This is a genomic window from Puribacter membranae (genome assembly GCF_055380425.1).
In genome coordinates, this window is record NZ_AP040167.1 from 632,374 (window position 1) to 686,515 (window position 54,142).

Consider the following 54,142-nt stretch of genomic DNA (forward strand, 5'->3'; position numbering starts at 1 on the left):
CTTGGTATTTGGCCTCCGAACGAGGCAAGAATGTTGGCAAAGAATTGGGTATCTTTATTATGGAGATCAGCTTGAGCAATGTGTTATCAAAACGATTTGATGATTATTAGTGATTTTGTCATTTTTTGTGAAACGGTACTCGGATTGAGTCAAAATACTGGCTATGCGTACAGCAATGACCTATCGCAATTGTCCTATTTTGCAAATAGCAAACGCGATAAAGCACTATTAGAATTGAGTCATCATGATTTAATAGACTGTCTCAATGAATTAACGCAGCAAAACAAAGTTAGGAAGGTCGTATCACTTGGCAGAAAAATAGCTACATATCGCAAATTTTATAAATGGGCTATTGAATATAATCTGGTCTTACGTAATCCCGCCGAAAAGTTACCGATCATACGCGATCAAAATCGCTTACCTTTCGCCCTGAATCGCATGTCAATAGCTCAGTTGCTGGAATTGTACGCAGTTGGGCCGCTCGAAATCAGAAACCGTCTAATTGTGGCTATGTTGTACGATACAGGCTTGCGAGTATCGGAGTTGGCGGCAATTAAAATTCAGCATCTGGATTTGAACACTGGAAGTTTGCGCGTGATCGGTAAGGGTAATAAAGAGCGGATGGTACTCTTCTCAAAAGTAACCTGTATTAGTTAAGACTTAATCTGACGTTTTGTTTATCATATAGGAAACAAAGGAGTCAGAAATGAACACTCAATCAAGTCACAAGATTATCAAAAATAAATTAGGTTTGCTCAATTTAGCCCAAACTTTGGGCAGTGTCTCAAAAGCCTGCAAGACGATGGGATTTAGTCGAGACAGTTACTATCGGTTTAGAGATTTGTATGAGCGCGGAGGTGAGGCGGCGTTACAAGAAATCAGTCGCCGTAAACCGATACTCAAGAACCGTATCGACCCGTCAATAGAAGAAGCGGTGGTCAACTTCGCCATAGACAAACCCGCGTATGGACAGCACCGAGTGAGCAATGAATTACGCAAAGTTGGCGTATTTGTTTCAGGTGGTGGCGTTCGTTCCATTTGGTTACGCCATGACTTAGAAACCTTCCAGAAGCGACTCAAAGCATTATCAGCCAAAATCGCACAAGACGGCATCATACTCACAGAAGACCAACTGTTTGCACTCGAACGTGCTCGCGAAGAGAAACAAGCGCATGGTGAAATCGAAACCGAACATCCAGGCTATTTGGGTTCGCAAGACACCTATTACGTCGGCACGATTAAAGGCGTGGGGCGGATTTATCAACAAACCTACATCGACACTTACTGCAAGCTGGCGATTGTCAAACTGTATCAACAAAAACACGCCATTACTTCGGCTGATTTGCTTAATGACCGTGTGATACCGTTCTATGAGGCGCACGACATACCGCTGTTACGCATCCTTACAGACCGAGGCAGTGAATACTGTGGCAACCGAGAAACGCATGAGTATCAGTTATATTTGGACTTAGAGGACATTGAGCACACGCGTACCAAGGTCAAGCATCCGCAAACCAATGGCATTTGTGAACGTTTCCACAAAACCATACAAAACGAATTCTACGCCACCGCATTTCGGCGTAAAATATACAACAGTTTGGAAGAGTTACAAGTCGACTTGGACGCATGGGTGCTGGATTACAACGAGCAACGAACCCACTCAGGGAAGCATTGCTTTGGTAAAACACCCATGCAAACTTTTTTAGATAGCAAACATATCGCTATCGAGAAACAACTGAATCGGACATTTCAGACAACCGAGTCAGTTTTAGCGACAGCCTAATAACTGTCTGTCAGGTCAAGTCGTGGCTACTACACGTAATAAACGAAAGGAACAGTTGGTCAAAATGATCGGAACTACGATTTTTTGGCTTGAAGTTGTGATGATCACACTTGGTATGATTATCGCAATGATCTTTGTCCTCTCGTTTTGAACTTTGTTCTCAGCCAAAAGGATTGCATTCTTCGAATGCACCTTTTGGAATTGAGAATAATTTTGACTTATTTGGTCGAATTCATTTCCAAGGCATAGCCTACTTTGAAATGAATTTGGCCAAGCAGTACAGGTCGCAACTAGGTCACAGGCAACCGTATAATGTTTGGGCATTCAATCAGGTTATTTACCCGTGGGCTTCATCTGAAGTCCATTATTAAGTACCTTGAACGATTTTTCACTGTTTGTTGGTTCAGTCAAAACCATCACCGCTCATGTTCCCTACTCGTTGAGCAATTCACCTCGGTGAATCCTGGGAGTTTTTTAACTTCGGTACCTTGAATAAGTACCGGTACTTCAACTGTGTCAAGTTTCGATCTTGACGTTATTTAACCCCTGGATCCATTAAATGTCTCTTACGAGCTTTTTTGGATCCTGACCAAATTTAACCCCGTCGGGACAATCTACCCGATAGGGATAGTGCGTCCCTTTTTTAAGGAGATGTACTATGAACTCGAACGATCGATATACCAAGATTACTCAAACCATTATTGAAGCGCTTGAAAAGGGCGCAAATGATGGAGTTAAGTTACCTTGGCACTTTATTCAAAACACGCCAATTAATTTGGTTACTGGTAAAGCATATCGTGGAATTAATACCCTGACTTTGGCTGCTGAGTCCTATAAAAGGGGCTTTGAAGCACGTGAGTGGTTGACATTTAAACAAGCTAGTAAACTTGGATTTAACGTCCGCAAGGGTGAGAAATCCTCGTTGGTAGTTTTTTTTAAACCGCTGATTGTCAATGATCAGAAGGTGCAAGCCACAGATGATAATCCTAATCCATCGGTGACAATTCCATACATGAAGCATTCATGTGTGTTTAATGTTCAACAACTTGAAGGGTATGACTACAAGCATGGCGAACAGCTCACTAAGGAGTTTGTGCCGATTGAATCAGCACAAGAGATTATCATTCGTTCAAATGCTGTAATTGAACATGTAGCGGGGAATCAAGCATTTTACTCTCCTGCGAAAGATAAAATTGTTCTCCCTCAAAAGGAGCAATTTGACTCTGAAGCCATGTACTACAGCGTTGCACTGCACGAATTGACTCATTGGACCGGTCATGAACTTCGATTGAATCGGAGTCTGGCCAATTCCTTTGGTACAGAAGCTTACGCTTTTGAAGAGCTTGTTGCTGAGATCGGATCCACATTTTTGTGTAACCACATCGGCATCCAAGCGCAAACCATGGATTCTCATACCAGTTATTTGAGTTCATGGCTGACCGTACTGAAAAACGACAATCGCGCAATCTTTAAGGCCGCTCGTTTGGCTCAAAAGGCATCAGATTTTTTACTTGATGTGAACTATGAGTTCACAGATAACGAAGAATCTGATTACCAAGTAGTTAAACAAGCATTGGCTGCGTAATTAATTTGTCCAGAGATCAGGTTTTGATTTAAGGACTTTCACCCACAAGGGAACTCATTTCCCTTTGGGACATGGTTCCCATCTTTTTAGGAGATGAACCATGGGAATTGACATGACGTTGTATGTAGAGCTGTACGGCTCTGAACATTTAGGTGAGCGCGAAAAAGAGATTTTTGACAGGGTAAATGCAGTTGGTTTAACACCGGCTGAGTACCCAGTCAAAATCTTACGCGCTCCGGTTGTTCGTTGGTGGAACGAATTTTCGATATTGCAGTATTTCATCGATCATTTTGATGCCGAAGAATGCCGCGAAACGTTTTTAGAGGAGAGCGATTTACAGGAGCTATTGTATGTTTGTAATACAGTTCTTGGGAATCCTGAACAATCCAAGACGTTGCTGCCTTCATACAATCATAAATATGATGACTCATATTGGAACGCAATTAAGCAGACACACTCACAATTGAACCAGATTCTTTCAGTACCAGAGTTCATTGGGTGTGACTATTATTTTCGCTTCAGTTGATCATTGATTGATAACCCCACACGGGAACTTAGTTTCCATGTGGAGCATGGTTCCTTTTTTTAGGAGAAGAACCATGTTGTTTGACCTTTTTTATGAACGTGATGTATCAACTAGTTATGAGGAATGGATCAAGATTTCTGAAGAAATCGGTGTTGATGGCGACCCCAGAGCGATAGATATTTGGGATGTCATACGAAACTGTGAGAAACCACCACATATTGGTAACGCTTGTATGGCTCATACGCTTTCCGCCATTTGTAGTTGGTGTGAGGAGAAGGGCTATCCAGCGGACTATTATGTGAATGCAATCGACACACATTTGTACATCGATGGCGAAGGAATTGACAGCGTATCTGAGTTCTGGCAAAAGATCGCGGAACTGGATGGTTTGGCACAAGTTTCATAATTCGTAACACACGTTACTAAAGCAATTTAACCACCCTACGGGAATACACTTCCTGATAGGGGATTGATATTCCCGATTTTTTTGAAAGGAATGTCATGGAAGTACTACGAATTGAACTGGCCGATATTTTGCGTAAATATCAAATTGATGAGGAATCATCAAGACAGATTGAACGCCGAATAGAAGATGCTATAATTCAAGCAAGTAAGACTACTGAAACCAATAGTAAGGAGCATACTATGGAACATTATCTATCTCACAAGCAATATCACGAGAAGGAAAATGCCATCGTCAAAGCAATCGCCGAGCTGCGTGTAGAAATGCACCAGCAGACGTGGAAAATTATTGGTTTACTAGGTGGGTTAATGGCTCTATTGAAATTCATGCCAAATATCTTTAATTAGAGATTTGAGTTTGATATTTCAATGAGCTTATCTCGTTTGTTTTAGTAAGCACAAATAGTTCAATCACAAACCACACAGTCCTTTTTGCTTCGGCAATTAGGACTGTTTTTTAACCCAATTGGGCATAATGATTCCCAATTGGGAATCGTATGTCCTTCAATTTAGGAGAGATGTATGCGTATTCAAAACATTAAAGGCGGAGTCATCCAAATCAATGGCAAAACCTATTGTGGCAAAAACCTAGTCATTAGCAATAAACAAGTGATTATTGACGGTATCATCCAAGAAGATATCAATTTGGAAAGTCAAATAATCAATATCCAGATTACTGGCAATGTCGGAGATATCCAAAACGAAGCAGGGGATATCACGGTTTCTGGATCTGTTTCAGGCAATGTTAAAACAGCTTCTGGCGATATTGAATGCGGTGATGTACAAGGAAATGCCAAATCCATGAGTGGTGACATTAAATGTGGTGTTGTTCATGGTGATGTTTCTACCATGAGCGGTGATATACGCCATCGTTAACTAAACCATCTTACCCAACTGGGATATACCATCCCAGTTGGGGCATGGTGTATCCGTCTTTTAGGAGATATACCATGACTGAATTATTAACTCAAATCATTAATTGTTTACCCAAATCCACAGATGTGTATTACGTTGACCAAAACGATTCAATGCCAGCCAAAGCGTTGGCCAGAATCATTGAACATAACGGAGAGGGCGATGCTTTCGAAGAAATGGATCAACTGCTATGTGATTGGGATACCTCATACTCTGTGGCGTACTACATTGATGAAGCTATTGAACGGATTGCTAAAAGCCAAGGATTTCCCTCCGAACAATTCAAGGCTATGCTCGATGCGACATCAGATGATTGGGAAGATACTTTGCGTGATGAAATCATGTCCCGTGATGAATCAACTCCATTTCGCGATTTGGCTCGTAACAAAGGTAACATCATTGTGAAGTTGGAGTTGTTTTCTAACTATGACTGTATCAACAGCGATTATTGCGAGGGGAATCACCTAGATTTACGTGAGTCCTATCTTGCAGACATTCTGCGAACGATGCGCATCAATCCACAAGATTATGCAACCTCACTTCCGGAATGTTACACCTGTGATCATGTGGAAGACGTGTACCGAGGAGAGCCTTTGGTGGACGCAATTGATGTATACAAAGAACATCAAGAGCTGTCGATCGGCCCGGCACTTTGGACCATCGTCTTTACATTGCCCGCAGTAGACATTGTTGAGCAGTATACTGGTCTGATACAGGTACCGGTTGGTGCACGTGTTGGATTTTATGGATCCTTCGGTGGATCCGGATCGATATTTGAAACAAACCTTAAAGCTGACTTTACGGTTGACCTTGCAAGCCAACATATTCAACGTGAAAACGGTGATCCTTATTGGGGATTATCAGTAGACGAATGTGATGGCAATTTTAAGGGGACTTATGGTGGCTATAGTTTGGATCAAATATATGGAAAGATGTTTAACTTCTGGAATGTTCCGGGGAGAGTTTTGCAGCGCAGTTCAGAACCCTTACCTATAGCAGCTTGAATTATCATCAATCCATTAACCAGAATCCCTACAGCTTTGCTTTAGGGATTCATTTTACCCCAACCGGGATACATCCATCCCGTAGGGGCATGGTGTATCCCATTTATTAGGAGATGTACCATGGGATTAGATCAATATGGGGTCGTCTCAGAATTCGGAAAATAAAGCACGCTAAGCCGGTTGCAGCGGCCGTAGCGGCCTGAACTTGCCCGCGCCGATCTTGGCGCTGCTGCGCCAGAGGTAATCGCCGGTCAGGTTGATGTGCTCCCAGCCGAGCGGCGACAGGTACTGCAACAGGCCGTCATCGACGGCTTGACCGTGGCCACGCAAGGCGTTCGCGGCCCGCTCCAGATAGACCGTGTTCCATAGCACGATGGCCGCCGTCACCAGGTTGAGGCCGCTGGCCCGGTAGCGCTGCTGCTCGAAGCTGCGGTCGCGGATTTCCCCCAGGCGGTTGAAGAACACGGCGCGGGCCAGCGCGTTGCGCGCCTCGCCTTTGTTCAGCCCGGCATGCACGCGGCGGCGCAGCTCGACGCTTTGCAGCCAGTCCAGGATGAACAGTGTGCGCTCGATGCGTCCCAGCTCACGCAGGGCGACGGCCAGGCCGTTCTGGCGCGGGTAGCTGCCAAGCTTCCTGAGCATCAGCGAGGCCGTCGCCGTGCCCTGCTTGATCGAGGTGGCCATCCGCAGGATTTCATCCCAATGGGCGCGGACGTGCTTGATGTTGAGCGTGCCGCCGATCATCGGTTTCAACGCCTCGTAGGTGGCATCGCCCTTCGGGATGTAGAGCTTGGTGTCGCCCAGGTCACGAATGCGCGGGGCGAAGCGGAAGCCCAGCAGGTGCATCAACGCGAAGACGTGGTCCGTGAACCCTGCCGTGTCGGTGTAGTGCTCCTCGATCCGCAGGTCGGATTCGTGATACAGCAGGCCGTCGAGCACGTAGGTCGAGTCGCGCACGCCGACGTTCACGACCTTGGTGTGGAACGGCGCGTACTGGTCGGAGATATGGGTGTAGAACGTCCGCCCTGGGCTGCTGCCGTATTTCGGATTGATGTGGCCGGTGCTCTCGGCCTTGCTGCCGGTGCGGAAGTTCTGGCCGTCCGACGATGACGTGGTGCCGTCGCCCCAATGCTCGGCGAAGGGATGTCGGAACTGCGCGTTGACCAGCTCGGCCAGTGCCGCCCCGTAGGTTTCGTCGCGGATGTGCCAGGCTTGCAGCCAGGCCAGCTTGGCGTAGGTCGTGCCGGGGCACGATTCCGCCATCTTGGTCAGGCCCAGGTTGATCGCGTCGGCGAGGATCGTGGTCAGCAACAGGTTTTTGTCCTTGGCCAGGTCGCCTGACTTCAGGTGGGCGAAGTGCCGGGTGAAGCCCGTCCATTCGTCTACCTCCAGCAGCAATTCGGTGATCTTGACGTGCGGTAGGATCATCGCCGTCTGGTCGATCAGGGCCTGTGCGGTATCGGGCACCGCCGCATCGAGCGGCGTGATCTTCAGGCCCGACTCCGTGATGATGGCGTCCGGCAGCTCGTTGGCCAGCGCCATGCGGTTGACGGTGGCGAGCTGCGTTTCCAGCAGCGTCAGCCGGTCATGCAGGTACTGGTCGCAATCGGTGGCCACGGCCAGCGGCAATTCGCTGGCCTGCTTGAGGCTGGCGAATTTCGCGGGCGGCACCAGGTAGTCCTCGAAGTCCTTGAACTGGCGCGAGCCTTGCACCCAGATGTCGCCGGAGCGCAGCGCGTTCTTCAGCTCCGACAGCGCGCACAGTTCGTAGTAGCGCCGGTCGATGCCGGTGTCGGTCATCACCAGCTTCTGCCAGCGCGGCTTGATGAACTCGGTCGGCGCGTCGGTGGGCACCTTGCGGGCGTTGTCGCTGTTCATGCTGCGCAGCACCTCGATGGCGTCGAGTACGTCCTTGGCGGCGGGCGCGGCCCGCAACTTGAGCACGTCGAGAAATTCCGGCGCGTAGCGGCGCAGCGTGGCGTAGCTCTCGCCGATGCGGTGCAGGAAATCGAAGTCCTCCGGTTGAGCGAGCCGCTGCGCTTCGGTGACGCTCTCGGCGAAAGCATCCCAGGACATGACGGCCTCGATGGCGGCGAACGGATCGCGGCCCGCTTGCTTGGCCTCGATCAGCGCCTGGCCGATGCGCCCGAACAGCCGCACCTTGGCATTGATCGCCTTGCCGGATGCCTGGAACTGCTGCTGATGCTTGTTCTTGGCGGCATTGAACAGCTTGCCCAGGATGCGGTCATGCAGGTCGATGATTTCGTCGGTGACGGTGGCCATGCCCTCGATGGCGAGCGCCACCAGGGTCGCGTAACGCCGCTGCGGCTCGAACTTCGCCAGGTCGGCGGGCGTCATCTGGCCGCCCTCGCGGGCGATCTTGAGCAGCCGGTTCTGGTGAACCAGCCGCTCGATGCCGGAGGGCAGGTCGAGCGCCTGCCACGCCTTGAGGCGTTCGATGTGTTCCAGCATGTGCCGCGAGTTCGGTTTGACCGGGGATTGCCGCAGCCAGGCCAGCCACGTCGTCTTGCCGTTGTCGCGGCGCTTGAGCAGATCGTCGAGGCGACGGCGATGCACGTCCGTCAGCGGCTCAGCCAAGGCGTCGTAGAGACACCGGTTGGCGCGGGTAATCGCTTCGGCGCTCGCCCGCTCGACGGCGTTGAGGGCGGGCACAATGACCGACTGCCGCCGCAGGTGCTCGATCAAGGCTCTGGCCAGCACGATGCCCTTGTCGGTTTGCATGGCCAGCTCGGTCAGCAACTGGACAGCCTGCCGGTAGTGGCCAATCGTGAACGGCTGGAAGCCGAACACCGTTTGCAGCTCGACCAGGTGCTCGCGTCGGGTCTGCTCACGCTGCCCGTACTCGTCCCAGCTTTCGATGCCGACCTTGAGCTGGTTGGCGACCAGTCTCAGCAATGGCGGGAACGGTGGCTCATCAGCGCCAAGGATGACGCCGGGAAAGCGCAGGTAGCAGAGCTGCACCGCGAAGCCCAGCCGATTGGCCGGGCCGCGCCGCTGCCGGATGATGGAGAGGTCGCTTTCGCTGAACGTGTAGTGACGGATCAACTCATCCTTGGTGTCCGGCAACGCCAGCAGGCTTTCGCGCTCGGCGGCGGAGAGGATCGAACGGCGGGGCATGCGGTTTCCTTCTTCTTGAAAACGTAGGTTTGTGACAAGCCCGCCAAGGCAACCGGCGCGGCACGGGAATCAAGGCATTGCGATTCTCGAAAATAGTTCTTGAAATTCTATTCTTGATTGCATATCATCTCAACGAGTTTCGATAAGAAAGGATGCGCATGCGACCGTCTGTTGTGCTTGACATGAAGCGAAGCGCAGTGCGTGAAGCGGTAGGCCGCTTTCGCGCCGCGAACCCGCGCGTCTTCGGCTCGGTGCTGCATGGCACCGACCGGGATGGCAGCGACCTCGACCTGTTGGTCGATGCGCTGCCCGGTGCCACGTTGTTGGACTTGGGCGATTTGGAAGAAGAACTGAAATCGCTGCTCGGCGTTGACGTCGATCTGCTGACTCCCGGCGACCTGCCGCCGAAGTTCCGGGCCAAGGTGCTCGCGGAGGCGCAACCGATATGAGCGAGAACCGCCTGCCCGATTACCTCGACCACATTCAGCAGGCCGCAACCGATGCGCGCAGCTTCGTGGAAGGGATGGCCAAGGACGACTTCTTGGCCGACAAGCGCACCCAGCAGGCCGTCATCATGAGCCTGATCGTCATCGGCGAGGCGGCCACAAAGGTGATGGATGGCTACGTCGAGTTCACCCAGGCGCATGCCGACGTGCCGTGGCGCAGCATGCGCAATATGCGTAATCGCATGGCTCACGGCTATTTCGACATCAACCTCGATGTGGTGTGGGAGACGGTACAGGAATGGCTGCCGGCGTTGCTCCAGCAATTGCCCGCCGTGCGTCAGGATGCCGACGATGAAGACCGTAACGACAAAGGCATGGAGCCATGACCAATCAAGCCGCCGATGTTCGGCCCCTCTGGCGTGTTCGATCCCGCGACCTATGAGCCGCGCTCGGGCAAGACCTTCTGGATGGCCGCAACGGACGTGAGTTCGCTGGTGGGCAAGGAGGCAGCAGCCGACACGCTCATCGGCAACTGCACGACCGCACGACCAGCCTCCCGTTCAAATTCGAGTTAGAACTCATATCCAGCCTGTCTGGGGGCACTGTGAAAGAGGGATCTCCGATGACTGTTGAATCGAGAATATTTTCTGTAGCCGAGTATGTTCAGCCGTCCGAAGGCGAGCCTATTCGTTCCGTTGTGCTTGAAACCCGAGACTCAATTATCGTGGTTTGGCATGTCCATCCCGGGCAGGAAATTGCGGCTCACATTCATCCTCACGGCCAAGACACGTGGACTGTTTTGTCGGGAATGGCTGATTACTTTCAGGGCAATGGGATTGTTCGTGCCCTCAGGGAAGGTGAGATAGCCGTGGCAAGACCGGGCCAAGTGCACGGGGCGCGAAATACAGGTACCGAGCCATTTGTGTTCGTCTCGGTTGTGGCATCAGCCAATGCCGGTTTCGTATTGGCTGAGCGATAGAGCCCAATCTCTGGAGTTGGTCCAATGAGCGGTCGGGGAGATAGGTAACAGACATGCAGCGGACACGGCTGCTAAACCAGGTCGCAAACCTCCTTGCGTCGCAGCGTGCCGCAAGCGACGCGATCAATCGAATGGGGTCGGCATGAGACTGAACACCATCCAGTTCCCGACCGCGTAGCCGCCTGTCCTGCCGATCAGGTCTTGACCATCGACGCCTGGGATCAGTCCTGAATGTTCTTGGAGACCACTACGTTATGAGCCGCAGCCGCCGCAAAACACCCATCGTCGGGCACACGACCTGCGGCAGCGAGCGCGAGGACAAGAAGCTCTGGCATCAGCGCTGGCGCACCCGTGAGCGCACGGCGCTGACCAGCGCGTCGCCCGAAGCCCTGAGCGCCCATCTGCCCCTGCTGGAAAACCAGGCCAGCAGCGTCTGGTCGATGGGCAAGGATGGCCGCTCCTACTGGCCCGTCAAGCGCCAGGCCGCCACGGCGGATCGCATCGCCAATCACAAGGGACGCAACCCGCAAGAACGCGCCTCCCTGAAAAAGCGCCTGCTGCGCAAGTGGATGAGCAAATGAAGCTCTCCTTCCATCAGCACATTGCGCTGTTCTGGATGATCGGTGCTCCGGGCGTCTTCGCGCCCGTGATCGAGAACGCCAAGCGGCCCGATGCCGGCGCCGTCATGGCGTGGGGTGTCGCGATCGTGGCGGTGATGATCCTCTTCACCCCTTTGCTGCTGCGCTGTCCACCATTCCGGCGCTGGTATGGCCGGACGGATGCGCTGTCGGAGCGGCAGCGCCAGGCGCTTGCCGAGCGCGGCCTGCGCCGCTACTACCAGACCGCTTTCGATGACGGCTACGTGCCCCGCGTGATGCCCTACGTGTGGCGCATCATCTGGACGGTCGGCGGGTTGATGGCTGTGACCGCCGTACTGCCTACCAACACCGGACGGCCAGCCTTCGATGCCTTGGTGGTCTTCTCGACCTGGTATCCGATAGGCGTGATGCTGCTGGTTTTCGCGTCGAGGCCCCTTGGCCGGTTGATTCGCCAAAGAGCACAGGAGCGGCGGAAATGAGCACGTCAACCATCGAGGCGCTGGCCAGCGCCTGGGCAAGGATTGCCGAGGAAGCGGAATTCCCCGCTGACTACGAGGGGACTGCCACACCACAAGCGCATCGGGCTAGCGAAGCTATTCAGGAGCAGATTCGGGAGCGCATCGTCGCCACCAACGACATGCGGCTGTTCAGCCTGCTGCACCTGCTGGGTCAGGCGTCGCTGCGCATGGAGCAAGCGCTGTGGCCGGAGGATTACGAGCGGATGACGCGCGAGGTTGAGGAAGCCCTGCGGCAAGCCACCGACGCCAACGCCAGATCGTACACCCACGAAGAAGTGATGCAGGCGATGCAGGAACGCATCGACCGGGCGCGAGACAAGCCATGTTGATTGGCTATGCGCGCGTCTCGACGCAGGATCAGAACCTGGAGCTGCAACGCGAAGCCTTGAGCAAGGCCGGATGTAAAAAGGTCTTCGAGGACAAGGTGAGTGGCACGCGGGCAGACCGGCCTGGCTTGGCCAAGACGCTCGAAATGCTGCGCGAAGGCGATACTTTGGTCGTCTGGAAGCTCGACCGGCTGGGCCGGTCGGTCAAGCAACTGGTCGATCTGGTCGGCGATCTGCACAAGCACGGTGTCCAGTTCAGGAGCCTCACCGACTCCATCGACACCGGCACACCATCCGGGCGGTTCTTCTTCCACGTCATGGCGAGCCTTGCCGAAATGGAGCGCGAGCTGACCGTCGAGCGCACCCGCGCCGGGCTGGAAGTCGCCAAGCAGCTCGGCCGCAAAGGCGGCCGCAAGCCGAAGATGACCGACAGCAAGATCGAGTCGGCCAAGAAGCTGCTGGCCAGCGGGGTGCCGCCCAAGGACGTGGCCAAGAACCTCGGCGTGTCCATTCCGACGCTGTACCGCTGGGTGCCAGCCTCCACGCACGCTTAGCGTGCTTTATTTTCCGTTTTCTGAGACGACCCCTTGTAGGTATCGAGATCAGCGAATAGCAAACCAATCCGAAGAAGGTTCACGACTCGTCTGTTTGGCCGCATAAACTCGGCCTGTGATAGCCAGGTATCAAGACGATGATCAACAGCATTAAGGACTGTTGGCATCTGCTCAAGAGGGAAAGAGGATTGACGTTTGCCGGTTGGCCATTGCACCAGGAGCGAGAAAAATCCCCTTGCGCTTGTGTCGTGATATGTTTCTGCCTCGTTCTGACCGAACAAGGACAACTGAGCTTGCGCCATTATTGATGCACCCCTAACTTGCCAAGGGGTACACTCCCGCTATAATAGGAGGTGCAACCCTTAGCCTTATCCAGGCTCCGGCACCTCGGTTGCCGCCAAGCTCACCGAAAGTGCCACCAAATTTAGACCCCGGTAAACCGCCCGCCAAGTTGGTTTCCGGGGTTTTCCCTTTCTACGCCGCTAACGGCCTCACCTGTCCTAGACGACTACGCAACGCCTCGTTATTCTCTGCGTCCCATAGATCCACGGCACTTTGCAGCCCTAGCCAGTATTCCGGCTCTGTTCGTGTAGCTGCTGCCAGGATAAACGCGCTATCGACTGTAACAGGCACCCGCCCGCGACATAGCTGATTAACGTGCTTTCTTGTCCATCCGGTATGGGTGGCCAAGTCTGTTTGAGTGATTCCGTACGGGGCCAAGAATTCCCTTTCAAGTATCTGGCCAGGTGTGGCCGGTCGTGATTGGTTCATGTGATAAGCCCTCATCAGAATGATGTATTTTGAAGTGTAACCTAGTTGGTAAACTTCAACAATAGATCAGGCTCCCCCTGTAATAGGGGAGGGACTTGTCTCACCGCATCGAGGCGATCACCTGGTTGAGCTGTTGCCCGTGCCTGGTACGTTGGCCACCTGGTTGAGCTGCTGCCGGTGCCTGGTACGTTGGCCACCTGGTCGAGCTGCTGCCTGTAATAGGGGAGGGACTTGTCTCACCGCATCGAGGCGATCACCTGGTTGAGCTGTTGCCCGTGCCTGGTACGTTGGCCACCTGGTTGAGCTGCTGCCGGTGCCTGGTACGTTGGCCACCTGGTCGAGCTGCTGCCTGTAATAGGGAAGGGACTTGTCTCACCGCATCGAGGCGATCACCTGGTTGAGCTGCTGCCGGTGCCTGGTACGTTGGCCACCTGGTCGAGCTGTCGCCTGTAATAGGGGAGGGACTTGTCTCACCGCATCGAGGCGATCACCTGGTTGAGCTGCTGCCGGTGCCTGGTGAGGTGGCCACCTGGTCGATTTCCTTCTGGCGTCCAGATCTGAACTTCACCACAGCCGGCACCAACACAATATCTTGTGCGCCGGCAGCTGATCACGGCCCCCATATCTAGTGCCTCAATTTTGGATTGCGTAATCCAAAACATACGTAAAAATAACGATGGTTTTCTTTACGTGATTGGATTTGCTGGCCACCTCCCCGATCCAGCCGCTTTTCACGTAAAATAACCCGTCAAAATATCAAGGAAAGAAAAGGCGCGTTTTTTGGAGGTTACATGCTGATAGGTTACGCCAGGGTATCAAGGGACAAACAAGAAACGGCGCTGCAACTGGACGCCCTGGACAAGGCCGGGTGTCAGCGCGTGTACGTTGAGAAGCTATCAGGGGCCAGCCCAGAACGCCCAGAGCTTGAACGGTGCCTAGATACCTTGAGGGGAGGGGATACGTTGATTGTGTGGCACTTAGATCGACTGGGAAGGAGCATCAAAGACCTGATCGAGATAGTCAGCTCGTTGAAGCGCCAGGGGATCGGGTTCCGCTCCCTAACCCAATCAGACATAGACACCACAACGGCGAACGGGGCTCTAGTGTTCCATGTGTTTGCGGCCTTGGCTGAATACGAACGCGCACGACTGCAAGAGCGCACACGGGCAGGGTTGGAGGCTGCAAGGGCAAGAGGGCGACGCGGTGGGCGACCCTTGGCCATGTCAGATGAAGACGCCAGGAAGGCAAGGGCCATGCTGTCGGATGTAGAGATAACGAAAGCTGAAGTTGCAAAACACTTTGGTGTGTCTAGGCCGACTTTAAACGCAGCATTGGCGAGATTGTCGCCATCTGATACCTAGCTGCAAGCCGCATCATAGCTCACTTCTCGCACTGCCATTTAACATAAAAAAGCAGGTTACGCAGTCAATCGCGGGGGGTACTTTGGCCATGTGAAAAGGTGCCATCAGCATTGAACTGTAGTAGCCACGACTTGACCTGACAGACAGTTATTAGGCTGTCGCTAAAACTGACTCGGTTGTCTGAAATGTCCGATTCAGTTGTTTCTCGATAGCGATATGTTTGCTATCTAAAAAAGTTTGCATGGGTGTTTTACCAAAGCAATGCTTCCCTGAGTGGGTTCGTTGCTCGTTGTAATCCAGCACCCATGCGTCCAAGTCGACTTGTAACTCTTCCAAACTGTTGTATATTTTACGCCGAAATGCGGTGGCGTAGAATTCGTTTTGTATGGTTTTGTGGAAACGTTCACAAATGCCATTGGTTTGCGGATGCTTGACCTTGGTACGCGTGTGCTCAATGTCCTCTAAGTCCAAATATAACTGATACTCATGCGTTTCTCGGTTGCCACAGTATTCACTGCCTCGGTCTGTAAGGATGCGTAACAGCGGTATGTCGTGCGCCTCATAGAACGGTATCACACGGTCATTAAGCAAATCAGCCGAAGTAATGGCGTGTTTTTGTTGATACAGTTTGACAATCGCCAGCTTGCAGTAAGTGTCGATGTAGGTTTGTTGATAAATCCGCCCCACGCCTTTAATCGTGCCGACGTAATAGGTGTCTTGCGAACCCAAATAGCCTGGATGTTCGGTTTCGATTTCACCATGCGCTTGTTTCTCTTCGCGAGCACGTTCGAGTGCAAACAGTTGGTCTTCTGTGAGTATGATGCCGTCTTGTGCGATTTTGGCTGATAATGCTTTGAGTCGCTTCTGGAAGGTTTCTAAGTCATGGCGTAACCAAATGGAACGAACGCCACCACCTGAAACAAATACGCCAACTTTGCGTAATTCATTGCTCACTCGGTGCTGTCCATACGCGGGTTTGTCTATGGCGAAGTTGACCACCGCTTCTTCTATTGACGGGTCGATACGGTTCTTGAGTATCGGTTTACGGCGACTGATTTCTTGTAACGCCGCCTCACCTCCGCGCTCATACAAATCTCTAAACCGATAGTAACTGTCTCGACTAAATCCCATCGTCTTGCAGGCTTTTGAGACACTGCCCAAAGTTTGGGCTAAATTGAGCAAACCTAATTTATTTTTGATAATCTTGTGACTTGATTGAGTGTTCATTTCTGACTCCTTTGTTTCCTATATGATAAACAAAACGTCAGATTAAGTCTTAACTAATACAATGAACCTGATCCCCATCACCTCAAAAGCGGCCAATATTTTATTAGCCGTCTCCCTCCTGATATTGGCCTTCCCTAATTCAAACTCCCTTAGAGCTGTTTTGCTTACTTTGGATAACGAGCAGAAATCATCCCTGGTCATTTTTAGAAATTCCCTGGCATGGCGGCATTGTAGATTTGTAAAGTCGTGAGAGGGGCTGTTATAGCCTTGCCGATTTAGCTTTATTCCTATGTCGGTAGTCCAGCTAACGGCGGTGGGATATGAAATTCCTAGCCTACTTGCTAATTTGTGTAATGTACCTTCTTCCTGGTAAGCCTTAATTATTTCTTCATCGGTAATATAATTAGTCATTTTTTAACGCCAGCCACTCTTTAATTTCCTGACCATCAAAAAATAAATGACCGCCCCCACTAACAGAGTGGATCTTGGGCGGCAATTTCCCATTGATCATTTTTCCACTAAGCACGGCCAATCTAAGATCTGAAATCCTGATTTGCATTAGCCTGGCTGTATCCTCCAAACCCAATAATTGCTCCCAATAATCGCCAGATGCCCTAAATAGCTGCGCCTAATACCGCTACACTTTTGCCTGACCATGTTTTCCTCCGGGGAATGGGCTGGCGGTTTCCATAAAATGGCGGACCTTTTTCAGTAACTGCCACATTGAGCGGCACTGATGATTACGGGTTATCGTGTCATGAAGTGCCTGCCATAGCCGTTCCACATGATTCACCCACGGCGAGTAAACCGGCTGGTAAATTACCCTGAACTTGGGATTTGCTTTCAACCAGCGCTGTGTTTCGCGGCTTTTATGGATAATGTAGTTATCAACGATCAGCGTGATTGTTTTCGCCCGCCGGTAAGTGGCTTTCAGGTGCTTCAGCAGAGCGATAAACAGCGCTGAACTTTTGCTGTTGCCGCCCACGTAGCTGACTTTACCCGTGCCACTGTGCAGTGCGCCGGCCAGATAGTATTTTTCGTTCTGCCCCGGCGTCACTACCCGTTTCTGCTGTCCGCGCAACTGCCAGTCCGCACCGATTTTAGGATTAAGGTGGATATCCACTTCATCTTCATAAAATACCGGATGCTCTGCGCTGCATTCATCCAGCGCTTTGTGGATTACCGCCATCTTTTCATCTTTATGTGGGTCACGGATACGCAGAGTTGGCGCGGCCCTGCGCCATACAAGCCCCGCAGATGGCAACCAGCGGCGAACGGTTCCTGCATGTAACTGGCAACCGGTTATCTCATTGATTTTTAATGCCAGTAATTCGGTGCTCCAGCGTGAACGTTGATAACCAAAATCGCCGGGAGAATGCTTTATCAGCTCACGTAACAGGGTGCAGATATGTTCAAAAGGCCAGCGTCGGGAGCGCCCTGCGGGTAAGGATTTCAGGCCTTCAATACCTGAGTGCGTAAACCAGTTAATCCAGCGACCAACGGATGAACGAGCACAACAGAGAGTTCTGGCAACATCGCTGACCCGTTCACCCCGATGAAGCATCAGCATGGCCGTGAGTCTGCGGGCATGATTTTTATCGCGCGTTTTATGAATAGCTTTCTGCATCAGGCGTTGTTCGCCACGGGGTATTGGTGCTATAATCGGCATCGCTCAGTCCGGTTGGTGGTTTTGGTTGGTTTGGCGATTGATCAGATCGCACAATCCGGGCTGAGTTCCCTTTCAGTGATCTACTATTCCGCGCATCTATTTAGATTAATTATTGGAGACTATCATGAAGTTTGAGAAGTCACAGGCAGCAGTTGACCGCCTGACCCCCGAGCAACGCCGGATTACCCAGGATTCGGGGACCGAAAGGCCCTTCACGGGCGAGTACAACGACAACAAGGAGCCTGGCATCTACGTCGACATAGTGTCGGGAGAGCCACTGTTCGCTTCGACGGACAAGTTCGATTCGGGTACTGGCTGGCCCAGCTTCACCAAGCCGATCGTTTCGGCAAACGTGAAGGAGGTGCGGGACAGCGCACACGGCATGGTCCGGACGGAGGTCAGGTCAGTACACGCAGACAGTCATCTCGGCCATGTGTTCCCCGATGGTCCTTCCGACCGCGGCGGTCTGCGGTACTGCATCAACTCAGCGTCCCTTCGCTTCATCCCGCGCGACGAGATGGAGTCCGAGGGATACGGTGAATATCTCGATCAAGTAGAGGAGGCTTAACATGCATCAGCGCGCTGTTCTCGCAGGAGGATGTTTCTGGGGCATGCAGGATCTGATCCGCAAGCGGCCCGGCATCATCTCGACCCGTGTGGGTTACACGGGCGGCGATATTCCGAACGCCACGTATCGTAATCACGGCACGCATGCCGAGGGGATCGAGATTGTCTTCGACCCGACAGTGACGAGCTACCGGAACATCCTGGAATTCTTCTTCCAGATCCACGATCCGACGACGCTGAACCGCCAGGGCAATGATCGTGGGCTCTCCTACCGGTCGGGCATCTATTATGTCGACGAGGAGCAGAAGCGCGTCGCCGAGGATACGATCGCCGATGTGGATGCCTCGGGGCTGTGGGATGGCAAAGTGGTGACCGAGGTCCAGCCGGTCGGCGAGTTCTGGGAGGCCGAGCCCGATCACCAGGATTATCTGGAGAAGCACCCGGGCGGCTACACCTGCCACTTCGTCCGTCCCGGCTGGGTGCTTCCGAAGCGCCAAAAGGTTGACGACGTACAGCCAGCGGCCGGGACCGCGGCGGAATAGGCTTCACTGCCGTTGCCACTGCGCCGGTCCGGTCCGCAATCTTCGTGACCGCGTCGTTCAGCGACGCGGTCATCGAACCCTACTTCAGAGTGACGGCTCGTTCCAGTCAGTCGCCATCACAACACCAGGATCGCAGATTTATGCCAGACCTCTCGTCCTTTCCGATCACGCAGCGCTGGCCGGCATCTCATCCCGATCGCCTGCAACTCTACGCAGCCCCTACGCCCAATGGCGTCAAGGTCTCGATCATGCTTGAGGAGACTGGCCTGGCGTACGAGCCCCACCTGATCGACATCTCGAACAACGAGTCGAAGGATCCGGCGTTCGTGTCGCTGAACCCGAACGGACGCATACCGGCGATCATCGATCCGGCTGGCCCTGACGGTAGACCCATCGCCTTATGGGAATCCGGTGCGATCCTCCTCTATCTGGCCGACAAGACGGGTCAGTTCATCTCCACCGAACCAGGCCAGCGTTACGAGACCCTAGCGTGGGTGTTCTTTCAGATGTCGGCCATCGGGCCGATGTTCGGTCAGCTCGGCTTCTTCCTGCGATTTGGCGGCAAGGACTATGAGGACAAGCGGCCGCAACAGCGCTTTATCGACGAATCCACGCGTCTGCTGGGGATTCTGGATCGCCGGCTGGAAGGCCGCGACTGGATCGTCGACGACTATTCGATCGCGGACATCGCGACGCTCGGCTGGGTGAATGCGCTGGTGGAATTCTACGCTGCGGGTGACATCCTTGGCCTCAGCAGCTTTTCGAACGTCCGCGCATGGCTTGGACGCGGGCTGGCTCGACCGGCCGTCCAGCGTGGCCTCCACATTCCCGCGAGGCCAGCATGAGCATCATCGCCGCCTATTATTACAACGAAGGCAAGCGAGTTCGCGAAATCGCGCTCGATGAGCACGTCAAGTTGGGCGAGAGTCGCTCGGGCTTCTGCTGGATCGCGCTTAGCGAACCCACCCCCGAGGAACTACTCGCGATCCAAAGGACATATAATCTTCATCCGTTGGCGATCGACAACGCGATGCACCCGCTGTGCCCGCCCAAGCTCGAGGTCTACAACGATGAGTTGTACGTCGTCGCGCAGACCGCCGAGCTGGTCGGCGACCGGATCAGCTACGGCAAGATGGCGATCTTCACCGGTCACAATCACCTTATCACCGTGCGGCACGGCAATGCCGGAGCGCTGGGCAAACTTCGGGAGCAACTCGAGGCATCGCCGACGCAGTTCGGCAAGGGTGTCGACTATGTGCTGCACGCGATCTTGCATCGCGTGGTCGACCAGTATCTGCCCATCTTCGAAATGATCGAGGACGACGTCCTGGCGATGGAGCGACGGTCGCTGCACGATTTCCTCGGGCCAGAAGAGGTGGCGCGAATCTTCGAACTAAGGTCCGAACTCACGCGGTTCCAGCGCACGCTCGGGGCTATGGCCGAGCTGGTGCGAAAGCTCGTTCGCGGCCACTTTCCCTGCATCAGCGCCGAAATGACACCATATTTCCACGACGTCGCGGACCATGTCCACCGCGTGCAGTCCATGGTCGACGGCCTCCTGCTTGTCCTGTCCACGGTCTTCGAGGCCAGCAGCCTTCTGGAAGCGCAAAGGATCGGTGTGGTCACTCGCCAGCTCGCGGCCTGGGCGGCGATCTTGACGGTCCCGACGGCGATCGCCGGAATATATGGCATGAACTTCAAGCACATGCCGGAACTGGACACGCCATATGGCTACTTCGTCGTGCTCGGAGTGATAGCGGTGTTCTGCCTTCTCCTATTCATGCGCTTCAAGAAGGCCAAGTGGCTATGAGTAACGCACTTCGCGAGCTTCTCCGTCCGCCGAGTCACAGCGCGCTTTGTGCGCGAGCGTGTCCAATCCAGTTCAAGATGAAGGTGCTTCCATGACCTCCCAGGTGACCGACGTTCTAGAAGCAGTCCAGTCATTCATCGCCAAAGGCTATGACCGCGAATACCGCGTCAAGGACGGCAATCTCGTCGATCTCGAACTAGGGTCAACCCTCGATGCATGCAGCATTCGCGTCGATGCGGCGTTGCGCCTCGAGAGCGGGGACGACGGCGAAGATGCCTCCAACATCTACGCGATCACCGATCCGGCGACAGAGCATAAAGGCCTGTTGATCGACGCCTTCGACGTGTTCCACGAAATCTGCCCCCGCGACTTGTCCGAGCGCCTTGTGGCGCATCGGGAAACAGCACCGGCAGGTGACCAGGACGCGCCGAGCAAGCACGGACTACGGAAAGTCTACAAGAGCGAGTTTCACAGCGATCCCGAGCGTTACGTTCTGCGCGAGGGCTTTCCAGACTTCCCGCCATGCCCTTTCGGCCAATCCTTCAGCATCCTCGGCTTCGATACCGCCGAGCAGGAATATGTCTGGCTCGTCACGAGCATCATTCGAGATCCTCGGCTGATCAGGGTTCCATACCAGGGCGAAGACGTCATCAGCGACGAATAGCGGTGTCGCTTAGCCGGAAAGGCTGGCCTTCCTGGCCCACACATCTGCAGGCTGAACTTTAAGAACATCGAAAATTAGGAGGTGATTATGGACTGGAACAAGGACCACATACGAGAAACTATGCTCTTGCTGGAGACAGCAGCGTTGCACAGCGCTCGCGAAAACTACCTGGACTATGTCTCTACCGCTCGGCTCGATCGGAGCGAACCGATCGAAAACGACGAACTAGCTCAGGCCGAGGTCGCGAGCGACTTCGCTGAAGCGCTCGATGACACGCTCCATGACTACGCCAATAAACTCGAAAAGCTCAGGACGATCGATTTCGGCCCCAAGTTGGCCGTCAACGAAGGCGCTGTCGTCAAGCTGTCCGGCCGCCACTTTGTGATCGCGGTGTCAACGAGCAAGTTTACCTGTCAGGGGCGTGAGCTCATGAGCATTTCCACGATGGCGCCGATCTTCGAAGCGATCGAGGGTGCCCGAGCCGGGGAGACCGTGCAGTTCAACGGCCGGGACCTCACCGTAGAAGACGTGGAATAAAGCCCTCCACCGCAGCCGGCGCGCTAGTGCCGAACGCCCTGCATCTCTTTCTGCATGCATACGGTCACTTGCAGCCGCGTTGACCTGGCTCATCAAAGGCAAACTCATGACAACACCTTCATTCTTCATCACCCCCGGATACGGGACGCGCCTGCATGACGCGCTTCATTATTCTCAGGCAATGCGCATTGGTGACCGCGTGGAGATCTCCGGACAGGGCGGATGGAACGACGATCTCGTCATTCCGGAGTCGATTGAGGAAGAGATCGAGCAGGCGTTCAAGAACGTGGAACGGACGCTCGCGACCGCCGGAGCACGCTGGCCGCATGTGGTCCACGTCAATTCCTATCACGTCGGTGGATTCCCTCCCGTGATCAACGAAACAATGGCCAAGCTGTATCGCCACTACATGCCCGACCGCGCTCCAATCTGGACGCAGTTGGGAATCGAAGCGCTGGGGCTTCCAACCATGCGTATCGAAATTCGCGTAACAGCTATCATCGCCTGACCCCGCGGTTCGTGCAGGCGCCGTGCCGCGCTAATCCCGCACGCCCTGCGCCCGCTTCTCCATGCATATCATCGTATCGAGAGATCCGGTTATCATCGGCGTGCTCGGAGAACGGGGGGCCGCCTTGGCCTGGTTGGCGCGCCTCGGCTGCCTGCGGGCGATGGCCAGCACTGCCAGGAGCGTGAGCAACGCCGCCGCATAAAGGAACAGGCCGCCAGGGCCGACGATATTCATTGCAGCTGCTCCTATTAGGGGGCCAGCGGCTGTCCCGATCCCGTTGAGCAACAGAAGCCCGCGCGCGGTGCCGAGTAGCCGACCGGCCGGAAGATCGTCGTTTGCGACGGCGAGACACAACGAATAAATCGGGATGCCAAAGCCGCCGAACAGCGCACCTGCCGCAAGGAGCAGCGGCAGAGGCGCTTCCACCGCCAACGCTACGCCGATGGCAGACGCTGCGGACGCCAGCGCCGCACCGGCGATGACAAGATTCCGGGGCACTCGATCCGAAAGCCAACCGAGTGGCCAATGGAAGGCGAGCGTTCCACCAAGAACCGCAGCCATGAAGGCGGAGATACCGCCCACATCGAGGCCGATGCTCTGGGCGAAGTTCGCGCCCATGCCCCAGAAACCACCGATAGCCAGGCCGGCCAGGAAAGCGCCAGCCGCAGCGAGAGGTGATACGAGGACGAGGTCCCTGAACGCGACCCATTCCTGTTCCACCTGGGCCGGCGGATGACTGGGCAGCAAGGTGATCGGAACCACCGCCGCTGATATCAGCAGCGACACGATGAGGAACAATGTCACGTCGGCGGGCGGTGCGATGTTGAGTAACGCCTGCCCGATTGCCCATGAGCCCATAGAGACAACTCCGAATATCGACAGGAGCTGCCCGCGTGTGGATGGCAATGCGTGGGCGTTGAGCCAACTCTCCGTTGCGAGGATCATGCCCGCGTAGGCGAAGCCGGTAATCAGGCGAAGCGGCATCCAGGCGATCGGCTCCACGAACGCCACATGGAGAAGGGCGGTCATCGAGGCAATGGCCGCGAAGCCGGCGAAGGTTCTGACATGTCCCACGGAGACGATGATCGGTGGCAACACGAGCGCGCCGATCGTGAAACCCGCGAAATAGAAGGACATCATCGCGCTGATCGCGCCGGTCGAGAACCCCTTATGGCCGGCTCTCACGATCAGGAGCGTGCTCAGCAGGCCATTGCCCAGCAGCAGAGCGGCGACGCTCAGCAGCAGCGCCGCCACCGGCGCGAGAACGAGGCCGCGCTTGCCCGCCGACCTCATGGTATCCATCGCCGGGCTCGTTCTCGGGCCTGACTTGAGGGTTGATACTCTGCCGCACTGATGAACTGGTCGAATGCTTCGCACCAGATGACGACCGTGTTGTAGTCACGGACATCGATGCCGGCAGGCACCTCGACGATGAAGCCGTTGAACGTCTTCACATCGCCCACGCGGACTGATCTGTCCTTGATTAGGAGAAAGGCCTCCTTCGTGTCGACGAAACGTGGTGCGAGGTAGAGCTTGTAGTCGGGACCAGGGGCGAGGCGCCCGATATGGGCGATACGGTCGCGCGAGACCCGGATCTCGCCTTCCCCCCAGTGAAGCAGGTCGCTGCCTTTGAGATCGCGGGCCAGACGCCCTGCGTAGAGCGTCTCGGCTGAGATGGTCCGCAAGGCCGCCGCGTCCGGGGCCTGGGGGGCGGTCAGGATCGGCAGCGTGTAGACACCGCCCGCGAAGCCCATGGCGAGCATCGCGAGATGGGTGGCAATCAGGATGACCCAGCGCCGCATCGGTTACACCAGCTCCAGTCCCTTCACGAGCTGATCGGCGTCGAGATGGAAGTCCGAGAATACGATGCGGCCGCCAGCGTCCATCACGGAGAACCAGGGCGTTCCCCGCGTGCGGTAGTCCTCCATGAAGGTGGGAAGCGTCGCGCCGGCAGGTGGCTCGTCCTGACCGAACGCGACAGGAAGCGCATACTTGAGCTGGTTCACGCGCAGCTTCTCGAAGGTGTTCTCATCCGCTCCTTCGAAGACGGTCTGGATCACCGCGAAGCCCACGCCCTTGGCGCTCAATGCACCATGCAACCTTTGTAGCGTCGGAAATCCATGCAAATGGCAGCCACGGCACCAGTGCTGGAAGGCGAAGAGGACTTTCGGGCCGGTGCCGAGATCCGACAGCTTGAGCGGCGCGATGCTTTCTCCATCCGCGCCAATCCATCTCTGCACCCGCAGCTCGGGGGCTTGTCGTTCGTCGACGCTCATCTGATCCTCCAATTCCGATGCAGAAGTCCGATGAGTGGTCGCGTGTGGCGATGGCACGCGAACCTCACCGCCTTGATCCCCTACAGGTTGTAGGATGCGAGTTCGCCGACCGATACCTCGTGGCCAGCCCCGCCGTTCTTCCGTCGGTGTGTCACCGCCGCCCCTCAATGACAAAGGCGCGATAGCGGGAACCGGCAAAACGGTGCGCAGCGATGGTTTGGTAGGCGGGGCTATGATACCAATCACGGGCGGCCTGCATCGTCGGGAACCGCAAAATTACGGCCCCTTCGACGGGCGGCCCCTCCAAATGCTCCATCGCGCCATAAGCGGCGAGAAAGGTTACGTCGTGGCCATCGAACGATGGGCCGACGCCTGCAGAATAGGTTGCGAGTTCTTCCGGATCGGTGGTTTCTTCGCGGGTGAAGACGACGAACGCTTCCATCTTAAAGTCTTTCATAAGGTCGCATCTGCAGGCCACCGCCGCTGGCGATGGCCTTAAAGTCGTCAGGCTGGCAGCTCGAACCCGATTTTCGTGAGTGCCTCGACGCACGCATCCTGATCCTGCTGATAGTTGCCTCCGGAGATGCCGATCCCGCCGATCAACTTCCCGTCTTCCAGGATCGGATAGCCTCCGCCGACAGCGACCATCCGGGGGCGATAGGCCAGCGGCGCCACTTTTGGATCGTTCGAAACATAGTCGTTCCAGACATGGGTGGGGTACCCAAACGAGGCGGAACTCCAAGCCTTGTCGATGGCAACATCGACGGTGAGAAACGGCGCGTCATCAGTGCGCTCGAACGCGCGCAGGTTACCGGTGGCGTCGACGACGGCGACCGCAGCCGGGATGCCGATTGTACGTGCCGCGGCGATCGCCGCGTCGATGAGGGCGACGGCGGTTTCGCGGTTGATCGAGGCGGTGGCAATGGATTTCGTCATGAAATTTCCTTCGCCGTGGCGTAATCCGTCCGGCGTTCTTGAGGTTAGAAAAGACGTTCGGCGGTGGCAGTCATCAGAAGCCTTCGAGGACAATCTTGCCTCTTGCCGCGCCACTTTCGATCAGTGCGTGCACCGTCTTCAGATTGGCGGCATTAATTGGCGACAATTTTTCGGTTAGCGTCGTGCGAATTTTGCCGTCGTCCACCAGCACCGCCAGCGAATTGAGGATCTTGCCCTGCTCATCCATGTCGGGCGTGCCGTAGAGCGACCGTGTGAACATCAGCTCGTGGTGGATCGACACTGCCTTGCGCTTGAACAGCATGACGTCGAGCGCCTTGGGATCGTCGATGAATCCGAACCGTCCTTGCGGGGCGATCAGTTCGGCGATGTCGGATGCATGCTGCTCGGTATGCGTGGTCGAGAACACGAAAGCGGGAGCGCCGATGTTGAGCTCGGCAATCTGTGGCGCGAGCGGCCGAGAGTGGTCGATGACATGATGAGCCCCAAGCCCTTTAACCCACTCCTGGGTTTCCGGCCGAGAGGCGGTGGAGATGACGATGAGATCCGTGCGCTGTCGAGCGATCTGGATGGCGATCGACCCGACCCCACCCGCACCACCGATGATGAGGATCGCCGCCGCCCCGGGAACGGGCTTCGTCACGTCCAGGCGATCGAACATGGCTTCCCAGGCCGTCAACGTCGTGAGTGGCAGCGCCGCCGCTTCCGCCCAGTCGAGCGACGCGGGTTTACGACCGACGATCCGGGCGTCGACGAGATGGAACTCCGCATTGGTGCCAGGCCTTATGAGCGATCCGGCATAATAGACCTCGTCGCCTACCGCGAACTGCGTCACGTCGGGGCCGACCTCTTGCACGATCCCGGCCGCATCCCATCCCAGCACTTTCCAATCGCCATCAGCGGGCGGCGTGCTGCTGCGGATTTTGTAGTCGACCGGGTTGACCGAGACAGCCTTCACCTCAACCAGGATATCGCCTCCTTCAGCGACAGGCCGAGGCAGATCAATGTCGACCAGAGAGGCGTCCTCGGCGATGGGTCCCGGAACCTTGTAACCAACGGCTTTCATCGGTGTCTCCAGCTTGCTGTATCCTGAAGTCTTATCGATCAGATCGAAATTTCTTCCGAAATATACTCAGGATTTAAAGATTTCGCGTGTCAGACTATGAAGGTATGCGCGCAACATATCCAATAGCGGTACGACATAGTTTCCATACCTCGGAGCCGGATTCAGAAGTTTATCGAAAATAGCGGTTTATTGCTGTTCGGCGGGTGAGCATCCGGATGGAGGCGATAAGCGCCCAAGCGGTTGAGGAGTCGACCTCTCAGCGGTCGCGTTGGCAGGGGCGATCTCGCCCGCCGGTCTCACACCAACGTTGGCAAGCGACGGCGTCCGCTCGAAATCCGCTGACGGGGATACGCCTGCAATGCCGATTCGAAGCTATCGAAACTATAGCTACAGGGTATTGGGAAATCATACTGGACTGACGCTATAGTCTTCACGCATAACCACGACTCAAAATGGTCCAACACTTTTCTCTACGCTAATAGAGAATCCGGTATTCTGATTTTCAGTGAATTGGCTCGTTCGGCGGTTGTGCGCGCAAAGATCTTTTACAGAATTCTGAACTGAATCAGGTTCTGGTCTGTCGTGACAAGCAAGGGGGTTTCGCTATGGTCACCAGAGGTTTCACAGGCCGCGGTCCAGGCGGCGACCAGTCCGATCGGATACCGCCGGGTCAGCATCTCGTGGAGAATTTCCCTGTTCTGACGGCCGGGCCAACGCCGAGCGTGGAGCCCTCCGATTGGAAATTCACCGTCAAGATCGGTCCGAAGCCCGTCAAAGTGTGGAACTGGAGCGAGTTCAACGCCCTACCGAAGACCAAGATGACCCGAGACATTCACTGCGTCACGTCCTGGTCCAAGCTGGATACCGCCTGGGAGGGCGTACTCATCGAAGACATCCTTGCAGATGCAGGGCTCGATCGGCCCACCGATTTCGTCTTGGCGCACTGCTACGATAATTACTCGACAAACGTCCCGCTGGCGGATCTGCTCTCCGGGAAAGCGATGGTCGCCCTCAACTATGCGGGCAAGCCGCTTCCCCGCGATCATGGAGGGCCGGCGCGTCTTCTGGTTCCGCACCTTTACTTCTGGAAGTCCGCCAAATGGGTGAACGCGCTGCAATTCACAACGCGTGACGAGGCGGGCTTCTGGGAGCTGCGCGGCTATCACATCTATGGCGATCCGTGGCGCGAGCAGCGATACACCAATGACTGAAAACGGCGCGCAAATCGCGTGGCAGTCATGCGTGATCGACGAAATCGTCCAGCAAACCCCGAGTATCAAGAGCTTCTTCCTTCGGTTGAGCAAACCGTTCGCGCACATCGCAGGGCAGCACGTCGATGTCCGGCTGACCGCGCCCGGTGGCTACAGTGCGATGCGGAGTTACTCGATTGCGTCTTCGGCAATCTCGTTCCCGACGGTCGAGCTCGCTATCGAGCGCCTGCCGGATGGCGAAGTTTCGCCGTTCTTCCACGATGTCGCGGCGATCGGAGACGAAATCGAGCTTCGTGGTCCGCTCGGCGGCCATTTCCTATGGCCTGAACCTGCCATAGACCCAGTGCTGTTGATCGGGGCAGGCTCCGGCCTCGTGCCGTTGATGGCGATGATCCGGCAGCGCCGCGCACTAGCCCAGGTCGTGCCGACAGCGCTGCTCCTGTCCGCACGAACCGCTGAAGACGTTCTCTTCTCAAAAGAGCTTCATTCCATCGAATGCAGCGATCCGGCATTCGCCTTGGCGCTGGCAATTACGCGCGAGAACCCGATCCGCGCATCGGACTTTGCGCGACGGATCGACGGCGTGATGGTCCAAGAAGTTCTGGCCCGGCTTCACCGAAAGCCCACACAAGTATTCGTTTGCGGGTCCAACGGTTTCGTCAACATCGCGACCGAGGGCGCGCTGCTGGCCGGCCTGGACCCCTCCATTGTCAAAACCGAGCGCTACGGCGGCTAGCGGCGCAAGCTACTTCGCGTCCCGCCGATCGTGGACGTGCAGCCCACGGATTAATTTTGGAGATCATCATGAGCCGCTTTGCCGAACCCGTCTTCATTGCCGCTGGCCTTCGGACGCCTTTCGGCCGCGGCGGAGGCGCGTTGGCTGCCTACGATGCCATCTCTCTGTCCGTGCCTGTCGTGCAGGCGATGGCGGCGCAGGCGGAGCCTGATCTCCTCGTCTGGGGAACCGTGATCCCGAATTTGGGCTGGAGCAATATTGCTCGCGAAACCTGGCTTGATGCCAAGCTCAATCCGACTGTTCCGGCGTTCTCCGTCGTCCTGGCATGCTCGACCAGCATGACGGCGACCTTCGCTGCGGCAGGGATGCTGGGCGGAGGAACCGACCTCACCATGGTCGGCGGGTCCGAAGTCATGAGCCGGCCGTCAATCGCCCTGACGGCCGATGCATCGAAGCGGCTCACCGACCTCTTTGCGCAGGATGCGACCGCCGCGCTTGCCGCCCTCCAGTCTCTGACTCCACGAGACTACGTGCTCCCCACAAAGGGCTGGGCAAACCGGATCACCGGAAGGACGATGGGTGATCATATGGAGGAGACCGCCAAGGCTTGGCGGGTCTCGCGCGTCGCGCAGGATGATTGGGCGCTCAAGAGCCACCAGCGGGCAGTCGCTGGTTGGGAACGTGGCTTCTTCGACGATCTCGTGATTTCGCTGCCTGAGCTGGCGCGCGATGCGAACCCGCGCGCCGATACGTCGCCCGAACGGCTGGCCGCACTCAAGCCCGCCTTCGATCGCGACAGCGGGAGGGGAACCCTGACCGCCGGCAACAGCTCACCGATTACGGATGGAGCCGCCGGGTGTTGGGTCGCTACCGAAGCCGGTGTGGCGAGACTCCCGGCGGGCACCCCCTACGCGCGGCTCGTCGACTACGAGATCTCTGCCGTCGATCTCCACACCGAGGGCCTGCTGATGGCGCCCTCCTATGGCATTCCGCGCCTGCTCGCGCGGCATCAACTCAGCTTCTCCGACATCGCACTCTGGGAAATCCACGAAGCCTTTGCAGCCCAGGTCCTGGCGAACGTCGCGGCCATCACCGATCGGGAGTGGGTGCGCGCGACAGCCGGTGTCCAGGCGGCTATGGGCGATTTTGACTGGGACCGCGTCAATCCCAATGGAGGCTCGGTCGCCCTGGGTCATCCGTTCGGCGCTACAGGCGCGCGCGACCTCAGCCAGGCGGTAAAGGAACTTTGGGCCATGCCGCCCGGATCGCGCGCAATCGTCAGCATCTGCGCCGACGGCGGTCAAGGCACAGTCGCCCTCCTCGAACGCGGCTGACGGTAGATCAACGCCATGACAGCGATCCGCTTCCAACTGTCGGAGACGCGATATGACAACTGATGTGCTGCTGTACATCACGAACTGATGCCCGTTCTGCCGCCGGGCGAAGATGCTCCTCGAGGAGAAGGGCGTGCAATGGAAGGAACTCGATATCGAGGCGGATCCGGTTCACCGGCAGGCCATGACGGAAGCGTCGGGTCGAAACACCGTGCCGCAGATCTTCATCAACGGCACGCATGTCGGTGGCTCCGACGAGCTTTTCGAGCTCGATGTCAGAGGCGAACTCGACAAACTCCTGGGGCGCACGCCGCCCGCCATCTGAGGGGGTGCGGCCTTGGGGCAGACAGCCCGCAAGCCCCGTGCCGGTTGATGAATACGAAAGGAGAGTCCGTTGGTCTCAGCTATCTGGAATGACGCCACCATCGCCACAAGCAACGAGACGGTCGTCGTCGAGGGAAACCACTACTTCCCACCGTCGGCAGTCGATTTTGGCCTGCTTGAGATGAGCCCGCACACGTCCGTCTGCCCGATCAAGGGCACCGCGCGCTACTTCCATGTGCGTGTGGGAGACGCGCTCAACGTGAACGCAGCCTGGACCTATCCAGATCCGACGCCAGGCGCCGAGGGCATCCGGGATCATATCGCCTTCTGGAAAGGCGTGGAGGTTGCGTAGCAGGCGGACAGGTGGCGGCCTCAGCGCCATGTGCAAGCGCCCGCGGGACGGCTTTTCCGCCCATCCCAGGCCGCGTCGGCTACAGGGCTCCGCCCCGGACCTTCTCCGCGGACTGGCGCCGAGGGCCTCGGACCCTTGGGCTTCTGTCGAATCAAGACGACTGGATTGAGATGGAGCATGCCGAGTTCGATGCCGCCTTCGCGCAGCTTCCCGAGGGATACAGCGAAGGCGCCTACGAAGGCCGGCGTTTCGGCGTGACTGTCCGGCGATCCGGTGACGGACGTCGCAACAGCCTGTTCGCCAGGGAGTTGGCCGGGACCGACATTGTCAGCTTCAACCTCTATCGCGTTACATCAGATAGAACATTGCTGAAGCCGTGCGAGATGTCCGCCGAAAAGGTCGTCGCGTTCGTGCTGGATTTCCGACCGGCCCCCTGACGGGCAGGTGGAGGTCCCGGCCGACCGGTCCGCCTGCGACGCCCGGCCCCCCAAGACTGCGCATGTCGCTCAAAGGTATCAAAACTATAGCCACCGGCCATTGGACTTCGTCTGGCAATGAATTCATCTTCTATACATCGCCATCCGTGGGGGAATCGGTGCTGGATCCCGTGTAGCCAGATTGAGAAAGTCTAAGCGATGACGAACAACAATGCCCCTGCGCTTTCCCGGCGTCATCCTTGGCGCTGATGAGCCACCGTTCCCGCCATTGCTGAGACTGGTCGCCAACCAGCTCAAGGTCGGCATCGAAAGCTGGGACGAGTACGGGCAGCGTGAGCAGACCCGACGCGAGCACCTGGTCGAGCTGCAAACGGTGTTCGGCTTCCAGCCGTTCACGATTGGCCACTACCGGCAGGCTGTCCAGTTGCTGACCGAGCTGGCCATGCAAACCGACAAGGGCATCGTGCTGGCCAGAGCCTTGATCGAGCACCTGCGGCGGCAGTCGGTCATTGTGCCCGCCCTCAACGCCGTCGAGCGGGCGAGCGCCGAAGCGATTACCCGCGCCAACCGGCGTCTCTACGACGCCTTGGCTGAGCCGCTGACGGACGTGCATCGCCGTCGCCTCGACGATCTGCTCAAGCGCCGCGACAACGGCAAGACGACGTGGCTGGCCTGGCTGCGCCAATCGCCGGTCAAACCGAACTCGCGGCACATGCTGGAACACATCGAACGCCTCAAGGCGTGGCAGGCGCTCGACCTGCCCTCCGGCATCGAGCGGCTGGTTCACCAGAACCGGCTGCTCAAGATCGCCCGCGAGGGCGGCCAGATGACGCCCGCCGACCTGGCGAAGTTCGAGCCGCAGCGGCGTTACGCGACCCTGGTGGCGCTCGCCATCGAGGGCATGGCCACCGTCACCGACGAAATCATCGACCTGCATGACCGCATCCTGGGCAAGCTGTTCAATGCCGCCAAGAACAAGCATCAGCAGCAATTCCAGGCGTCCGGCAAGGCGATCAACGCCAAGGTGCGGCTGTTCGGCCGCATCGGCCAGGCGCTGATCGAGGCCAAGCAGGCGGGCCGCGATCCGTTCGCCGCCATCGAGGCCGTCATGTCCTGGGATGCCTTCGCCGAGAGCGTCACCGAAGCGCAGAAGCTTGCGCAGCCCGAGGACTTCGATTTCCTGCACCGCATCGGCGAAAGCTACGCCACGCTGCGCCGCTACGCGCCGGAATTCCTTGCCGTGCTCAAGCTGCGGGCCGCTCCCGCCGCGAAGGACGTGCTCGACGCCATCGAGGTGCTGCGCGGCATGAACAGCGACAACGCCCGCAAGGTGCCCGCCGACGCGCCGACCGAGTTCATCAAGCCGCGCTGGCAGAAGCTGGTCATGACCGACACCGGCATCGACCGGCGCTACTACGAACTGTGCGCGCTGTCGGAGATGAAGAACGCGTTGCGTTCCGGCGACATCTGGGTGCAGGGGTCGCGCCAGTTCAAGGACTTCGAGGACTACCTGGTGCCGCCCGCGAAATTCGCCAGCCTCAAGCAGGCCAGCGAATTGCCGCTGGCCGTGGCCACCGATTGCGACCAGTACCTGCATGACCGGCTGACGCTGCTGGAAACGCAGCTCGCCACCGTCAACCGCATGGCGCTGGCCAACGAGCTGCCGGACGCCATCATCACGGAGTCGGGCCTGAAGATCACGCCGCTCGATGCGGCGGTGCCCGATACCGCACAGGCCCTGATCGACCAGACGGCGATGATCCTACCGCACGTCAAGATCACCGAATTGCTGCTGGAGGTAGACGAATGGACGGGCTTCACCCGGCACTTCGCCCACCTGAAGTCAGGCGACCTGGCCAAGGACAAAAACCTGTTGCTGACCACGATCCTCGCCGACGCGATCAACCTGGGCCTGACCAAGATGGCGGAGTCCTGCCCCGGCACGACCTACGCCAAGCTCGCTTGGCTGCAAGCCTGGCATGTCCGCGACGAAACCTACTCGACGGCACTGGCCGAGCTGGTCAACGCGCAGTTCCGCCACCCCTTCGCCGAGCATTGGGGTGACGGCACCACCTCATCGTCGGACGGCCAGAACTTCCGCACCGGCAGCAAGGCCGAAAGCACCGGCCACATCAACCCGAAATACGGCAGCAGCCCAGGGCGGACGTTCTACACCCACATCTCCGACCAGTACGCGCCATTCCACACCAAGGTCGTGAACGTCGGCGTGCGCGATTCGACCTACGTGCTCGACGGGTTGCTGTACCACGAATCCGACCTGCGGATCGAGGAGCACTACACCGACACGGCGGGCTTCACCGATCACGTCTTCGCGCTGATGCACCTCTTGGGCTTCCGCTTCGCGCCGCGCATCCGCGACCTGGGGGACACCAAGCTCTACATCCCGAAGGGCGAAGCCGCCTATGACGCGCTCAAGCCGATGATCGGTGGCACGCTCAACATCAAGCACGTCCGCGCCCATTGGGACGAAATCCTGCGGCTGGCCACCTCGATCAAGCAGGGCACGGTGACGGCCTCGCTGATGCTCAGGAAATTGGGCAGCTACCCTCGCCAGAACGGCTTGGCGGTCGCCCTGCGCGAGCTGGGCCGCATCGAACGTACGCTGTTCATTCTGGACTGGCTGCAAAGCGTCGAACTGCGCCGCCGCGTGCATGCCGGGCTGAATAAGGGCGAGGCGCGCAACGCGCTGGCCAGGGCCGTCTTCTTCAACCGGCTGGGCGAAATCCGCGACCGCAGCTTCGAGCAGCAGCGCTACCGGGCCAGCGGCCTCAACCTGGTGACGGCCGCCATCGTGCTGTGGAACACAGTCTATCTGGAACGGGCCTCAAACGCCTTGCGTGGTCACGGCCAGACTGTCGATGACGCCCTGTTGCAGTACCTCTCGCCGCTCGGCTGGGAGCACATCAACCTGACGGGCGATTACCTCTGGCGCAGCAGCGCCAAGATCGGCGCGGGCAAGTTCAGGCCGCTACGGCCGCTGCAACCGGCTTAGCGTGCTTTATTTTCCGTTTTCTGAGACGACCCCTTGTTTATAAAAAGCGGCAACAAAGCGTCTAACGGCACTGTATGAACCAGTAAAACCAATAGATTGCAGGTGCTCGTAATGTTGCTGAGCAGAACGGCGTTGATTAATGGGTAATGGGAGTTGCTGCTGCAACTGCTGGTTAAGCTGGTCGAGAAATGCACCTAAGGCAGGATGGTGCTGCTTACTGCGTTGATAGCGCTGCTGTGGTTGCAGTGTCTTAAGTTCGATGTATTTGGCAACGGTTCTGCGATTGATATTGAGTTGCTTGGCAATTTGGCGAACAGACAAGCCTTGATGATGAAGACGGCGCGCCTTAATAATGGTTTCCATGTTAATCATTCCCAGGACAGCTCCGCAAAAAACGGAGAGTTTAGCAATAATCAGGGTGGTGCACTTTTAAGTGCCCATACCCTGATTTCCTGGTGCAGTTTTACATGCGCGTTAACAGCCAGCGGTACAAGTATAACTATTTTTGTCAGTAACCGATTAAAAGGTAAGTACAGAGTTTTGGAATGGTCCCTTCTTGTAAAAGGCCAGACGATGCCGCTGCGTTTTACCCGCGATAATCAAGCGCTTTATGGTTTTGCAACAGTATGTGCCGAGTTAGCGGGTGCTGTTCTTGAATCTGGTGAGTGGCAATTAACTGAGAGTCTTCAGCAACAGAGTCGTTATCTCAACTCAAATCGTGATCACGTTGACGACATTGAAAGCAGGAATGCTTCAAGAACTGCTAATGGCATAACCAGGCTTATCTGCTTATCGATACCGGTGATGGGAGACGATTTATAAACACTCAGCGATGATCAGCGAAGTTGTGTTTTAGTTTTCTTGTTGGCACTACATCCGGTATGGCGGCCTTTAATCTGAGAGTGACACTTGGGATAACTGAAAAACTGGCTGTGATTCTGCTGAACGGAGCTTGGTGCTAAGCATGTTGGCGTCATTCAAAGCAAGGTCAACACTGCTATTAACGTTTACGATTATCTGACGGACGTGCTGCTGCGCGTCAACCAACATCCAGTAAGCAAGGTACATGAACTAATGCCGAAGTTACGGAAAGCTCAGTTCGAAAGCGCATTACAGCGTTCAGCTCTATTTAGCAATCCCGATGCTTCGGTAAAATAAGCCACGGAAAATGCTCCGGAGGCCGCATGCACACTAAATAGATGACGTTAGACGAAGAGTTGGATTTAAACGAGCAAATTATAGAGCCTGCGACCGGAAAAGCCAAAAGTTTATAAATACAGCTAAAACTCAAATCAAGCAGGCGAATATTGTACAAAACAATACCATTGCTACAGAGATAACTTCAAGTCTGACAGATCTATGCTAGAGTTAAATCAACGATTTAATTCATTTTTCTATGCAGGATCTTTGAAAAATGCAGTAGAAAAACGGAGAAGTACATGACCTTTAGTTTAGCTCAAACAGCTAGTGCAGAAACCACACTAAAAGCACCTGCTGAAGCAGATCAGAACCTGCGGGATATCACTGAACTGGCGTGTTATATCTGTGATGCACCAGTGGCTATGGTGACGCGAACCGATGACACAAAGCTGAATCTAATTGCAAAAGTTGGTATTTCGCGTACCTCTGTATTAATTAAAGAGTCCTTTTGCGTGTATGCAATGGAAACACCTGATGCGGTAATGGTGGTCCCTGACGCTACTTTAGATCACAGATTCAGTACCAATGCTATGGTGATTTCAGGACCTGGCTACCGATTTTATGCTGGCTCGCCGCTGATTGATCCCGAAGGTGCAGTGATTGGTACTATTTGTGTCTATGATCATGTTCCTAAGCAGCTGAACCAGCGGCAGATAAGCTCTTTGCAGGCTCTGTCCAGACAAGTGATCGCCATACTGGAGCTGAAAAAAGTCGGCGAACAATTACATAATACCAGCATGACGGATGCGCTGACAGGGGTGAACAACAGAAGAGCTTTTGACCTCAAGTTTGAAGCTGAATTTGCTCGCTGGCAAAGAACAGGACAATCTTTTGTACTGGCATTGATTGATATTGATCACTTTAAGAGTTTTAACGACAGCTATGGTCATGCCGCAGGAGATGAGGCACTGAGTCAAGTCGCGGCTCTGTTTCAGCGCCATAGCAGGAACTATGACTTTTTCGCCCGTTATGGTGGTGAAGAGTTTGTGCTGATCCTGCCAGGCACAGACACAGCGTCCGCAAATAAAACACTGGAAAAGTTAAGGCTGGTAGTGGCTAACCATGAGTGGTTATTACGACAATTAACGGTCAGCATAGGTTTGGCCAGCGCTGATTTATTTGACGACAAAAAGCAGTTGCTCGAAGTCGCCGATCAGATGTTATACAAAGCTAAAACCCAAGGCCGCAATCAAACCAGTGTGTTCGCCACACTGTAAGAGATCTGTTCATGCTGCGCTGATCTCAAGACCTCATAAAAACTGAGGTCTTGCTTCGGTCGATAAGCTGGTCTGATATTGGCATTATTTATTCCTTTCAAATACATGGGTAATGCGACTTACACAGATTTTTTATGCTCTCTTGGACTCCATGTGAAGGAGATCGTCACATTCTTTACATATAGAAAATAGAGTTCTTTAGCCAGCTGCAATTTCAGATTAACCGATTCGGTAAGCTTTCTGCATTTCCGGAGACAACTTTTTTAGCCAGCTTGAGAGACTGAAGCCTTTTCTATCGGTACTATTTAATTTAGTAAAATACAGATGTTCATCCCAGCGAGGACCGAAATCTACTTCTGCAAGACTTACAAGCTGTTTGTTTCTGCGAAGACGATGCTTTTGATGGTAATCTTCGGCGGGCCAAAAATAACCATTTTGTTCTCCGGCCTCAATCACCTCGGGAGATTTCTCCTTTCCAATCGCTTGAATCAGTTCTTCAGCTACTTGTTTTTGCTCCAGATCAAAAACAAAAAGTATCTGGCGATACTGGCCCTGCTTTCTACCATGAACAGACCATGATTCAAAACTTCCAAGAAGTTCCCTGTAGCTGATTTGGTCTTTATCGTAGATCACTCTGACGACTTCGGCGTGTCCGTTGATGTTGCGGTAACTCGGATCCAGAGTTGATGCTCCAGCGTAGCCAACACGTGTTTGCACTACTCCCTGCGTCCCTCCAAAATTAGAATCCGGTCCCCAAAAGCAACCCATGCCGAAAACCGTTTGACTAAGCTTCCCGATTTTCAATGCTTCTTCGATTGCTTCAGGGGTTGCAAATTCATAGCTTTCAACACCGTCTTCTTTATTCATTTTTAGATCCGACATATTTTTCTCCTAACTTTCAAGAATTGTAGCCACTCCCATTCCTCCCGCCGTGCAAACGACGATAAGGCCACGTTTTCCAGGACCAGCTGAGTGCAGTATCTTTGCTAAAACTCCGACGATCTTAGCGCCAGTAGCCGCAAACGGATGCCCAAGGGCAATGCTACTTCCACGGACATTTAGCTTCGAGCGGTCAATTTTTCCGAGAGGCTCTGATCGTCCCAAACGTGTTTTGCAGTATTCAGCAGACTCCCACGCCTTCATCGTGCAGAGCACTTGTCCAGCGAACGCCTCGTGAATTTCGTAAAAATCAAAATCCTGAAGCTTTAAGCCGTTTCGCTTCAATAATTCACTGACCGCCACAGTTGGAGCCATGAGCAAACCTTCGCCAGCGACGTAATCCACGGCAGAAGTATGAGAATCCACAATCTTGGCCAACAGCGGCCAATTATTCTTTTTAGCCTCTTCTTCGGAAGCCAAAAGAACGGTGGACGAGCCATCCGTGAGTGAACTCGAGTTGCCTGCCGTCAGAGTTCCTTTTTCGGATCGATCAAATGCTGGCTTTAGCTTTGCCAACTTCTCTAAAGTCGTATCGCCACGCATGATTCCATCCGTACTTTTTCCTAAAAATGGAAAAACGAGATCGGCATAAAAGCCGTCTTTGTACGCTTTCGCGGCGTTCAGATGGCTTGCCAGAGCCAGCTCGTCTTGCTCTTGCCGGGAAATTTTCCATTCTTTGACCATCAACTCACAATGTTCACCCATTGACTTCCCTGTTCGCGGTTCAACGACGGCGGGTGGCACGGGTTTTAAATCGCTCGGCCTAAAGCTCAAAAAGATTCTTAGTTTCTCGCCGAGTGTTCTGGCCGAATTCAATGCAACGAGCTTCTGCGAGAACGAACGAGTCACCATAATTGGCAAGTCGCTATTGCTATCCACGCCGCCCGCAATACCGCTCTCGATTTGGTAGCTGGATATTTTGTGTGCGATCTGAATCGTAGTTTCTAAACTGGTACCGCAAGCCCGCTGCACGTTATATGCTGGCGTATTCGGATGTAAGCCAGAAGCCTGAACAACTTCACGCGCAAAGTTCCAGTTGGCCGAACTTTGCATGAGTGCACCCAGAGCCACGTCACCCACGACTTTGCCCTTTAAGTTATATCTTTCGACTAAACTTTTCAGGCTAGCGGTCATAAGCTCTGGCGTGGTGACATCTCGATAGGCAGTCATTGATTTCATAAATGGAATACGGACGCCACCTACGACATAAGTAGTTCTCGTTTTCATAATTTCACCTCCGGCTTTGTGTGCCGTTCAAAAACTTCTCCGACCTTCACGTCGTACGATTCAAAAATGTAGTCTTTGCCAAGCATCTTGGCTTTTTTGTGTTCGGGATGCTTATCCCAAGCATCGAAAGCTTCTCTGGTAAGGAACTCGACAATTAGAACATCTTCACCGTTAGGAGAAGAAAACCGCTCATGGCTTCCGTAACCAGGAATGGCTTCGACAAGCGCGGACATCTCGGCGTATCTTCTTTCAAACTCCCCACCGTGCTCCTTGGCAACACGACTGCGGAAAACTGCTATAATCATTGATCTGACTCCTTACTAAGCTAATTACAATCCTCAAAAAAAAGATCTCGTTATTTCATCGAAGCTTCCAACCACTTGTCGAGATCCTTGAACTTGGGGTTTCTCAGCTTCTTTGTCCCAACCAGTATTGTCGGGAAATTTAACTTTCCAGTAGTATAAAGGGATCGCAGTTCATCAGCTGCCGCGTCGTCTTCGTGAACATCTAAAAAATCAAACTCGATTCCTTTTTCTTTCAAGTACGACTGGTAAATCTTGGTTTTGTGGCAGTCCTTATGACCGAACAGCTTAATCCCCACGACCCCCTCCATTTTCTAAAATTACTCTACAAACTTCAACGACTCCGAGTTGATGCAGAATCGAGCCCCAGAGGGCTCAGGACCATCTGGAAAAACGTGCCCTAAGTGGGCTTCGCACACATTGCATAGCACTTCGATTCTTCGTCCGTAAGTCGTGTCCAGTTCATATTGAATTACGTTGTCGGCGACGGGCTCAGAAAAACTCGGCCAACCTGTTCCCGAATCAAACTTAACGTTCGAATCAAACAGTTCAGTGTCGCAGCCCGCGCAGGCATACCGTCCTGCCTCATAAAATGAACAGAGTTCCCCAGTGTGAGGGCGCTCGGTGCCTTTCTTCCGCATGACATTAAATTGAGCGGGCGTCAGAATTTTTTTCCACTCTTCCTCGCTCTTTTCTACTTTTCTAGGAGGAGCGGGAGTGCCGTTATCGAGATAGTTGTTAATGCTTTCCCAGTTGAACATAAATTTGCTCCTTTATTTTTGGGTTTGTTCTTTAGCTATCAATCCACGCGAAGAAGTCAGTCGCGCTACCAATGAATTTTCCATCCACAAAAACTTGCGGAACAGTTTGAAGGTTGGTTTTTTTCTTCAACTCATCATAAGTCTTGGGATCGTCATCCACGCGAATTTGTTTAAAATCAACTTTTTCAGAAGTTAAGTACTCCTTCACGCGTTTACTAAACGGACAATGGTCTTTTGTGTAGATGACAACGTTCTTAAGTTCTTTCATTTTTTCCTCTTTCGTTTGATTCATGGTTTGGTAATACCCCCTAAAAGGGCGGCATCTAAAAGTAGAATCAACACAAGTCCTGCGTTTAGTGCAGGACGCGTGAGTTTGTTAAAGCCATCATACGCGTTTGCGCTGGAGTGAATCCACCGAGCGACATATGAGGACGGTTGTTATTGTAACACCACAGCCACTGTGTCGCCTCGATTTGAGCGTGTTCGAGTGACTCAAATAATGTCTGATTGAGCAATTCATAGCGCATGGTTCGGTTAAAGCGTTCAATGTAGGCGTTCTGCTGTGGGTTTCCAGGTTGGATGTAGAGCAGTTTAATGTCGTGCTTTTGCGCCCATTGTTGGTAGTGGTGGCTGATGAATTCAGGGCCGTTGTCCGAGCGTATCGCTTGAGGTTTACCACGCCATTCAATGAGTTGGTCGAGATAGCGCGTCAGCGTGGTTGCGGGGATTGAGAAGTTGATTTCTGCCAACAACCCTTCTCGGTTGTGGTCGTCAATGACGTTGCATGAGCGGATGCTGCGCCCATCCTCGAGGTTGTCGTGGGTGAAGTCGATTGACCACGTCACATCCATTGCGTCGGGCACTTCGAGTGGTTGCGGTGTTTCTCGGTCAAGGCGTTTGTTGGGAATCAGGCGCAAGTTGAGCCCGAGTTTGCAGTAAATGCGGTAGATGCGTTTGTGGTTGTATTTCCAGCCCAAGACGTTGCGGATGTGCAGGTAGCATAATCGAAAGCCCCATGTGTTTTGTCCTTTGGTGGTGGTCAACTCGATCAGTTTAGCGGCTATCATGGCGTTGGCTTGCGCGCGCGTTGGGATGTGGCGAAAGCGTTTTTCTGAGATACTCATGAGTTCGCAGGACGCACGGATGCTGATGTTTTTATCGTTGTGCAGTTGTTGCGCCATCTCTTTACGAGATGACGCGCTTACTTTTTTGCAAGGCACTCCTTGAGGATGTCGGTGTGCAGCTGGGATTCGGCATAGAGTTTTTTCAGGCGCGTGTTCTCGGCTTCTAAGGCTTTGAGGCGGCTCATGAGGTTTGCGTCCATGCCTGCGTATTTGCTGCGCCATTTGTAGAAGGTGGCACTGCTGATGCCATGCTCACGACACAGTGCGGGTACGGGTACGCCTGACTCGGCTTGTTTTAGAATGCTGGCGATTTGGCTGTCGCTGAATTTGGATACTTTCATGTAAAACTCCTTTGGGTTAGTTTAAAGGGTTCTACTTTTAGGTGCTGGCTTTTTTAGGGGGTATTACCGTTTAATCTCTCTCAAAATGGCACGTGTACCCGTGGGGATTCTTCTTCAAATAGTTTTGGTGATACTCCTCAGCGTCATAAAACTCTTTTTCCAAGGCTACCGTCGTGACCACGGGATTCTCGAAGCGACCGATCTCATTGACCTCATCAATCACGTTTTCGATAATCGCTTTCTGTGCATCGTCACGATAGAACGCTGCCGAGCGATACGAAGTGCCAACATCATTTCCTTGGCGATTCTTCGTAGTCGGATCATGGATTTTGAAAAAGTAATGTAGAATCTCTTCGAGAGATATTTCGTCTTGGTCGTATTCCACGCGAACCGCTTCGGCGTGCCCCGTTTTCCCTGTTATAATATCGGCGTAGGTAGGATCATCAAAATCTCCGCCAGTGTAGCCCACCTTCGTTGACGTCACACCGTCCAGACTCCTAAGGAGGTCTTCGAGACCCCAAAAACACCCTCCGGCAACGATCACATAATCTAGTTTCATAAAGCCTCCTTAGTTTTCATCCACTTACTGATTAGACTGACTTTACAGCATGTAAAATAGATATAATATGTTCAATAGTTCGTATAACATGACCTATTGGACAGTTTACGTAGGAGCTATATATGGATGTTCTCAGTGAAATTTTAGATAAGGTAGAGCTTACTAGCAGCTACTGGTATAGAACCTCATTTGCGGGAGACTGGGGCATCAGCCTCCCGCAGGAAGAGAATCTAGCGAGATTTCTCATCGTGACTCATGGCGAGTTTTGGTATGAGGTGCCAAAACTTAAACTTAAAGCATTGGCGGAGCAGGGCGATATTTTGATCTTTTTCAAAGGGATGGAGCACACCATGGCCAGTGCACCAAAAATCAAGGCCGAGCCTGCGGTCGAATTTAGAGCTAAAGCCAACCTCACCGAAGCTCAAGTTTTGGAATACGGTGATCAGAGCAAGCTCAAAGCCAACGTCGTTTGCGGACATTTTTGTTTTAATGGCGGACCCGATCATCCATTCTTAAATTCGCTGCCAAATGTCGTGCATATCAAGAGTGCTGATAACTCCCACTCGCCTTGGCTTGCCATGCTTTTAAGTATTATAGAGCAGGAAGCAAAATCAGGGCTTCCTGGAAGCAACACGTTAGTCAGAAAGCTGACCGAAATTATCTTCGTGCAAGCGTTAAGAATCCACATGTACAAATCCAATAAAAATGCTGGATTCTTCAAACTGATCGAAAATCCGCAACTCAGCAAAACCTTGGAAGCTATTCATCATAGTCTCGATAAAAAATGGGGTCTTGACGATCTCGCCAGGATTGCGGGGATGTCGCGTACGAACTACAGCGTCAAATTTAAGGAGCTGTCAGGCATGACACCTCTTGATTATTTAACCTATTGTCGGCTTGAAAAAGCAAAGCAGCTGCTTAAAGAATCCGGTAAGTCTGTTCCCGAAGTGAGTGAAGCCATTGGGTATCCGGCACATGAACACTTTCAAAAGTTGTTTAAGAAAAAAATTGGCAAAACTCCTAGCGCGTACAGAAAAGAAAATTCTGAAAAGGTGTAAAAATGAATATCTATAACTCTCCTGTTACCAAAATAGCTTTCTGGGTCATCGTCGTCGGCAGTGTATTCTGTCTTCTTCTCCCTTTATTCTTACCTCTTCTTCCTCTTCACTACTTGAAGGATTATGGCGAAATAGGAGATGCTTTTGGAGGTATTTCGAACCCATTCGTACAGATACTAGGTTCAGTAGTTCTGTTTTTAGCGCTGAAAGCCCAGATTGATGCGAATAGAATCCTTCATCAGCAAATCGAAAAAGAAAACACGAAGGAGCAACTAAGGCACGAGTTAGATCAACTTCACGAACTTTATATGTTCGTCGAAAGAAACATCAAAAATTTTAGTTACGATCAAGAAAAGACCGTTGATGGCAAGACGCAAATGATCCTTCTGTATTCTCGACGTGCGATTAAATGTTTCATTGAGGATCTAGAGAGCTTAGATGTTGATATTCACAAAGATGACGACATTTTAAGGTTCGACGGGGTTAAAGAAATTATGAGCATTTTGAACAGCGTTGACCTATATTTCGACAAAATCAAAGACAGCGAGATTGCACCTTATCATAAGAGTTTTTATAAAACGCTTATGCAGCACGAACTTCTCTTCAGCGTTTTTCCTTATCAAGATCTCGACAATCAAGCGTACCTAAAACAAGAGCATTGCCCAGAGTGTGGTGAATATCATGCAAATTATCCGCCACTGATTTATGACCGGTTACAGAAAATTAAAAAAAGTTTCTCCTGTAGTAGCCACGACTTGACCTGACAGACAGTTATTAGGCTGTCGCTAAAACTGACTCGGTTGTCTGAAATGTCCGATTCAGTTGTTTCTCGATAGCGATATGTTTGCTATCTAAAAAAGTTTGCATGGGTGTTTTACCAAAGCAATGCTTCCCTGAGTGGGTTCGTTGCTCGTTGTAATCCAGCACCCATGCGTCCAAGTCGACTTGTAACTCTTCCAAACTGTTGTATATTTTACGCCGAAATGCGGTGGCGTAGAATTCGTTTTGTATGGTTTTGTGGAAACGTTCACAAATGCCATTGGTTTGCGGATGCTTGACCTTGGTACGCGTGTGCTCAATGTCCTCTAAGTCCAAATATAACTGATACTCATGCGTTTCTCGGTTGCCACAGTATTCACTGCCTCGGTCTGTAAGGATGCGTAACAGCGGTATGTCGTGCGCCTCATAGAACGGTATCACACGGTCATTAAGCAAATCAGCCGAAGTAATGGCGTGTTTTTGTTGATACAGTTTGACAATCGCCAGCTTGCAGTAAGTGTCGATGTAGGTTTGTTGATAAATCCGCCCCACGCCTTTAATCGTGCCGACGTAATAGGTGTCTTGCGAACCCAAATAGCCTGGATGTTCGGTTTCGATTTCACCATGCGCTTGTTTCTCTTCGCGAGCACGTTCGAGTGCAAACAGTTGGTCTTCTGTGAGTATGATGCCGTCTTGTGCGATTTTGGCTGATAATGCTTTGAGTCGCTTCTGGAAGGTTTCTAAGTCATGGCGTAACCAAATGGAACGAACGCCACCACCTGAAACAAATACGCCAACTTTGCGTAATTCATTGCTCACTCGGTGCTGTCCATACGCGGGTTTGTCTATGGCGAAGTTGACCACCGCTTCTTCTATTGACGGGTCGATACGGTTCTTGAGTATCGGTTTACGGCGACTGATTTCTTGTAACGCCGCCTCACCTCCGCGCTCATACAAATCTCTAAACCGATAGTAACTGTCTCGACTAAATCCCATCGTCTTGCAGGCTTTTGAGACACTGCCCAAAGTTTGGGCTAAATTGAGCAAACCTAATTTATTTTTGATAATCTTGTGACTTGATTGAGTGTTCATTTCTGACTCCTTTGTTTCCTATATGATAAACAAAACGTCAGATTAAGTCTTAACTAATACACCTAAGAACCATGATTGATTCAATTTAACGGGTATTCTGATTCCTATGTTTTAAGTATGGCTATAGCATTACGCCAAAACAGCATCAATCCCTGGCTTGCCATTCTCTTACTTAAGGCAAGTAGGATGATGCAAAAGAAAAGATATGCCTCAGTAAGCTTGTCGTCATCAGTATTTACTGCATCAATGGTAATCATGAACTCACTTTCAGGATCAGATTGAGCAAAGTACAGATCCAATTGGTCCAAAATCTTTTGTGTTTTTCTGTGCCCTTGAATCGGAATATGACAACTTAAAACAGCTTTTTTATTAGATAAGAATTTTTCAAAAAGTAGCTTGTTACCCAAATACAGATCTTTAAACCGATTAACGTCATCTCCAGTTACTTTAAGTTCCAACTCAATCAAGTATCTAAGATTTGGTAAACTGAGGACGAAGTTCACTGCCGATTGATTCAATGGTAGTTTGTAATCAACCTTATTCTTACCCGTAACAGCAGTGGCAATGTACAAATAGTTATCTGTGGTAACGTACTGAAAATGCTCAATCGAATCATGTTGTTTTTTATCCAATGAGCTGTTCAGCACCGCTCTGAAGGGTGCCGAGTCGTCCGAAAATATTTCTTGGCATTGTTCAATATCATGATTTGTCCAGTTCCGAGCGAAGATATCATTTTGGGTATCAGCCACATCAAGAACGGCTTTGATTGTACGTGCGAAACACATTAATACACTCCATAATAGTCATACAAAATTTGATCGGGTTTAATAGTTGTCTAAAGAAGCCATTTTAATTTTTAAGATTTAAAGTGTACAATTATTAATTTGAATAATACACCAGTTTTCAAGCGATGACTCAACCTTTCAATATTCCTAAGTATGGCCATGGTGGTGAACGACCTGGAGCAGGGCGACCACCTTCACCCACCACACAGAAACGCATACCCAATGCGCTTTTACCTACCGTGGAGTGGATGATTGAACTGCACCGAAAAGGAAGCAAATTGCCACCAGGCATGATGAAGTTTTCAGCTCCGGGTATAAGTTTGGCAATCCCACTTGCACAGGATCGAGTTAGAGCCGGATTTCCTTCGCCCGCAGAATCATACATTTCCGACGAGCTGGATTTCAATCAATATTTGGTTCATAACCCGATGGCCACATTTGCTGCTTACTCCGGTGGACTTTCTATGGTGGATGCTGGTATTGGCCCTAAAGACTTAATGATCTGCGATCGATCACTGGATCCCGCGCATGGCGATATTATCGTTGCCAACGTTGACAATGCTTTCACGGTCAAACGCTTGGCATTCACATCGTCAGGTATCGAGCTGCGTTCTGAAAACGCGACAGATCCGCACCCCAATATTATTCCAACCTCCGAATCTGAAATCAGCTTTGTCGCTGTCGTAACCTTCAGTATTCGCCAACACAAATTCTTTAGGTAGCCATGTACGCATTGATTGACGGTAACTCATTCTACGCTTCATGCGAGCGAGTATTTCGGCCCGACTGGTGGAATCGGCCTGTTATTGTTTTGTCGAACAATGATGGCTGTGTTGTGGCTCGGTCAGCTGAAGCAAAAGCATTGGGCATTAAAATGGGGGTACCACTATTCAAAATTCGTGACATCACAAAGCAACATCAAGTCGTTGTGTGTTCCTCCAACTATGAGCTGTACGCGGACATATCGAGACGCATGATGCGCACCATTGCAACGTTGGTGCCACAAATTGAGATTTATTCGATCGATGAGTGCTTTGCCGATCTTGCCAATATGAATAGGATTGACAGTTTGGGCAATATAGGTCACTCCATCCGTGATCGTGTACGCAAATGGACAGGCATTCCCACATGCGTCGGTATCGCACCAACCAAAACTTTGGCTAAGTTCTGTAATCATCTGGCCAAAAAGCACTCTCAACTCAAAGGAGTTGTCGATTGGAATGCCTGGGATCCGAATATTCAAGAGCGTGCATTCAAAAGTGAGCCTGTGACTGAAGTGTGGGGCATTGGCCGTCAAATCAGCCAGTCTCTCAATGCTCTGGGAATTAATACGGTTCTTGATTTTGTTCGGGCAGATCCACACACCTTACGCCGGAAATTCGGCGTGGTGATTGAGCGGACGCAACGCGAGCTACAAGGCTATTCATGTCTACAGCTGGAGGATGTTGTACCGAAACGGCAACAAATTATCCGAAGCCGGAGCTTTGGCCAGCCCGTAACCTCGATTGACGGGCTTGCTTCAGCCATCACCCACCATACATCTGATGCAGCGCAGAAACTTCGAGCGCAGGGCAGTGTAGCGCATACGCTTCAGGTTTTCATTGAGACGAATAAATTTAAGCCTGATTTTCCACAATATTCGGGCACAGAGAGCTTTTCCATCCCCTCCGGAACATCTGACACCATCCTTCTCAACAAAAGGGCTCAAAGCGCCTTAAATTCGATTTTCAAGGCAGGATATCAATATAAAAAGTGCGGGGTGATCGTATCAGGGATAGAAGATCAACTGAGTCAGTCGCAGCTGGATTGGATTGATCCGCCGGATGATGACCGACGCATAGCCTTAATGAATACCTTGGATGACATAAATGCTCGCTTTGGGCAAAACAAGGTACAGCTGGCAACTGAGCTTTTGGACAGTTCTTGGCTTATGCGCCGCGACCGACTGACACCAAAGTACACCACGAGGTTTGATCAATTATTGCAAATCAGCTGATGTGTGACCAAAATATGACCAATCTGACCACACCGCTCTATGATTCAAGCGTATAGATTCATACTTTATTTATTACCCACACGGTTATCCACAGAATTTGTGGATAATTTTTTAATGTCTAGACCCAGTGGAGTATTTGATCGTTCCGTCATTATTAAATGCTTCTAAAGTATTTCCTATATATCCAAGAACCCATTCAATATGATCGGGAGAGAGTACAATACATTGTTCTTTATCCTTAAACTTCAGCAGCAATTCCAACATATTTGTTTCTGTGACATACTCATCAAAATCAACAACTAAGTCAGTGGGCTTTATCCATTCGATCTCATCTAATGTAAGTTCAGGTGCATGCTTATACATTACATTTTCCAACGCATCTGGGTTGGGTTTTATTTGATTTGTACTCAAATATGAATGGTATTCAGCGAGCGCCATATTTAACTTGTTAACAAGGTGTGTATTCCAACCGGTAAGAAGCGGAAGCGTGCTACTTTTAAAACGGAATTTAAGTACTATACTGGCAAATTTTTTATCATGAACTAAGGCTGAGACTGCAAAGGTATAAACATCATCTTTACTAATATTCAATTTCGGCTCCAAGTAAAAATTAAATTCAAAATTTTGGCTATCTGGACTTTGGTATGTTGATGTCGGCAGGAGTTAAAACGAAGTTTCTTCCATACAACAATCCTAAACAATTTTTACTATACTACAGATCTACACCTCTATTTTTTAATCTTTTGGGTATGTAACCCTCCCCAAAAACAATCACATTGATAACTAGAGTTTTCCGGTAAGATTTAAACAAACGGAGAATGAAGATGAAGAAATCACGGTTTACAGAAACGCAGATTGTTAAGATCCTGAAAGAAGTCGAATCAGGTCGACTAGTCAAAGAAGTTTGTCGGGAGTACGGTATATCTGAGGCCACCTACTACAACTGGAAAAGCAAGTACGGCGGTATGCAAGCCTCGGACATCAAACGCTTAAAAGAACTGGAAGACGAGAACCGCCGGCTCAAACAGATGTATGCCGAGCTGTGTTTGGACAACCGCATCCTGAAAGACATTGTCGAAAAAAAGCTCTAACGGCAGGTATTCGGCGTGAACTGGTGGGGTAATACCCCCTAAAAGGGCGGCATCTAAAAGTAGAATCAACACAAGTCCTGCGTTTAGTGCAGGACGCGTGAGTTTGTTAAAGCCATCATACGCGTTTGCGCTGGAGTGAATCCACCGAGCGACATATGAGGACGGTTGTTATTGTAACACCACAGCCACTGTGTCGCCTCGATTTGAGCGTGTTCGAGTGACTCAAATAATGTCTGATTGAGCAATTCATAGCGCATGGTTCGGTTAAAGCGTTCAATGTAGGCGTTCTGCTGTGGGTTTCCAGGTTGGATGTAGAGCAGTTTAATGTCGTGCTTTTGCGCCCATTGTTGGTAGTGGTGGCTGATGAATTCAGGGCCGTTGTCCGAGCGTATCGCTTGAGGTTTACCACGCCATTCAATGAGTTGGTCGAGATAGCGCGTCAGCGTGGTTGCGGGGATTGAGAAGTTGATTTCTGCCAACAACCCTTCTCGGTTGTGGTCGTCAATGACGTTGCATGAGCGGATGCTGCGCCCATCCTCGAGGTTGTCGTGGGTGAAGTCGATTGACCACGTCACATCCATTGCGTCGGGCACTTCGAGTGGTTGCGGTGTTTCTCGGTCAAGGCGTTTGTTGGGAATCAGGCGCAAGTTGAGCCCGAGTTTGCAGTAAATGCGGTAGATGCGTTTGTGGTTGTATTTCCAGCCCAAGACGTTGCGGATGTGCAGGTAGCATAATCGAAAGCCCCATGTGTTTTGTCCTTTGGTGGTGGTCAACTCGATCAGTTTAGCGGCTATCATGGCGTTGGCTTGCGCGCGCGTTGGGATGTGGCGAAAGCGTTTTTCTGAGATACTCATGAGTTCGCAGGACGCACGGATGCTGATGTTTTTATCGTTGTGCAGTTGTTGCGCCATCTCTTTACGAGATGACGCGCTTACTTTTTTGCAAGGCACTCCTTGAGGATGTCGGTGTGCAGCTGGGATTCGGCATAGAGTTTTTTCAGGCGCGTGTTCTCGGCTTCTAAGGCTTTGAGGCGGCTCATGAGGTTTGCGTCCATGCCTGCGTATTTGCTGCGCCATTTGTAGAAGGTGGCACTGCTGATGCCATGCTCACGACACAGTGCGGGTACGGGTACGCCTGACTCGGCTTGTTTTAGAATGCTGGCGATTTGGCTGTCGCTGAATTTGGATACTTTCATGTAAAACTCCTTTGGGTTAGTTTAAAGGGTTCTACTTTTAGGTGCTGGCTTTTTTAGGGGGTATTACCGTGGACTATGCTCGCAGTGAGCATGACAGCAGTGTGCGCCGTGCCTGTCGGTTAATGGGTATCAGTCACTCCAGTTATCGTTATCAGCCCATTGCGGGTAAAGACGAAGTGGTGATTGCGGGGATACAAGCTGCGGTTGAGCGTTATCCCGCCTACGGCTTTGGCAAGCTTTTGCATATTCTGCGCCGGCAAGGTCATACATGGAATCACAAACGGGTACATCGGCTCTATTGCCAACTGAATCTAAACCTGCGTCGTCGTGGCAAGAAACGTCTGCCCAGCCGCAATCCAGAAGCGTTGTCCGTTCCCAGCATCATTAACCAAAGTTGGTCGATGGACTTTATGAGCGATTCGCTGCAATGTGGCCGAAGGTTTCGTACATTCAACGTGGTGGATGACTTTAACCGCGAAGCTTTAGCCATTGAGATTGACCTCAATCTACCCGCACCACGGGTGATTCGGGTATTGGAGCGTATCATTGCATGGCGTGGCTATCCGAAGCAGATTCGTATGGACAATGGGCCCGAGTTCATTTCCACCGCATTGGCGGATTGGGCTGAGACACATGGCATCCATTTGGAATTCATCCAACCCGGCAAACCCACCCAGAATTCGTTTGTTGAGCGGTTTAATCGCACCTATCGGGATGAAATTCTGAACATGTATGTGTTCAAGAGCTTGAGTCAGGTACGCGAACTCACCGATGATTGGATACGCGAGTACAACGAAGAACGTCCTCATGAATCCCTTGGAAATTTGACGCCTTGGGAGTATTTGGATACAGTTAACAAACCACAAAACTCTAATTTACAGTGTGACTGAAAGTGGGAGGGTTACAGGTAAAACCATTATTGTGCATGAATCATTGTTCAGTTTCTTCTCAAACCATAGAGGATTATTTGGTTCTTCATTTTCAAGCCGATTTTTGTACAGATAACCTACTAGTAGGTTATCATGGTTCAATAACTCTTGAATTAAATGCAGATGCAATAGGTAGAGTCTATCTGCCTGATCAGATTTCTGGGGGCGAAGTAGGGTAATTCGACCAAACGTCGAAGCGTTGTAGTTGCTCCAATCGTTTCCAACAATTTTTCCAGCATTTTGAACTTGAGCCATGGCCGATGGTGTGGAGCCAACTATCTTACTACACGCGATAATTTGTTTTGATCCATGCGCTCTGGAATGATAGCCGTGCACACCGCCAATCGCCTCACACCGGCCAACCAGCTGGCCGAGTTTGACACTCTCTGTAAAGAAAATGAACTGATGCTTGTTATACTTCTCACTGACGAAAAAGGATTCTGGCAGCTGCACAAACAGAGGCAAAAGCATGCCATGCAGATACACGTAAGTACTACGGCGATCCACCAGTTCACCGCTACCCAGCCGAGTATTGACTTTAGAAAGGACTTCCTGAGCCCATGCAGGGGTCAATTGCTCCAAACTCAATTCTGTTATGTCCACCGAAATCAGAGGAAAGCCCAAAGACTGGCACAGCATACGCTTACGGAAATCAAAGCTGTGCGCCTTCTCAATCTCAACTCCCGCCAAAACAATCCGACGGCCATGTTTGCCCACCGGCTTCGATAAAATAGCCAGATCCAAACGATACTCATTGCCATGTGGGGTATGAACGACATATTCTATCTCAACCGTGGCCGCCTGGCGTAGCAAATCGCCGGAGAACGGGAATGAACTCACACGCGGATCTTTGTAGTGCCAGGTCAAGGGAATTTCATGCTCGATTTTGCTTTGCAAATCGTGTTGAAGCAACTCCTTTGCCAGTTGGTGTTCAGCACTCTCATTGAGCCATTTGCGACGTTCGATCTCATCAGCTCTGGCCAATGTTGGCATGGGCTCGATCTTGCGTTCGATAACCCGAAAATGCGATCGATTCCATTGGTCTTTACCTCGCTGAGAAGGGGAGACAAACACCACACGCTGCGCCGGGTTATCTGGATTAGCAAAAGGTTCAAGCTTGCGAGCATCCTCTTTGGATTTGATCTCCAAGGAATCAATCAGGACACGCTGTGTATCGCCATAATATAGCTCACGTGCATAGGGGCGGAGAGCAAGTTTCATAATTTAGTTGCATTGCGAAACTATGTTCTTACGTGAACGATAGTTTTTACGATCATCTACCTCGCCTTTCACAACGCAAACTTTAATTTTTCCATCTGCGCAGTCACTGTTCAAATCGGCCATAAACTTTTTGGCTTTACAATTGCAATATTGATTTATAAGTGGCAGTTCATGAAAATTTCTTATAAAAAAGCCTCCGTGAACTTTCGCCCATGCAGATGTCAGATCTTTATCGCTAATTACGACTTTGTTTATAATTAATCCATTTGACTCAGGAGGCAATAAATATTTTGGGTCTTTATTATTAAATTTAGTGATCGAGCCATCGTAGTCATATAGAGTACCACCCGTAATACTATTAAAACTTCCAACATCTACATGTGGTGGCTTTTGTGAAAGATCTATTGGCCCTAGCCAGCAACAGTGCAACTCTGCGGTTTTATTGTCTAATTGAAGATTCTCCACTTTCCCAGATATTCCTACAAAATTCATTCCGTAATCCACATGTCCTCGTTCGTGAATTACAAAATATTTTTTTTGTTTGATTATATTTAGTGCATTTACTGCATATGTGTAATGGATCATTAGATTCCTCTCATCAAGATCATGAATGAGACATGTCTGTAGCGAAAGATTTTTAACTTCCGCAAAATCAATTGTATCGAAACTCCAAAAAAAATCAGATTTTTTGCAAAAAATTAATTTGATCCATTACTCGGTCATTATTGACGAGCCTGCTTCTTGAGCATCATCAAATCTCGAATCTTCAGCTGATTCTGGTTATTCTTCTTGAATTGCTCGACCAAAGCATCAAAGCGCTGTTGTGAGGGCTCGTCCAGCGTGTTTCGTGTCATATTAACCAACTGCTCTGAAGCTGACTTTCCAGCGAAATGACGAGCAACGACTACAACCAACATCACCAGTAATACGAGAGTTAAGAGGGTAATCAATCCATTCATTTGTGTGCTCCAAGTAGATTTTGTAATTGAGATTGCGCCCATTGAACGACACCAGTTGATTCAAGCCATTTCCAGACCGTCGCTGCATCATCAGCCAAGAGAGAAAATGGAGGCAGGGTATTGTGTTGATACCAATGAAGACCGACCCGTATTAGTTGTAGTAGCCACGACTTGACCTGACAGACAGTTATTAGGCTGTCGCTAAAACTGACTCGGTTGTCTGAAATGTCCGATTCAGTTGTTTCTCGATAGCGATATGTTTGCTATCTAAAAAAGTTTGCATGGGTGTTTTACCAAAGCAATGCTTCCCTGAGTGGGTTCGTTGCTCGTTGTAATCCAGCACCCATGCGTCCAAGTCGACTTGTAACTCTTCCAAACTGTTGTATATTTTACGCCGAAATGCGGTGGCGTAGAATTCGTTTTGTATGGTTTTGTGGAAACGTTCACAAATGCCATTGGTTTGCGGATGCTTGACCTTGGTACGCGTGTGCTCAATGTCCTCTAAGTCCAAATATAACTGATACTCATGCGTTTCTCGGTTGCCACAGTATTCACTGCCTCGGTCTGTAAGGATGCGTAACAGCGGTATGTCGTGCGCCTCATAGAACGGTATCACACGGTCATTAAGCAAATCAGCCGAAGTAATGGCGTGTTTTTGTTGATACAGTTTGACAATCGCCAGCTTGCAGTAAGTGTCGATGTAGGTTTGTTGATAAATCCGCCCCACGCCTTTAATCGTGCCGACGTAATAGGTGTCTTGCGAACCCAAATAGCCTGGATGTTCGGTTTCGATTTCACCATGCGCTTGTTTCTCTTCGCGAGCACGTTCGAGTGCAAACAGTTGGTCTTCTGTGAGTATGATGCCGTCTTGTGCGATTTTGGCTGATAATGCTTTGAGTCGCTTCTGGAAGGTTTCTAAGTCATGGCGTAACCAAATGGAACGAACGCCACCACCTGAAACAAATACGCCAACTTTGCGTAATTCATTGCTCACTCGGTGCTGTCCATACGCGGGTTTGTCTATGGCGAAGTTGACCACCGCTTCTTCTATTGACGGGTCGATACGGTTCTTGAGTATCGGTTTACGGCGACTGATTTCTTGTAACGCCGCCTCACCTCCGCGCTCATACAAATCTCTAAACCGATAGTAACTGTCTCGACTAAATCCCATCGTCTTGCAGGCTTTTGAGACA

62 protein-coding genes and 7 pseudogenes (2 of these 69 running past the window's edge) are annotated in these 54,142 nt (G+C 52.3%); 40 read left to right on the plus strand and 29 right to left on the minus strand.

Annotated elements, in window-relative coordinates; all coding sequences use genetic code 11:
* From ACZ41M_RS03005 to ACZ41M_RS03045, 9 genes are all read left to right on the plus strand, one after another.
* On the plus strand, window positions 1–110 hold the final stretch of the coding sequence (locus ACZ41M_RS03005; protein ID WP_464730350.1) for a hypothetical protein. Its footprint begins 469 nt before the window's first position; 110 of the gene's 579 nt are visible here — the last part of the coding sequence; the start codon falls outside the window, past its left edge; it ends in the stop codon at window positions 108–110.
* A complete protein-coding gene (locus tag ACZ41M_RS03010) occupies window positions 100–657 on the plus strand; it encodes a tyrosine-type recombinase/integrase (RefSeq protein WP_464730349.1) in 558 nt (185 codons plus the stop codon). Before ACZ41M_RS03005 ends, ACZ41M_RS03010 begins: the two co-directional genes overlap by 11 nt.
* A 49-nt stretch (window positions 658–706) precedes the next feature.
* Window positions 707–1,783 carry an IS481 family transposase gene (locus tag ACZ41M_RS03015; protein ID WP_464729930.1) on the plus strand — a complete coding sequence of 359 codons (1,077 nt, stop codon included), beginning with the start codon at window positions 707–709 and terminating at the stop codon, window positions 1,781–1,783.
* Window positions 1,784–2,441: 658 nt separating this feature from the next.
* Window positions 2,442–3,368: an ArdC family protein gene (locus ACZ41M_RS03020; protein ID WP_464730348.1), complete on the plus strand. Its 927-nt coding sequence runs from the start codon at window positions 2,442–2,444 to the stop codon at window positions 3,366–3,368.
* Between the two features lie 100 nt (window positions 3,369–3,468).
* Window positions 3,469–3,894 carry a hypothetical protein gene (locus tag ACZ41M_RS03025; RefSeq protein WP_464730347.1) on the plus strand — a complete coding sequence of 142 codons (426 nt, stop codon included), beginning with the start codon at window positions 3,469–3,471 and terminating at the stop codon, window positions 3,892–3,894.
* 73 nt (window positions 3,895–3,967) lie between these two features.
* Complete coding sequence (locus tag ACZ41M_RS03030; protein ID WP_464730346.1) at window positions 3,968–4,300, plus strand: hypothetical protein; 333 nt, start codon at window positions 3,968–3,970, stop codon at window positions 4,298–4,300.
* A 95-nt stretch (window positions 4,301–4,395) separates the two neighbouring features.
* A complete protein-coding gene (locus ACZ41M_RS03035; RefSeq protein ID WP_464730345.1) occupies window positions 4,396–4,704 on the plus strand; it encodes a hypothetical protein in 309 nt (102 codons plus the stop codon).
* A gap of 174 nt (window positions 4,705–4,878) precedes the next feature.
* Complete coding sequence (locus ACZ41M_RS03040) at window positions 4,879–5,232, plus strand: hypothetical protein (protein ID WP_464730344.1); 354 nt, start codon at window positions 4,879–4,881, stop codon at window positions 5,230–5,232.
* A 74-nt stretch (window positions 5,233–5,306) separates the two neighbouring features.
* Entirely contained in the window at window positions 5,307–6,275 is a 969-nt protein-coding gene (locus ACZ41M_RS03045; protein WP_464730343.1) for a hypothetical protein, read from the plus strand.
* A 171-nt stretch (window positions 6,276–6,446) separates the two neighbouring features.
* Here ACZ41M_RS03045 and ACZ41M_RS03050 read toward each other — a convergent pair whose 3' ends face one another.
* Window positions 6,447–9,413 carry a Tn3-like element ISPa38 family transposase gene (locus ACZ41M_RS03050; RefSeq protein ID WP_464730342.1) on the minus strand — a complete coding sequence of 989 codons (2,967 nt, stop codon included), beginning with the start codon at window positions 9,411–9,413 and terminating at the stop codon, window positions 6,447–6,449.
* Between the two features lie 158 nt (window positions 9,414–9,571).
* On the opposite strand from ACZ41M_RS03050, the gene ACZ41M_RS03055 reads away from it, so the two are divergent.
* The 7 genes from ACZ41M_RS03055 (at window position 9,572) to ACZ41M_RS03085 (ending at window position 12,835) form a co-directional block, all read left to right on the plus strand.
* On the plus strand, window positions 9,572–9,862 hold the full coding sequence (locus tag ACZ41M_RS03055) for a nucleotidyltransferase family protein (RefSeq protein WP_001247892.1): 291 nt from the start codon (window positions 9,572–9,574) through the stop codon (window positions 9,860–9,862).
* Window positions 9,859–10,245, plus strand: a complete 387-nt coding sequence (locus ACZ41M_RS03060) for a HepT-like ribonuclease domain-containing protein (RefSeq protein ID WP_003100872.1) — start codon at window positions 9,859–9,861, stop codon at window positions 10,243–10,245. Before ACZ41M_RS03055 ends, ACZ41M_RS03060 begins: the two co-directional genes overlap by 4 nt.
* Window positions 10,246–10,481: 236 nt before the next feature.
* Window positions 10,482–10,838 carry a cupin domain-containing protein gene (locus ACZ41M_RS03065; protein WP_003465043.1) on the plus strand — a complete coding sequence of 119 codons (357 nt, stop codon included), beginning with the start codon at window positions 10,482–10,484 and terminating at the stop codon, window positions 10,836–10,838.
* Window positions 10,839–11,092: 254 nt separating this feature from the next.
* Window positions 11,093–11,419 (plus strand): hypothetical protein, encoded by a 327-nt coding sequence (locus ACZ41M_RS03070; protein ID WP_003100858.1) that lies wholly within the window; start codon window positions 11,093–11,095, stop codon window positions 11,417–11,419.
* The gene (locus tag ACZ41M_RS03075; protein WP_003100856.1) at window positions 11,416–11,916 is read left to right on the plus strand and encodes a hypothetical protein; all 501 of its coding nucleotides are present in this window, start codon (window positions 11,416–11,418) and stop codon (window positions 11,914–11,916) included. The genes ACZ41M_RS03070 and ACZ41M_RS03075 overlap by 4 nt, the downstream gene beginning before the upstream one ends.
* A complete protein-coding gene (locus ACZ41M_RS03080) occupies window positions 11,913–12,284 on the plus strand; it encodes a hypothetical protein (protein WP_003100853.1) in 372 nt (123 codons plus the stop codon). Before ACZ41M_RS03075 ends, ACZ41M_RS03080 begins: the two co-directional genes overlap by 4 nt.
* Entirely contained in the window at window positions 12,278–12,835 is a 558-nt protein-coding gene (locus ACZ41M_RS03085) for a recombinase family protein (RefSeq protein ID WP_003100847.1), read from the plus strand. Before ACZ41M_RS03080 ends, ACZ41M_RS03085 begins: the two co-directional genes overlap by 7 nt.
* On the opposite strand, the gene ACZ41M_RS03090 is transcribed toward ACZ41M_RS03085, so the two are convergent.
* Both ACZ41M_RS03090 and ACZ41M_RS03095 read right to left on the minus strand, forming a co-directional pair.
* Window positions 12,832–13,137, minus strand: coding sequence for a hypothetical protein (locus ACZ41M_RS03090; RefSeq protein WP_464730341.1), 306 nt, complete (start codon window positions 13,135–13,137; stop codon window positions 12,832–12,834). The two genes, ACZ41M_RS03085 and ACZ41M_RS03090, sit on opposite strands and share 4 nt — an antisense overlap.
* A gap of 172 nt (window positions 13,138–13,309) precedes the next feature.
* The gene (locus tag ACZ41M_RS03095) at window positions 13,310–13,621 is read right to left on the minus strand and encodes a HigA family addiction module antitoxin (protein WP_031943443.1); all 312 of its coding nucleotides are present in this window, start codon (window positions 13,619–13,621) and stop codon (window positions 13,310–13,312) included.
* A gap of 776 nt (window positions 13,622–14,397) precedes the next feature.
* Between ACZ41M_RS03095 and ACZ41M_RS03100 the strand changes: the two genes are divergently transcribed.
* Complete coding sequence (locus tag ACZ41M_RS03100; protein WP_171865819.1) at window positions 14,398–14,967, plus strand: recombinase family protein; 570 nt, start codon at window positions 14,398–14,400, stop codon at window positions 14,965–14,967.
* Window positions 14,968–15,117: 150 nt separating this feature from the next.
* On the opposite strand, the gene ACZ41M_RS03105 is transcribed toward ACZ41M_RS03100, so the two are convergent.
* The 3 genes from ACZ41M_RS03105 to ACZ41M_RS03115 all read right to left on the minus strand — a co-directional run bounded on the left by ACZ41M_RS03105 (window position 15,118) and on the right by ACZ41M_RS03115 (window position 17,863).
* Entirely contained in the window at window positions 15,118–16,194 is a 1,077-nt protein-coding gene (locus ACZ41M_RS03105; RefSeq protein ID WP_464729930.1) for an IS481 family transposase, read from the minus strand.
* Window positions 16,195–16,236: 42 nt separating this feature from the next.
* Window positions 16,237–16,605 carry a helix-turn-helix domain-containing protein gene (locus tag ACZ41M_RS03110; RefSeq protein WP_464730340.1) on the minus strand — a complete coding sequence of 123 codons (369 nt, stop codon included), beginning with the start codon at window positions 16,603–16,605 and terminating at the stop codon, window positions 16,237–16,239.
* 226 nt (window positions 16,606–16,831) lie between these two features.
* Window positions 16,832–17,863 carry an IS630-like element ISEc33 family transposase gene (locus ACZ41M_RS03115; protein ID WP_375148045.1) on the minus strand — a complete coding sequence of 344 codons (1,032 nt, stop codon included), beginning with the start codon at window positions 17,861–17,863 and terminating at the stop codon, window positions 16,832–16,834.
* Between the two features lie 124 nt (window positions 17,864–17,987).
* On the opposite strand from ACZ41M_RS03115, the gene msrB (ACZ41M_RS03120) reads away from it, so the two are divergent.
* The 7 genes from msrB (ACZ41M_RS03120) to ACZ41M_RS03150 all read left to right on the plus strand — a co-directional run bounded on the left by msrB (ACZ41M_RS03120) (window position 17,988) and on the right by ACZ41M_RS03150 (window position 22,491).
* On the plus strand, window positions 17,988–18,431 hold the full coding sequence (msrB, locus tag ACZ41M_RS03120) for a peptide-methionine (R)-S-oxide reductase MsrB (RefSeq protein ID WP_047685449.1): 444 nt from the start codon (window positions 17,988–17,990) through the stop codon (window positions 18,429–18,431).
* A 1-nt stretch (window position 18,432) separates the two neighbouring features.
* Entirely contained in the window at window positions 18,433–18,972 is a 540-nt protein-coding gene (gene msrA / locus ACZ41M_RS03125) for a peptide-methionine (S)-S-oxide reductase MsrA (RefSeq protein ID WP_023294902.1), read from the plus strand.
* A 140-nt stretch (window positions 18,973–19,112) separates the two neighbouring features.
* Window positions 19,113–19,817, plus strand: a complete 705-nt coding sequence (locus ACZ41M_RS03130) for a glutathione S-transferase N-terminal domain-containing protein (RefSeq protein WP_003464969.1) — start codon at window positions 19,113–19,115, stop codon at window positions 19,815–19,817.
* Window positions 19,814–20,782 carry a magnesium and cobalt transport protein CorA gene (locus ACZ41M_RS03135; RefSeq protein WP_464730339.1) on the plus strand — a complete coding sequence of 323 codons (969 nt, stop codon included), beginning with the start codon at window positions 19,814–19,816 and terminating at the stop codon, window positions 20,780–20,782. Before ACZ41M_RS03130 ends, ACZ41M_RS03135 begins: the two co-directional genes overlap by 4 nt.
* A gap of 91 nt (window positions 20,783–20,873) precedes the next feature.
* Entirely contained in the window at window positions 20,874–21,446 is a 573-nt protein-coding gene (locus ACZ41M_RS03140; protein ID WP_004099040.1) for a hypothetical protein, read from the plus strand.
* Window positions 21,447–21,533: 87 nt separating this feature from the next.
* Window positions 21,534–21,983, plus strand: a complete 450-nt coding sequence (locus ACZ41M_RS03145; RefSeq protein WP_464730338.1) for a hypothetical protein — start codon at window positions 21,534–21,536, stop codon at window positions 21,981–21,983.
* Window positions 21,984–22,089: 106 nt separating this feature from the next.
* Window positions 22,090–22,491 (plus strand): RidA family protein, encoded by a 402-nt coding sequence (locus tag ACZ41M_RS03150; protein ID WP_004099044.1) that lies wholly within the window; start codon window positions 22,090–22,092, stop codon window positions 22,489–22,491.
* A gap of 30 nt (window positions 22,492–22,521) precedes the next feature.
* Here ACZ41M_RS03150 and ACZ41M_RS03155 read toward each other — a convergent pair whose 3' ends face one another.
* The 6 genes from ACZ41M_RS03155 to ACZ41M_RS03180 all read right to left on the minus strand — a co-directional run bounded on the left by ACZ41M_RS03155 (window position 22,522) and on the right by ACZ41M_RS03180 (window position 26,787).
* Complete coding sequence (locus tag ACZ41M_RS03155) at window positions 22,522–23,793, minus strand: MFS transporter (protein WP_004357638.1); 1,272 nt, start codon at window positions 23,791–23,793, stop codon at window positions 22,522–22,524.
* The gene (locus ACZ41M_RS03160; RefSeq protein ID WP_004357637.1) at window positions 23,781–24,293 is read right to left on the minus strand and encodes a DM13 domain-containing protein; all 513 of its coding nucleotides are present in this window, start codon (window positions 24,291–24,293) and stop codon (window positions 23,781–23,783) included. The genes ACZ41M_RS03155 and ACZ41M_RS03160 overlap by 13 nt, the downstream gene beginning before the upstream one ends.
* 3 nt (window positions 24,294–24,296) lie before the next feature.
* Window positions 24,297–24,767 carry a TlpA family protein disulfide reductase gene (locus ACZ41M_RS03165; RefSeq protein WP_011191345.1) on the minus strand — a complete coding sequence of 157 codons (471 nt, stop codon included), beginning with the start codon at window positions 24,765–24,767 and terminating at the stop codon, window positions 24,297–24,299.
* A gap of 151 nt (window positions 24,768–24,918) precedes the next feature.
* Window positions 24,919–25,224 carry a DUF1330 domain-containing protein gene (locus tag ACZ41M_RS03170; RefSeq protein WP_004357632.1) on the minus strand — a complete coding sequence of 102 codons (306 nt, stop codon included), beginning with the start codon at window positions 25,222–25,224 and terminating at the stop codon, window positions 24,919–24,921.
* A 47-nt stretch (window positions 25,225–25,271) separates the two neighbouring features.
* On the minus strand, window positions 25,272–25,703 hold the full coding sequence (locus ACZ41M_RS03175; protein ID WP_004357630.1) for a GlcG/HbpS family heme-binding protein: 432 nt from the start codon (window positions 25,701–25,703) through the stop codon (window positions 25,272–25,274).
* A gap of 73 nt (window positions 25,704–25,776) precedes the next feature.
* Complete coding sequence (locus tag ACZ41M_RS03180) at window positions 25,777–26,787, minus strand: zinc-binding alcohol dehydrogenase family protein (protein ID WP_011191343.1); 1,011 nt, start codon at window positions 26,785–26,787, stop codon at window positions 25,777–25,779.
* A 605-nt stretch (window positions 26,788–27,392) separates the two neighbouring features.
* On the opposite strand from ACZ41M_RS03180, the gene ACZ41M_RS03185 reads away from it, so the two are divergent.
* The 7 genes and pseudogenes from ACZ41M_RS03185 to ACZ41M_RS03215 all read left to right on the plus strand — a co-directional run.
* A complete protein-coding gene (locus ACZ41M_RS03185; RefSeq protein WP_033982388.1) occupies window positions 27,393–27,998 on the plus strand; it encodes a sulfite oxidase-like oxidoreductase in 606 nt (201 codons plus the stop codon).
* Window positions 27,991–28,734, plus strand: coding sequence for a ferredoxin reductase (locus tag ACZ41M_RS03190; protein ID WP_044059343.1), 744 nt, complete (start codon window positions 27,991–27,993; stop codon window positions 28,732–28,734). Before ACZ41M_RS03185 ends, ACZ41M_RS03190 begins: the two co-directional genes overlap by 8 nt.
* Window positions 28,735–28,802: 68 nt before the next feature.
* Window positions 28,803–30,068, plus strand: a complete 1,266-nt coding sequence (locus ACZ41M_RS03195) for a thiolase family protein (protein ID WP_033982398.1) — start codon at window positions 28,803–28,805, stop codon at window positions 30,066–30,068.
* A 100-nt stretch (window positions 30,069–30,168) separates the two neighbouring features.
* Window positions 30,169–30,393: pseudogene (locus ACZ41M_RS03200) on the plus strand (glutaredoxin domain-containing protein); the annotation flags it as partial.
* Window positions 30,394–30,462: 69 nt separating this feature from the next.
* A complete protein-coding gene (locus ACZ41M_RS03205; protein WP_046092728.1) occupies window positions 30,463–30,744 on the plus strand; it encodes a DUF427 domain-containing protein in 282 nt (93 codons plus the stop codon).
* Window positions 30,745–30,914: 170 nt separating this feature from the next.
* Window positions 30,915–31,181: a hypothetical protein gene (locus tag ACZ41M_RS03210; RefSeq protein ID WP_018429638.1), complete on the plus strand. Its 267-nt coding sequence runs from the start codon at window positions 30,915–30,917 to the stop codon at window positions 31,179–31,181.
* 217 nt (window positions 31,182–31,398) lie between these two features.
* Window positions 31,399–34,194: pseudogene (locus tag ACZ41M_RS03215) on the plus strand (Tn3-like element ISPa38 family transposase); the annotation flags it as partial.
* 6 nt (window positions 34,195–34,200) lie between these two features.
* On the opposite strand, the gene ACZ41M_RS03220 reads toward ACZ41M_RS03215, so the two are convergent.
* Window positions 34,201–34,557: a helix-turn-helix domain-containing protein gene (locus ACZ41M_RS03220; protein ID WP_464730337.1), complete on the minus strand. Its 357-nt coding sequence runs from the start codon at window positions 34,555–34,557 to the stop codon at window positions 34,201–34,203.
* Between ACZ41M_RS03220 and ACZ41M_RS03225 the strand changes: the two genes are divergently transcribed.
* From ACZ41M_RS03225 to ACZ41M_RS03235, 3 genes and pseudogenes are all read left to right on the plus strand, one after another.
* Complete coding sequence (locus tag ACZ41M_RS03225) at window positions 34,522–35,016, plus strand: hypothetical protein (RefSeq protein WP_464730336.1); 495 nt, start codon at window positions 34,522–34,524, stop codon at window positions 35,014–35,016. The two genes, ACZ41M_RS03220 and ACZ41M_RS03225, sit on opposite strands and share 36 nt — an antisense overlap.
* Window positions 35,017–35,139: 123 nt before the next feature.
* Window positions 35,140–35,352: pseudogene (locus ACZ41M_RS03230) on the plus strand (transposase domain-containing protein); the annotation flags it as partial.
* Window positions 35,353–35,633: 281 nt separating this feature from the next.
* On the plus strand, window positions 35,634–36,611 hold the full coding sequence (locus tag ACZ41M_RS03235; protein WP_002119794.1) for a sensor domain-containing diguanylate cyclase: 978 nt from the start codon (window positions 35,634–35,636) through the stop codon (window positions 36,609–36,611).
* A gap of 219 nt (window positions 36,612–36,830) precedes the next feature.
* Here the strand turns inward: ACZ41M_RS03235 and ACZ41M_RS03240 are convergent, their stop codons facing one another.
* The 8 genes and pseudogenes from ACZ41M_RS03240 to msrA (ACZ41M_RS03275) all read right to left on the minus strand — a co-directional run bounded on the left by ACZ41M_RS03240 (window position 36,831) and on the right by msrA (ACZ41M_RS03275) (window position 41,864).
* A complete protein-coding gene (locus tag ACZ41M_RS03240; protein ID WP_223846397.1) occupies window positions 36,831–37,478 on the minus strand; it encodes a peptide-methionine (S)-S-oxide reductase MsrA in 648 nt (215 codons plus the stop codon).
* Between the two features lie 24 nt (window positions 37,479–37,502).
* Window positions 37,503–38,777, minus strand: coding sequence for an acetyl-CoA C-acetyltransferase (locus tag ACZ41M_RS03245; RefSeq protein WP_069453486.1), 1,275 nt, complete (start codon window positions 38,775–38,777; stop codon window positions 37,503–37,505).
* A complete protein-coding gene (locus tag ACZ41M_RS03250; RefSeq protein WP_002122973.1) occupies window positions 38,774–39,082 on the minus strand; it encodes an antibiotic biosynthesis monooxygenase family protein in 309 nt (102 codons plus the stop codon). The genes ACZ41M_RS03245 and ACZ41M_RS03250 overlap by 4 nt, the downstream gene beginning before the upstream one ends.
* Before the next feature lie 50 nt (window positions 39,083–39,132).
* Window positions 39,133–39,378 (minus strand): glutaredoxin family protein, encoded by a 246-nt coding sequence (locus tag ACZ41M_RS03255; protein WP_025467194.1) that lies wholly within the window; start codon window positions 39,376–39,378, stop codon window positions 39,133–39,135.
* Window positions 39,379–39,399: 21 nt separating this feature from the next.
* The gene (msrB, locus tag ACZ41M_RS03260) at window positions 39,400–39,840 is read right to left on the minus strand and encodes a peptide-methionine (R)-S-oxide reductase MsrB (protein ID WP_000483554.1); all 441 of its coding nucleotides are present in this window, start codon (window positions 39,838–39,840) and stop codon (window positions 39,400–39,402) included.
* A 31-nt stretch (window positions 39,841–39,871) separates the two neighbouring features.
* The gene (locus ACZ41M_RS03265) at window positions 39,872–40,132 is read right to left on the minus strand and encodes a glutaredoxin (RefSeq protein ID WP_001076938.1); all 261 of its coding nucleotides are present in this window, start codon (window positions 40,130–40,132) and stop codon (window positions 39,872–39,874) included.
* A gap of 61 nt (window positions 40,133–40,193) precedes the next feature.
* Window positions 40,194–41,305: pseudogene (locus tag ACZ41M_RS03270) on the minus strand (IS3 family transposase).
* Window positions 41,306–41,375: 70 nt separating this feature from the next.
* Window positions 41,376–41,864: a peptide-methionine (S)-S-oxide reductase MsrA gene (gene msrA, locus ACZ41M_RS03275; protein ID WP_464730335.1), complete on the minus strand. Its 489-nt coding sequence runs from the start codon at window positions 41,862–41,864 to the stop codon at window positions 41,376–41,378.
* Window positions 41,865–41,986: 122 nt separating this feature from the next.
* Here msrA (ACZ41M_RS03275) and ACZ41M_RS03280 point away from each other — a divergent pair, with 122 nt between their 5' ends.
* The gene (locus ACZ41M_RS03280) at window positions 41,987–42,922 is read left to right on the plus strand and encodes an AraC family transcriptional regulator (RefSeq protein ID WP_464730334.1); all 936 of its coding nucleotides are present in this window, start codon (window positions 41,987–41,989) and stop codon (window positions 42,920–42,922) included.
* A gap of 2 nt (window positions 42,923–42,924) precedes the next feature.
* Entirely contained in the window at window positions 42,925–43,686 is a 762-nt protein-coding gene (locus tag ACZ41M_RS03285) for a hypothetical protein (protein WP_464730333.1), read from the plus strand.
* 10 nt (window positions 43,687–43,696) lie between these two features.
* On the opposite strand, the gene ACZ41M_RS03290 is transcribed toward ACZ41M_RS03285, so the two are convergent.
* Both ACZ41M_RS03290 and ACZ41M_RS03295 read right to left on the minus strand, forming a co-directional pair.
* A complete protein-coding gene (locus tag ACZ41M_RS03290; protein WP_464729930.1) occupies window positions 43,697–44,773 on the minus strand; it encodes an IS481 family transposase in 1,077 nt (358 codons plus the stop codon).
* 104 nt (window positions 44,774–44,877) lie between these two features.
* Complete coding sequence (locus ACZ41M_RS03295; protein ID WP_464730332.1) at window positions 44,878–45,558, minus strand: hypothetical protein; 681 nt, start codon at window positions 45,556–45,558, stop codon at window positions 44,878–44,880.
* Between the two features lie 248 nt (window positions 45,559–45,806).
* On the opposite strand from ACZ41M_RS03295, the gene ACZ41M_RS03300 reads away from it, so the two are divergent.
* Together ACZ41M_RS03300 and ACZ41M_RS03305 are read left to right on the plus strand one after the other, a co-directional pair.
* Window positions 45,807–46,280, plus strand: coding sequence for a LexA family protein (locus ACZ41M_RS03300; protein WP_464730331.1), 474 nt, complete (start codon window positions 45,807–45,809; stop codon window positions 46,278–46,280).
* A gap of 2 nt (window positions 46,281–46,282) precedes the next feature.
* Complete coding sequence (locus ACZ41M_RS03305; protein WP_464730330.1) at window positions 46,283–47,554, plus strand: Y-family DNA polymerase; 1,272 nt, start codon at window positions 46,283–46,285, stop codon at window positions 47,552–47,554.
* A gap of 111 nt (window positions 47,555–47,665) precedes the next feature.
* Here the strand turns inward: ACZ41M_RS03305 and ACZ41M_RS03310 are convergent, their stop codons facing one another.
* Window positions 47,666–48,145, minus strand: coding sequence for a hypothetical protein (locus ACZ41M_RS03310; protein ID WP_464730329.1), 480 nt, complete (start codon window positions 48,143–48,145; stop codon window positions 47,666–47,668).
* A gap of 233 nt (window positions 48,146–48,378) precedes the next feature.
* Here ACZ41M_RS03310 and ACZ41M_RS03315 point away from each other — a divergent pair.
* Window positions 48,379–48,639: pseudogene (locus tag ACZ41M_RS03315) on the plus strand (transposase); the annotation flags it as partial.
* A gap of 89 nt (window positions 48,640–48,728) precedes the next feature.
* On the opposite strand, the pseudogene ACZ41M_RS03320 reads toward ACZ41M_RS03315, so the two are convergent.
* Window positions 48,729–49,840: pseudogene (locus ACZ41M_RS03320) on the minus strand (IS3 family transposase).
* Between the two features lie 68 nt (window positions 49,841–49,908).
* Between ACZ41M_RS03320 and ACZ41M_RS03325 the strand changes: the two are divergent.
* Window positions 49,909–50,730, plus strand: a pseudogene (locus ACZ41M_RS03325) (IS3 family transposase); the annotation flags it as partial.
* Here the strand turns inward: ACZ41M_RS03325 and ACZ41M_RS03330 are convergent.
* The 4 genes from ACZ41M_RS03330 to ACZ41M_RS03345 all read right to left on the minus strand — a co-directional run.
* Entirely contained in the window at window positions 50,716–51,990 is a 1,275-nt protein-coding gene (locus tag ACZ41M_RS03330; protein ID WP_464730328.1) for a hypothetical protein, read from the minus strand. The pseudogene ACZ41M_RS03325 and the gene ACZ41M_RS03330 overlap by 15 nt on opposite strands.
* Window positions 51,991–51,993: 3 nt before the next feature.
* Window positions 51,994–52,575 (minus strand): hypothetical protein, encoded by a 582-nt coding sequence (locus ACZ41M_RS03335; protein ID WP_464730327.1) that lies wholly within the window; start codon window positions 52,573–52,575, stop codon window positions 51,994–51,996.
* Window positions 52,576–52,712: 137 nt separating this feature from the next.
* Window positions 52,713–52,949: a hypothetical protein gene (locus ACZ41M_RS03340; RefSeq protein ID WP_464730326.1), complete on the minus strand. Its 237-nt coding sequence runs from the start codon at window positions 52,947–52,949 to the stop codon at window positions 52,713–52,715.
* Window positions 52,950–53,139: 190 nt separating this feature from the next.
* Window positions 53,140–54,142: the 3' portion of an IS481 family transposase gene (locus ACZ41M_RS03345; protein ID WP_464729930.1), read on the minus strand. The gene runs 74 nt beyond the window's last position; only the last 1,003 of its 1,077 coding nucleotides appear in the window; its start codon lies off the right edge, out of view; its stop codon occupies window positions 53,140–53,142.

Coding starts and splice junctions, on each gene's coding strand:
- ACZ41M_RS03010 (WP_464730349.1), top strand. CDS start 100: ATGATTATTAGTGATTTTGTCATTTTTTGTGAAACGGTACTCGGATTG.
- ACZ41M_RS03015 (WP_464729930.1), top strand. CDS start 707: ATGAACACTCAATCAAGTCACAAGATTATCAAAAATAAATTAGGTTTG.
- ACZ41M_RS03020 (WP_464730348.1), top strand. CDS start 2,442: ATGAACTCGAACGATCGATATACCAAGATTACTCAAACCATTATTGAA.
- ACZ41M_RS03025 (WP_464730347.1), top strand. CDS start 3,469: ATGGGAATTGACATGACGTTGTATGTAGAGCTGTACGGCTCTGAACAT.
- ACZ41M_RS03030 (WP_464730346.1), top strand. CDS start 3,968: ATGTTGTTTGACCTTTTTTATGAACGTGATGTATCAACTAGTTATGAG.
- ACZ41M_RS03035 (WP_464730345.1), top strand. CDS start 4,396: ATGGAAGTACTACGAATTGAACTGGCCGATATTTTGCGTAAATATCAA.
- ACZ41M_RS03040 (WP_464730344.1), top strand. CDS start 4,879: ATGCGTATTCAAAACATTAAAGGCGGAGTCATCCAAATCAATGGCAAA.
- ACZ41M_RS03045 (WP_464730343.1), top strand. CDS start 5,307: ATGACTGAATTATTAACTCAAATCATTAATTGTTTACCCAAATCCACA.
- ACZ41M_RS03050 (WP_464730342.1), bottom strand. CDS start 9,413: ATGCCCCGCCGTTCGATCCTCTCCGCCGCCGAGCGCGAAAGCCTGCTG.
- ACZ41M_RS03055 (WP_001247892.1), top strand. CDS start 9,572: ATGCGACCGTCTGTTGTGCTTGACATGAAGCGAAGCGCAGTGCGTGAA.
- ACZ41M_RS03060 (WP_003100872.1), top strand. CDS start 9,859: ATGAGCGAGAACCGCCTGCCCGATTACCTCGACCACATTCAGCAGGCC.
- ACZ41M_RS03065 (WP_003465043.1), top strand. CDS start 10,482: ATGACTGTTGAATCGAGAATATTTTCTGTAGCCGAGTATGTTCAGCCG.
- ACZ41M_RS03070 (WP_003100858.1), top strand. CDS start 11,093: ATGAGCCGCAGCCGCCGCAAAACACCCATCGTCGGGCACACGACCTGC.
- ACZ41M_RS03075 (WP_003100856.1), top strand. CDS start 11,416: ATGAAGCTCTCCTTCCATCAGCACATTGCGCTGTTCTGGATGATCGGT.
- ACZ41M_RS03080 (WP_003100853.1), top strand. CDS start 11,913: ATGAGCACGTCAACCATCGAGGCGCTGGCCAGCGCCTGGGCAAGGATT.
- ACZ41M_RS03085 (WP_003100847.1), top strand. CDS start 12,278: ATGTTGATTGGCTATGCGCGCGTCTCGACGCAGGATCAGAACCTGGAG.
- ACZ41M_RS03090 (WP_464730341.1), bottom strand. CDS start 13,137: ATGGCGCAAGCTCAGTTGTCCTTGTTCGGTCAGAACGAGGCAGAAACA.
- ACZ41M_RS03095 (WP_031943443.1), bottom strand. CDS start 13,621: ATGAGGGCTTATCACATGAACCAATCACGACCGGCCACACCTGGCCAG.
- ACZ41M_RS03100 (WP_171865819.1), top strand. CDS start 14,398: ATGCTGATAGGTTACGCCAGGGTATCAAGGGACAAACAAGAAACGGCG.
- ACZ41M_RS03105 (WP_464729930.1), bottom strand. CDS start 16,194: ATGAACACTCAATCAAGTCACAAGATTATCAAAAATAAATTAGGTTTG.
- ACZ41M_RS03110 (WP_464730340.1), bottom strand. CDS start 16,605: ATGACTAATTATATTACCGATGAAGAAATAATTAAGGCTTACCAGGAA.
- ACZ41M_RS03115 (WP_375148045.1), bottom strand. CDS start 17,863: ATGCCGATTATAGCACCAATACCCCGTGGCGAACAACGCCTGATGCAG.
- msrB (WP_047685449.1), top strand. CDS start 17,988: ATGAAGTTTGAGAAGTCACAGGCAGCAGTTGACCGCCTGACCCCCGAG.
- msrA (WP_023294902.1), top strand. CDS start 18,433: ATGCATCAGCGCGCTGTTCTCGCAGGAGGATGTTTCTGGGGCATGCAG.
- ACZ41M_RS03130 (WP_003464969.1), top strand. CDS start 19,113: ATGCCAGACCTCTCGTCCTTTCCGATCACGCAGCGCTGGCCGGCATCT.
- ACZ41M_RS03135 (WP_464730339.1), top strand. CDS start 19,814: ATGAGCATCATCGCCGCCTATTATTACAACGAAGGCAAGCGAGTTCGC.
- ACZ41M_RS03140 (WP_004099040.1), top strand. CDS start 20,874: ATGACCTCCCAGGTGACCGACGTTCTAGAAGCAGTCCAGTCATTCATC.
- ACZ41M_RS03145 (WP_464730338.1), top strand. CDS start 21,534: ATGGACTGGAACAAGGACCACATACGAGAAACTATGCTCTTGCTGGAG.
- ACZ41M_RS03150 (WP_004099044.1), top strand. CDS start 22,090: ATGACAACACCTTCATTCTTCATCACCCCCGGATACGGGACGCGCCTG.
- ACZ41M_RS03155 (WP_004357638.1), bottom strand. CDS start 23,793: ATGGATACCATGAGGTCGGCGGGCAAGCGCGGCCTCGTTCTCGCGCCG.
- ACZ41M_RS03160 (WP_004357637.1), bottom strand. CDS start 24,293: ATGCGGCGCTGGGTCATCCTGATTGCCACCCATCTCGCGATGCTCGCC.
- ACZ41M_RS03165 (WP_011191345.1), bottom strand. CDS start 24,767: ATGAGCGTCGACGAACGACAAGCCCCCGAGCTGCGGGTGCAGAGATGG.
- ACZ41M_RS03170 (WP_004357632.1), bottom strand. CDS start 25,224: ATGAAAGACTTTAAGATGGAAGCGTTCGTCGTCTTCACCCGCGAAGAA.
- ACZ41M_RS03175 (WP_004357630.1), bottom strand. CDS start 25,703: ATGACGAAATCCATTGCCACCGCCTCGATCAACCGCGAAACCGCCGTC.
- ACZ41M_RS03180 (WP_011191343.1), bottom strand. CDS start 26,787: ATGAAAGCCGTTGGTTACAAGGTTCCGGGACCCATCGCCGAGGACGCC.
- ACZ41M_RS03185 (WP_033982388.1), top strand. CDS start 27,393: ATGGTCACCAGAGGTTTCACAGGCCGCGGTCCAGGCGGCGACCAGTCC.
- ACZ41M_RS03190 (WP_044059343.1), top strand. CDS start 27,991: ATGACTGAAAACGGCGCGCAAATCGCGTGGCAGTCATGCGTGATCGAC.
- ACZ41M_RS03195 (WP_033982398.1), top strand. CDS start 28,803: ATGAGCCGCTTTGCCGAACCCGTCTTCATTGCCGCTGGCCTTCGGACG.
- ACZ41M_RS03210 (WP_018429638.1), top strand. CDS start 30,915: ATGGAGCATGCCGAGTTCGATGCCGCCTTCGCGCAGCTTCCCGAGGGA.
- ACZ41M_RS03225 (WP_464730336.1), top strand. CDS start 34,522: ATGATGAAGACGGCGCGCCTTAATAATGGTTTCCATGTTAATCATTCC.
- ACZ41M_RS03220 (WP_464730337.1), bottom strand. CDS start 34,557: ATGGAAACCATTATTAAGGCGCGCCGTCTTCATCATCAAGGCTTGTCT.
- ACZ41M_RS03235 (WP_002119794.1), top strand. CDS start 35,634: ATGACCTTTAGTTTAGCTCAAACAGCTAGTGCAGAAACCACACTAAAA.
- ACZ41M_RS03240 (WP_223846397.1), bottom strand. CDS start 37,478: ATGAATAAAGAAGACGGTGTTGAAAGCTATGAATTTGCAACCCCTGAA.
- ACZ41M_RS03245 (WP_069453486.1), bottom strand. CDS start 38,777: ATGAAAACGAGAACTACTTATGTCGTAGGTGGCGTCCGTATTCCATTT.
- ACZ41M_RS03250 (WP_002122973.1), bottom strand. CDS start 39,082: ATGATTATAGCAGTTTTCCGCAGTCGTGTTGCCAAGGAGCACGGTGGG.
- msrB (WP_000483554.1), bottom strand. CDS start 39,840: ATGTTCAACTGGGAAAGCATTAACAACTATCTCGATAACGGCACTCCC.
- ACZ41M_RS03265 (WP_001076938.1), bottom strand. CDS start 40,132: ATGAATCAAACGAAAGAGGAAAAAATGAAAGAACTTAAGAACGTTGTC.
- msrA (WP_464730335.1), bottom strand. CDS start 41,864: ATGAAACTAGATTATGTGATCGTTGCCGGAGGGTGTTTTTGGGGTCTC.
- ACZ41M_RS03280 (WP_464730334.1), top strand. CDS start 41,987: ATGGATGTTCTCAGTGAAATTTTAGATAAGGTAGAGCTTACTAGCAGC.
- ACZ41M_RS03285 (WP_464730333.1), top strand. CDS start 42,925: ATGAATATCTATAACTCTCCTGTTACCAAAATAGCTTTCTGGGTCATC.
- ACZ41M_RS03290 (WP_464729930.1), bottom strand. CDS start 44,773: ATGAACACTCAATCAAGTCACAAGATTATCAAAAATAAATTAGGTTTG.
- ACZ41M_RS03295 (WP_464730332.1), bottom strand. CDS start 45,558: ATGTGTTTCGCACGTACAATCAAAGCCGTTCTTGATGTGGCTGATACC.
- ACZ41M_RS03300 (WP_464730331.1), top strand. CDS start 45,807: ATGATTGAACTGCACCGAAAAGGAAGCAAATTGCCACCAGGCATGATG.
- ACZ41M_RS03305 (WP_464730330.1), top strand. CDS start 46,283: ATGTACGCATTGATTGACGGTAACTCATTCTACGCTTCATGCGAGCGA.
- ACZ41M_RS03330 (WP_464730328.1), bottom strand. CDS start 51,990: ATGAAACTTGCTCTCCGCCCCTATGCACGTGAGCTATATTATGGCGAT.
- ACZ41M_RS03335 (WP_464730327.1), bottom strand. CDS start 52,575: ATGATCCATTACACATATGCAGTAAATGCACTAAATATAATCAAACAA.
- ACZ41M_RS03340 (WP_464730326.1), bottom strand. CDS start 52,949: ATGAATGGATTGATTACCCTCTTAACTCTCGTATTACTGGTGATGTTG.